Genomic DNA, 56,287 nt, shown 5'->3' with positions numbered 1-56,287 from the left:
CGCCCACGTGCTTCTGGCTGGAGGCGATCGAGTACAGCCGCGGCGCCATCGGCCGCAGCGCGGCGACCAGGCCGGCCGCGTCCCAGCCGGCGGGGTGGCGCCGCAGCAGGTCGATCACCTGCAGTTCGTCGAACAGCCGGGCCAGGTCCGCGCGGCGATCGGGCTGCAGCATGGCCTGCAGCCCGGCGTCGCCGCAGCGTTCGGCATGCGCGGCCAGGAACGGTCGCGACAACCGCGTCAGCTCGCGCCGGCCGTCCAGCCAATCACGCAGCGGACGCTCCTCGCCGGAGGCAGCCACCGCGGTGTCGCCATCGAGCTTCAGGGTCGCGAGCACCTCGTCGATCAGCGCCGGCGGATTCCGTGGCCAGACGCCGAGCGCATCTCCGGGCTGGTAGTGCAGACCGGAGCCTTCCAGCGACAGTTCGAAATGGCGCACGTCGCGGCCACGCGGCGAGCGCAATCCGCTGGACGCCGACAGCGGATGCGAGGCCAGCAGTTCCGCCTGGAACGGCCGATCGCGGTCATGCGCCGGCCCGCTTTGCAAAGGGCGCAGCGGAGTGACGGTGGCGCTGTGTGCGGGCGCGGCGCCCCGGGCCATGGCCCGGGCTTCGTCGACCGCGCGTTCCAGCCACGGCGTCGCGACGCTGTCGATATCGAGGTCGGCCTCGCCGCGTTCGAACAGCCGGGTGGCGCCGAGTTCGGCCAGCCGCTCGTCCAGTACCCGGCCCATTTCGCAGAACTGCGGATAACTGGAATCTCCGAGACCGAGCACGGCGTACCGGAGCTGGGGCAGCTTCGGCGCGCGGCGGCCGCGGATGAATTCGACCAGCGCGATCGAATCGTCCGGCGGATCGCCCTCGCCCTGGGTGCTGATGACGATGTAGAGCTGTTTCTCGTCTTTCAGCTCGCGGGTCGGGTAGGCGTCTGCGCGCAGCAGGCGCACCACCGCGCCCGCGGCCTCGGCCTGGGCGGCGAGCTTCTCGGCCACGCGCCGGGCGTTGCCGGTCTGGCTGCCGTAGACGATCGTCAGGGGCGACGCGGGAGTGGCGTCGGCGGCCGGCAGGACGGCCGTGGTGGCCAGAGAGGTCGCCATCCGTGCCGCTGGCGCCTGGGCGCGGGCCAGTCCGGCGGCATAGCCGGATATCCACCACAGGCCAGCGCCGTCGAGGCCGTCGGTCAGGCGGGTCAACAGTCCGGACTGCTCGTCGGTCAGCGGAGCGGGGGCGGGGGAGGCGGGCATCGCTACGTTCTCGGAACCACGGTTTCGTGGCATCGAGACTAGGCAGCGATCCGCGCCGGCGGAAAGGATCGCTGGTTATGCGGTTATGCCGTTCCTGAACTTGCGGCATGGAATGCCCCTCCGGATACTGCCGCGTCGCCGCATTCCGGCCGCCAGGCCCGTGTCCATGGATATCGCTCCCGAGCTGTTCCACTACATCGCCATCGGCGTCGCCGCGCAGTTGATCGATGGCGCGCTGGGCATGGCCTACGGGGTGACGGCGTCGAGCCTGCTGCTGGGGCTGGGGGTGCCGCCGGCGGTCGCCAGCGCGACGGTGCACACCGCCGAATGCTTCACCACCGGCGCGTCGGCGGCCTCCCACCACGCATTCGGCAACATCGACAAGCGCCTGTTCAGGAAGCTGTTGCTGCCTGCCGTGCTGGGCGCGGGCGCCGGTGCCTACCTGCTCGCCAGCATCTCCGGCGAAGCGATCCGGCCCTGGGTCGCGGTCTACCTGCTGCTGATGGGCGTGGTCATCGTGATCAAGGCGTTCCGGGCCTTCCCGTCGCGCGAGGTCACCCGCCATGTCGGTCCGCTGGGATTTTTCGGAGCGCTGATCGACGCGATGGGCGGGGGCGGCTGGGGACCGATCGTCGCCAGCAACCTGCTCGCCCGCGGCAGTGCGTTCAGGCTGACCGTCGGAACCGTGAACGCAGTCGAATTCTTCGTCACCCTGACCGCCTCGCTGGTGTTCCTGTTCACCCTTGGCATCAGCCATTGGCAGGTGATCCTCGGCCTGGCGATCGGAGGCGTGATCGCCGCGCCATTCGGCGCCTGGCTCGTCAGGCGGATCAATCCACGGCCGATGCTGGTCGTGGTCGGGCTGGTGGTGATCGGCCTGAGCGTCCGGACCCTTCTGAAGCACCACGGCCTGATATAGGTCAGAATTACCGGTTCCACATGGCTCCCGACCCGAGCCGGGACCCCGAGAGAATCCAAGCCTCCTGATGTCCAGTATTCCCGCCAAGACACTGTCCCACCTCGACCGGCTCGAAGCCGAGAGCATCCACATCCTTCGCGAGGTCGCCGCCGGGTTCCAGAACCCGGTGATGCTGTATTCCGTCGGCAAGGACAGCTCGGTGCTGCTGCACCTGCTGGTCAAGGCGTTCGCCCCGGCGCGTCCGCCGATCCCGCTGCTGCATGTCGACACCGGCTGGAAGTTCCGCGAGATGATCGCGTTCCGCGACCGCCGCGCCAGCGAGACCGGCGTCGAACTGCGCACCCACACCAACCCCGACGGCGTGGCCCAGGGCATCGGTCCGTTTTCCCACGGCGCCACTGTCCACACCGACGTGATGAAGACCCAGGCGTTGAAGCAGGCGCTGGACAAGTGGGGCTTCGACGCCGCGATCGGCGGCGCCCGCCGCGACGAGGAGAAGTCGCGCGCGAAGGAGCGCATCTTCAGCTTCCGCAGCGCGCAGCACCGCTGGGACCCGAAGGCGCAGCGCCCCGAGTTGTGGGACGCCTACAACACCCGCGTCAACAAGGGCGAGAGCGTACGCGTGTTCCCGCTGTCGAACTGGACCGAGCTGGACGTCTGGCTCTACATCTACCGCGAGAAGATTCCGGTGCCGGAACTGTATTTCGCCGCCGAGCGGCCGGTGGTCGAGCGCGATGGCGCGCTGATCATGGTCGATGACGAGCGCATGCCGCTGGTCGACGGCGAAACGCCGCGGATGCGGCGCGTGCGCTTCCGCACGCTGGGCTGCTATCCGCTGACCGGTGCGATCGATTCCGACGCCGACACCCTGGAGAAGATCATCGCCGAGATGCTGGTGGCCACCACCTCCGAACGCCAGGGGCGGGTGATCGACCACGATCCGACGGCGTCGATGGAGAAGAAGAAGCAGGAGGGGTATTTCTGATGGATGCTTCCACCGGCATCGCCAACCTGGAGGCCGAGGCCGCGGTCGCGGCCTACCTGGAGCAGCACGAGACCAAGGGGCTGCTGCGTTTCATCACCTGCGGCAGCGTCGACGACGGCAAGAGCACCCTGATCGGACGGCTGCTGCACGACACAAAGCGCCTGTTCGATGATCAGCTCGCAGCGCTGGAGTCGGACAGCCGTCGCCATGGCACCCAGAACGGCGAGATCGACTATGCGCTGCTGGTCGACGGTCTCTCCGCCGAACGCGAACAGGGCATCACCATCGATGTCGCCTACCGTTTCTTCAGCACCGACAAGCGCAAGTTCATCGTCGCCGACTGTCCGGGCCACGAGCAGTACACCCGCAACATGGCGACCGGCGCCTCGACCGCGGACGTGGCGGTGGTGCTGGTCGACGCGCGCAAGGGCCTGCTGACCCAGACCCGCCGGCACAGCTACATCGTTTCGCTGCTGGGCATCCGCCACGTCCTGCTGGCGGTCAACAAGATGGACCTGGTCGGCTACGACCAGGCGGTCTTCGACACCATCGTCGCCGGCTACCGCGAGCTGGCCGCGCAGCTGGGCATCGATCACGTGCAGGCGGTGCCGCTGTCGGCGCTGAAGGGCGACAACCTGATCGAACGTTCCGCCGCGACGTCTTGGTACGACGGCCCGAGCGTGCTGGAGTACCTGGAGACGGTGGAGCCGAGCCGCGACGAAGCCGGCCTGGGCTTCCGCCTGCCGGTGCAATGGGTCAACCGTCCGAACCAGGATTTCCGCGGCTTCGCCGGCACCATCGTGGCCGGCTCGGTGAAGCCCGGCGATGCCGTCGTCGCGCTGCCGTCGGGACGGCGTTCGCAGGTCGCGCGCATCGTCGTCGCCAATGGCGACCTCGAGCGGGCGGCCGCAGGCCAGGCGGTGACCCTGACCCTGACCGACGAGCTCGACATCAGCCGCGGCGACGTGATCGCCGGCGCCGGCCAGCCGCCGGAGCTGTCCGACCAGTTCGCCGCGCACCTGCTGTGGATGGGCGAACAGCCACTGCTGCCGGGACGTCCGTACTGGCTGAAGATCGGCACCCGCACCGTCGGCGCGACGGTGACCGAGATCAAGCACAAGGTCGACGTCAACACCCAGGACAAGCTCGCCGCCAAGCATCTGGAACTGAACGAGGTTGCGTTGTGCAACCTGCACCTCGATCAGCCGATTCCGTTCGAGGCCTACCGCGACAACCGCGCGCTCGGCGGCTTCATCCTGATCGACCGCCTGAGCAATGCGACGGCGGCGGCCGGTACGCTGGAATTCGCGTTGCGCCGCGCCGGCAACATCCACTGGCAGCACGTCGATGTCGACAAGGCCGCGCGTTCGACCAGCAAGGGGCAGGTCGCACGATGCGTGTGGTTCACCGGCCTGTCCGGCTCGGGCAAGTCGACGATCGCCAACCTGGTCGACAAGCGCCTGCACGCGATGGGGCGGCATGCCTTCGTGCTCGACGGCGACAACGTCCGCCATGGCCTCAACAAGGACCTGGGCTTCACCGACGAGGACCGGGTCGAGAACATCCGCCGCGTCGCCGAGGTCGCCAGGCTGATGACCGAGGCCGGCCTGATCGTGCTGGTCAGCTTCATCTCGCCGTTCCGTGCCGAGCGGCGGATGGCGCGCGAACTGTTCGGCGACGGCGAGTTCATCGAGGCGTTCGTCGACACGCCGCTTGACGTCGCCGAGCAGCGCGACATCAAGGGGCTCTATGCCAAGGCGCGCGCGGGCAAGATCCCGAATTTCACCGGTATCGATTCGCCGTACGAGCCGCCGGAAACTGCGGAGCTGGTCCTGGACACCGTCGCCGAGAGCGCCGAGGCGCTGGCCGAACGGGTGATCCGGCGACTGCTGGACTGACGCGCCTTCCCGGGCCCGGGCAGCGGGTTCCGGGAAGCCCGATTTCAGAACGAGAAGGGCCGGATCGTCCGGTTCGGCCCTTTGTTCCGTGTGCCGTTTCCCGCCCGTCGCTCGATCAGCAGCAACCGTGATCGCCGTGACGATCGCCGCTGTCGGGCGCGACCGCGGCGCCGCTGGTCTCGCCACGCAGGCTGGCGAGGTGGTGTTCGGCGATGACCCGGGCCACGCAGGCGGTGACCTTCTTGCCCATCGGGATGTGCAGGAACTCGTTCGGTCCATGCGCATTGCTGTGCGGGCCGAGCACGCCGGTGATCATGAACTGCGCACCCGGGAATTTCTCGCCGAGCATGCCCATGAACGGAATCGAGCCGCCTTCGCCCATGTACATCGCCGGCGCGTCGTAGAACTCGCGGCTGGCGGTGTCGATCGCCCTTTCCAGCCAAGGCGACATCGCCGGCGCATTCCAGCCGGCCGACGCCTTTTCCAGCTCCAGCGACACCTTCGCCCCGTTCGGTGGATCGCGCAGCAGCGTCTCGCCCAGCAACTCGCCCGCCTTGCGGCCGTTGAGCGTCGGCGGTAGCCGCAACGAGAGCTTGACGGCGGTGTGCGGACGCAGCACGTTGCCAGCCGAATCCAGCGACGGAATGCCGCCGGCGCCGGTCACCGACAGCGCCGGGCGCCAGGTGCGGTTGAGTACCAGTTCGGCGAGATCGTCGTTCATCGGCACCAGGCCGTCGACCAGCGGGAACTTGTCGTAGACCGCGGTGCCGAGCACCTTCGCGGCCTGCTTCGCCTGTTCGACGCGCTCGGCCGGGATCTCGACGTGCAGGCCATCGAGGACGATGCGGCCGGTCTTCTCGTCCTCGATCCGCGACAGCAACTGGCGCAGCAGGCGGAAACTCGACGGCACGATGCCGGAGGCGTCGCCCGAATGCACGCCTTCGTCGAGCACCTTCACCGTCAGGTTGCCGCCGGCCAGGCCGCGCAGCGACGTCGTGCACCACAACTGCTCGTAGTTGCCGCACCCCGAATCCAGGCACACCACCAGCGACGGTTTGCCGATCCGGTCGGCCAGATGGTCGACGTAGGCGGGCAGATCGTAGCTCCCCGACTCCTCGCAGGCCTCGATGATCACCACGCAGCGCGCATGTGGAAGCTTCTGCTCCTGCAACGCCTTGATCGCGGTCAGCGAGCCGAAGATCGCGTAACCGTCGTCGGCGCCGCCACGGCCATACAGGCGGTCGCCGCGCAGCACCGGCTTCCACGGGCCGAGATCGTCGTCCCAGCCGGTCATCTCCGGCTGCTTGTCGAGGTGGCCGTACAGCAGCACGCAATCCTCGTCGCTGCCGCCGTTCGCGGCCGGGATGTCGATGTAGATCAGCGGCGTGCGGCCTTCCAGCCGGACCACCTCCAGCCGCATGCCGGGAATGCCCTGGGCGCCCGCCCAGGCGGTCATCAGCTTGACCGCGTCCTCCATGTAGCCATGCGCGACCCAGTCGGCATCGAACATCGGCGATTTGTTCGGGATACGGATGTATTCGACGAGCCTGGGAACGATCTCGTCGTCCCATTTGCCATCGACGAAGTTCTCGATGGCGGCGGGATCGATAGCGCTGGCGTCCATTGGAGCACCTCTGAACCGGATGAACCGCCATTTTAGCGCCAGCGGCGAATCCGTCCCCGCGGCCGGGCAGCGAGCTGGCGGCGGTGGCGAGGGCAACCGCGGAGGCCGTCCGGGGGCACGGCCCCCGTCGGCGCCGGTCCTGGCCTAGGAAATTTCCTAGGCCGGATCGGGCGGATTTCCGGCTCCATTCCGGAGGCTCTGCCGATGGGTTGGCCGCGGAGGCTTCGGGAGACTGTTCCTGCCGCCCACCGGCACCAATCGGGACCGGCTCGCGGCAATCAAGGACGTTCCACAACACGCCAACGAGAAAGGACCTCAGATGAAATCCCTGCACCAGATCATGAAATCCGTCGCTCTTGCGCTGCTGCTGGTCGGCAGCGCGCTGACCGCCACCGCGATCGCCGGCGAGAAGGTCGACATCAACACCGCAGATGCCGCCACGCTCGACCGTGTCCTGCTCAACGTCGGGCCGGCCAAGGCCGAAGCGATCGTCGAATACCGCAAGGCCAACGGACCGTTCCGCAGCGTCGAGCAGCTGGCCCTGGTCAGCGGCATCGGCCTGAAGACGGTGGAGAAGAACCGCGACCTGATCGTGGTCGGTTACGCCGCGCCGCGCCGTCCTGCCGCCGCCGCCGCTGGTGCGAGTGCGGGTGCGGGTGCCGCGGCATCGCGACCTGCCCGCCGCTGAAGCACGCGGGGCCGGCATGCGTGGAGGCATCGCCGGCCGAGCCAGGAACGGACCCCTGGCGGAATCGGGGGATGCCCCCGGACATGGAGGTAGGCCGCCCGCAACGGAAGGAGCCGTGGCGGGCGGCTCTGTCGTGGCTGCTCCGCCCTTCTGCCCGCCCGGCCAGGGCAGTTGACGGAGAATGCGCGATCCAGGGAGATCGGCGGATTGGGCGGTGCGAAGCGCTCATCGATAGACTGCGCGGATGGAACACGACGCAAACCCACATCGCGATTCATGGATCGTCCCGTCCCATGCCTGCCTCCGCACGCGCTGGCGCAACGGCCTGGGCTGGACCCGGGAGATAGCGCAAGGACGTCTCCGGTCCGCGGGCGATGAGGCGAGCGATGCGACCCAGGGTTCCACCGCGGACGAGGGGTGGGACTGGCGGCTTTCGGTTGCCGAGATCGATGGGGAAGCGCCCTTCTCGCGGTTCGACGGCGTCGAGCGCGAGCAGATGTTGCTGTCCGGCAACGGTCTGCGGCTGCGGCGAGCCGCAGGTGAGACGGTCCTGCATCCGCCGCACGACCGGCTCCGCTTCACCGGCGAGGAGGTGATGGTCGGCTGTCCCCTCGATGGCCGGGTCGAGGTGGTCAACCTGATGTGGCGCCGCGCACGGGTCGATGCTGCCTCTTGGCACCGGCCGCTGGTCGGTCCGATGGTGATCTTCGTCGAACCCGGCAGTACCTGGCTGATACACCTGATCGGCGGCCAGGGCATGTTCACCGACGGTGCCGGACCGGGTGGGCTCGAGGCCGGCGACACCGCGGTACTAGCGGCCGGCCGGACCCGATTGCGACACGTGCTCGAAGGCGGTGGCGAGGCCTGGGTGATCAGGCTGTGCCGGGCTGAGGCCACGGGCCGGACCGAGTGAGGTCCGAAGAAGACATGCGGGACACCAACGCGACCTGACGTCTCCGCCAGGCACCTGGACGTTTCTCGGGCCCCGATCGTCATGCCGCATCCCGGCGCTGGTGACGAAGGTCTCTGGTTTTGCCGCCATCCGGATGGTGCCGTCGAGATCCAACTGGATTCGGCCACGGGTGACGTGCCGTTCCTCGTGGAGAGTTCCAGTTCCCGTGAGCGGCACAAGGCAGATTACGATCCGGCAAGCCGTTGACCGGGTCGTCGCCGGCCTTTTGCCTTCCGGGCCCGGGGGATCTGAGTTCATTCCGACCGGAGCCGATTCGCGATCGCCCCGGCTCATGTAGTGGCCGGGTCGCCGCGCCGGATACACGAGATGGTTTTCGCAGCGGCAGCCGGCCCGCAGTGACCGCGCTGTTCAGTACACGTCGCGGCGGTAGCGGCCCTCGTCGATCAGATCGTCGACCGCATCGTCGCCGAGGCAGTCGCGCAGCGCCGCGTCCACGCCCGGAGCCATGCCCTGCAGGCTGCCGCAGACATGGATGGCAGCATCGGCGGCTATCCATTCCTGCAGCCGCGTGCGCTGTTCGCGCAGCAGGTCCTGCACATAGACACCCGAGCGGCGCTGCGCCACGGTCTGCCCGCCGCCCTCGTCCGATCTCACGACGTCATCGCGCGAGAACGCCAGGTCGAGACGGGCCAGCCAGCCCAGCGTTTGCCAGCCGAGCAGCTCATCGCCGAAGTGCAGGTCGTGCCGCCGCTGGCGTTCGCCGAACAGCAGCCAGTTGCGCGCGTGTCCGCGCTCGATCCGGGCCCTCAGCAGCGCGCGCAGGCCGGCCACGCCGGTGCCGTTGCCGATCAGGATCAGCGGGCGTTCGTCGTCGTGCAGGTGGAAGGCGCGATTGCCGCGGATGCGCAGGGCTACGGGGGCGCCGATGCGCGCGTGCTCGGTCAGCCAGCCGCTGCCGCTGCCCAGGCGTCCGTCCGGATGACGCATCTGCCGGACCAGCAGGCGCAGGTGGCCTTCGCCCGGGATCGACGCGATCGAGTACTCCCGGTGCGGCAGCGGTTCCAGCGCAGCGGCGATCTGCCGGGCATCCAGGCCTTCCACACCTGTGGGCGCGGGCAGCTTCGCTCCGGCGAGAAGATCGCGCAGCGGTTGCATCACGCCATCGAGCTCCACTCGGGCGGAGCCGTCCACGCCGGCCGTCGCCAGCCATGCGTCGACGTCGGCCTCGGCATGGCGGGGGCCGATCTCGGCGATGTCGCCGGCGCTCCAGTGGAGTCGGGTCGGGTCCTCGGGCTCCAGCCGGATGTCGAACACCGCGCCACCGAGGCTGCCGGGATTCAGGTGACGACGCGCCTGCAGCCGCCATGGCTGGTAGGCCGGACGACTCCAGTCCGGCAGATCGGTCTTTCCGGCGAGCTGTCCCAGATGCTGCTGCCACAGGCGCAGGGCGCCAGCGTCGCCATTGTCGACCTCGATCATGTCGAACAGCGCATGGGCATGGCTGTGGCGTAGCCAGCCGTCGAGGCGATGGCCGAATGCGCAGTAGGCGTCGTATTCGCGGTCGCCCAGCGCGAGCAGTCCATAGCGCAACGTGCCGAGCCCGGCCCGATCGGTGAGCGTGCGGCGAACGAACGGCATGGCCGCATCCGGAGGGTCGCCTTCGCCGGTGGTGCTGACGATGAACAGCGCCTGCCCGGCCGCCGCCAGCGCTGCGGTATCCAGTTTTCCCAGTGGCACCAGCCGCACCCGCTGGCCGGCGCTGCGCAGCGCCGCAGCGGTCAGCATCGCCAGCTGTTCGGCATAGCCGGTCTGGCTGGCATGGGCGACCAGCCAGTCGACGGGAGCGCCGGCGGAGACGGATCCGTCGGCATCGGCCGCGCGCCTGCGCAGCCGGCGCGAAAGAGCCACCGCGCCGGTGAAGCCGGCCCACAGTCCAAGCACGACGCCCGCGAACCACCAGCGGCCCGGACCTGGATCGCGCCATTGCAGCGGTTCCACCTGCCAGCGCATCGCCAGCACGGCCAGCGTCAGCAGGGCGAGCAGGGCCAGCGTATTGCCGACAGGGCCGGGGTCGGGCCGACGCGAGGGAACGGCCGTAGCAGTCATGGCAGCAGGTGGCGTTCGAACGCCGGCGTCGTCCGTCGCTGGAAGCCATCGCCGGCATGGACGAAGAACAGCGCCGCGAGCCCGCGTTCGACCGCATATCGGTAACCCGCCTCGGGACCGAGCACGCTCAGCGCGGTGGCCAGCGCATCGGCCTGCATGCAGGACGGATGCAGCACGGTGACCGACGCCAGCCCGTGGCTCACCGGTCGTCCGTTGCGTGGATCGATGGTATGCGAGAAGCGGCCGTCGGCGGTCTCGAAATAGTGGCGGTAGTCGCCGGAGGTCGCGACCGCCATGTCACCCGGTTCGAGCACGACACCGGATAGCTGCGGCAGGTCGCCGGTCGCCGCGCCATCGCCGCGGTCGTCCGGGGCTGGCTGCTCGATGGCGATGCGCCAGGTTTCGCCGTCGGGCTTGCGGCCGCGGGCGCGCAGTTCGCCGCCGACCTCGACCAGCCAGGCGCTGCTGCCGGTGGCATCCAGATAGGCGGCGACCCGGTCGACGCCGTAGCCTTTCGCGATCGACGACAGATCCAGGTACAGCCCGCCCGGCTGCACGACGGTGCGGGTGCGGCGGTCGAGAACGAGGCGTCGCCAACCGCTGCGGGCCATGACGGCGGCGATCGCCCGGTCGTCGGGCGGCGCATCGCGGGCGCCGTCCGGGCCGAAGCCCCACAGGTTGACCAGCGGGCCGACGGTGGGGTCGTAGGCGCCGCCAGTGTCCGCGGCCAGCGTCAACGCCGCGTCCAACACCTCGAAGAACGCGTCCGGCAGCCCTTGCAGCTCGCCCGCGGGGGCGCGGTTGAAGCGGCTGATGTCCGATGCCGGTTCCCAGGTACTCATCTGCGCGACGACTTCGTCGAGCTGCGCCTGGATGCCCGCGCTCAGACGGTCGGGGTCTGCGTCCGAGGCCACCCGTACCTGCCAGGTCGTGCCCATGGTGCGACCGGACAGGTGGTGCAGGGTCGCCGCCAAGGCCGCCTGCGGGACCAGCAGGATGCCGGTCAGCAGGAAGCCGGCCAGTTGCAGGGAAAACGGACGCATCGGAGGCGGGAAATCCGTGTCGCGGGTTTACAGCGGCAGCACTTCGAAGGTCGCCACGTAGCTCGCGCGGCGTTCGCCGGCCTGCGGCAGCGTGGTCCTGTCGTCGCTGTGGCTGGTCTCCATCCAGTACATCCCGGCGCCCGGCCATGTCACCGAGAACCGGCCTTCGGCGTCGGTGGTCAGCCGGATCTCGTCCTGCTGGTCACGGTAGCGGGTCGCGCCCGGGACGATCTCGACCTCCAGGTCGGCGGCGGGCTGGCCATCGAGCAGCAACTGGAAGGTCGCCGATTCGCCGGCGTAGAGGTCGTTCGGATGGGTGACCGGCACCAGCTCCAGGCCGCTGCCGGTGGGCTCGAACACCGCCTCGTCGGGCTGGCCGACGGTGACGAAGGTCTCGACCCGGCCCAGGCTCTCCGAGGCCTTCACCTCGGTCGCGCCAGCCGGGATGCCGTTGGCGAAATCCTCGGGCCGGCCACGCCAGCGGCGGTTCTCACCGTCGAGCTTGTAGCTGGCGAACATGCCCCGGTTCACCATCGCGATCCGGTATGTGCCCTCCTGCGGCAGCTCGAGATCGAACACGCTGCGCAGCTTGCCGGTGCTGCCATTCTGCGCCTGCAGCGCGCTGCCATCGGGCGCGGTGACCTGCAGCCGCTCCAGCGGCAATGGCACGTGATTGAAGTAGAACAGGTCGTTGGACACCGCCGCATCGACGGTCATCCACGCGCCCTTTTCCGAGAACACCGTCTGCGAAGGTTGCAGCCAGGCCTTGTGGGCGAGCGCGGCGGGGGCGGTGACGAGGACGAGCGCGGCGGCGAGGGTCGCGGCAAGATGGGCGCTGCGGAGTTTCATCGGTGGCTCCTGGTTCGGTCGGTGTGGTCCGGTCCGTGGTCCGGATGGGATCTCGGTGATCGGTTTGCGGCCGTGCGCGGCCGTGCTCAGGGCTTGAGCGACAGCCGGACCATGCCCAGTTCGCTCGAGCCGCGCGCCTGCTGCTGCGAAGTGCGCGTCGCCGGCCAGCTGAAGGGGATGCTGACGACCTCGCGACCGCCGACTTCGCGCGCGGCCTCGACCACCAGCGTGTAGTTGCCGGGCGCGAGGTCGGCCAGAGGCTGCCGCGCGCCGTCGAAGCTCAGTCGGTGCTGGCCGGCCGGGCGGGTCGCGCCGCTGACGCCGTCGACCGGCATCTGCAGCGTGCGACCGCTGCGCCGCCACCACTGGCGCATGTCCTTCAGCCACTTGGTGCCCTCGTTGTCGCGCATGCCGACGTCGTACCAGACCGCCAGGTTGGCGGCGACGCTGTTGTCGGCGCGCTCGATCCAGATCGCCACATAGGGGCGGTGGTACTCGGCGACGTTGAGCCGCGGCACCTCGACGGTGATGTCCATGTCGGCGGCGGCCGCCGCCAATGGCGAGAGCAGGGCGATCGTCAGAGCGAGTCGGGGCAACATCATCGTGGACTCCAGTTGAGGACGCCGACGGCATCGCCGGCCGTCCGTAAGGGGTGTGTCAATGCATGAAAAGGATGACGAGCACGAGCGGTACCGCGAGGCCGGCGGCGACCAATGGCCAGGTCGCGCCACGCTGACGCGCGTGCAGCTGCAGCAGCCACAGTCCGCTCAACGCGAACAGCAGGCAGGCCAGCGCGAAGACGTCGATGAACCAGCGCCAGACAGCGCCGGTGTTGCGGCCCTTGTGCAGGTCGTTGAGCCACGCGATGACGCCGCGTGTGGTCAGTTCGTACTCGACCCCGCCGCTGTCGCGGTCGATCGCCAGCCAGGCGTCTCCACCGGGGCGCGGCAGCGAGACGTAGACCTCGCCGTCCGACCATTCGGCCGCGCGTCCGTCGATGCGGATGCCGAGCTCCTCGTCGAGCCAGCGACGCACGCCGTTGGGCAGCGGGGCATCGGCCGCCGTCTCGTCCTGCAGGGTCTTCAGCACGCTGGCCGGCAGGGTGCCGTTGCGGCTGGACACGCTGGGCTCGGCTTCGATCTGGGCGGCATGGTTGAGGGTGATGCCGGTGACGGTGAACAGCAACAGCACGACCAGGCTGACCGCGGCACTGATCCAGTGCCACTGGTGCAGCGTGCGCAGCCAATAGCTGCGGCGCTGCTGGGCGGCGGCCAGGTCGGCATGGGTCGGGTTGCTCAAGCGGGGCGGTCCGGAGGATGCGGGCGACGGCCCGGCATTACATCAGAAATGAGAATGACTCGCAATTCGAGCCGGGTGACAGCCGCTGCTGCCGTTCGCGATTACAGTTCGCTCCAGCGTCGCAGCAGGTTGTGGTAGACGCCTGTGAGCCTGGGCAGGGCACCATGATCGGGCACGTCGCGGCTCAGCTGGCGGATCGCGATATCGAGCTCGAACATCAGCCGACGCTGGGCATCCTCGCGGAGCATGCTCTGGATCCAGAAGAAGGAGGCGACCCGCGCGCCGCGGGTGACGGGATTGACGCGGTGCAGACTGGTCCCCGGATACAGCACCAGATGCCCCGCCGGCAGCTTGACCTGCTGCACGCCGTAGGTGTCCTCGATGACCAGCTCGCCGCCGTCGTACTCCTCCGGGTCGGCAAGAAACAAGGTAGCGGATAGGTCGGTGCGGATCGCCGAGGCTTCGTCCCGGCTGCGGTCGTAGCGCACCGCGTTGTCGACGTGATAGCCGAACGACTGCCCGCCGGCGTAGCGATTGAACAGCGGAGGATAGATGCGATGCGGCAGTGCGGCCGAGAAGAAAGTGCTGTTCTTGCCCAGGGCATCGAGAATCAACGCGCCCAGTTCGCGTGCGATCGGCGAGTCCTCCAGCAACTGGGCGTTGTCCTTTGCTCGCGCGGATTGATGGCCTGCGGTGAGCCGACCGTCGGCCCAGTCGCCGTCCCGCTCGGCCTGGTCGAGCCGATCGCGGCAGTGCCGGACCTGGTCGGAAGTCAGGATGTCGGGGATCGGAAGCAGCATGGGATGTATCCAAGTGCGGTTGCCGGCAGCCCCGCCCATTGTGCATGGGCGGGACGGGTAAGGCGCACTGCAGCAGCGGTCAGAAGCGGTAGGTCGCCGTCAGCACCGCCGAACGGCCGTCGCCGGGGATCGCCCAGCCGCTGGTCGTGTTGTTGCGGATGTTGGTGTAGTACTCCTTGTCGAACAGGTTGTCGACGTTCAGCTGCAGGCTGAGCGCATCGTTGACGCGATAGCCGACCATTGCGCGATGGACCCAGTAGGCATCCGTCTTGTGATACAGACTGTCGTCGGAATTGTTCGGGTAGTAGGTGCCCTGATAGTTCGCGCCGTAGCCGAACGTCCAGGCGTCGAGCGCATAGGTGGTCCAGATGCTGCCGGAGTGGCGCGGCGTCTGAGACAGTTCGCGGCCTGCCAGCGGATCGCCGTCGGTACCGTCGACGAAGTCGGACACGCTCTGGAGCACCTCGCTGTCGAGGAAGGTGTAGTTGGCGAACACCGACCACGCCTCGGTGATGTGGCCGGCTGCGCCGAGCGCTACGCCGTCGACCCGTGCCTGACCGTCGAGCACCTGCACGCCGGACGGATTGTCGGGGTTCCCCGGGTCGGAAACGCGGTAGTTCTCGCGGTCGTTGCGGAATACCGCACCGGTGAGCGACAGGCGGCCACCGACGATGTCCCACTTCGTGCCCAGTTCGATGTTGACCGCGCTCTCCGGGGCGACGTTGCAGCTGTCGACCGGGTTGCCGCGGGCCGGGGCGCAGGAGCCATTGACCGACGACTTGGACGGGGTCTTGCTGTTGGCATAGGACAGATAGACCGAACCGTTCCCAGTCGGCTTGTAGATCAGGCCGGCACGGTAGGAGAACAGTTCATCGTCGCTCTTGTAGACCGGGCCGGCGCCGGTGATCCGGCCGATCGAGCCGGCTTCGTCGGAGACCTCGAATACTGTGCTGCTGCCTTCCACGTTCTCGTATCGGGCGCCGAGGTTCAGCAGCCACTTCTCGCCGAAGTGCAGGGTGTCGAACACGTAGATCGCCTGGTTCGACAGCTCGCCCTCGCTGCGGCCGGTGCGGAAATAGTTCACCGGACCGGTCCAGATGTTGTACGGGTTGCGAAGGTCCTGCAGCGGATAGCTGGTGTTGTCGTTCGGCAGTGTCGAGCCGTCGGCGTTGCGGAAGATGCTGCCGGTGTCGAGTTCGAACTGCTCCCGGCTGAACGACACGCCGGCCACAAGAGAGTGCCGCACCACGCCGGTCTGGAAACGGGTGCTCAGGTCGGTCTGGCTGTAGGCGATGGTGTTTCGGGTGTCGCGGACCAGACCGCGCGGGCCGCCGGTCGGGCTCCAAGTGCCGGACGGCTGCTGGCTGCCGTCCGGCAGGGCCGCGCAGGCGCCGCCGGTGAACGGATTCACGCCGTCGAAGGTGCACCAGGTGCCCTGCAGGGCACTGATGCTCGACATCTGGTCGACCTGCTGCAGGCGGCCCAGGCTGCGTAGTTCGAGATTGTCTCCGAACGACATCTCCAGCACGCCGGTCAGCATGTCCTGGGTGACTTCCTGGCGGGAGGTGTTGCGATAGCCGAAGTAGGTGCTCGGATCGACGCCGGGGAGCGGACCGTCGTTGAAGTCGTTCAGCGCATACGGCGTGCCGTACTGCGGAAGGTTGCGGTCTTCCTGGTGCAGATAGCTGAGCGTGAAGCGGGTGTCCGAACCCAGTCCGAACGCAACCGATGGCGCGAAGCCCCAGCGATGCTCGAACTCCTCGCCTCGGCCGGGCATGTCGGCGATGTGGCCTATCGCGTTGAGGCGGATCGCGATGCCGTTGTCGAGGTCGAAGTTGCTGTCGGCGGTAACGCGGCCGTAGTTGTCCGTGCCGGCGCCGACGGTGACGGTGCTGGAGTCGCCTTCGCGCGCGGTCTTGGAGACCAGGTTGATATTGCCGCCGACAGAGCCGGCGCCGGAGTAGGCCGAGTTGGCGCCGTTCACCAGCTCCAGCGACTCGATGTTGAAGGTATCGCTGCGGGTGTACAGGCCGCTGTCGCGGACGCCGTCGACGGTGATATCGCTGGTCGCGTCGAAGCCGCGCAGGTTGATCTTGTCTCCGTAGCCGCCTCCCCCCTCGCCGGCGCCGAAGGTGATGCCGGGCAGAGTACTAAGCACATCCTGCAGACCGAGCAGGCCCTGCTGGTCCATCACGTCCTTGGTGATCACGGTGATCGTCTGCGGCGTGTCGAGCAGCGCCTCGGTGTATTTCGGCGAGTCTGCCTTGGCCGGAGCCTGGCCGATCACCTCGACCGCGTCGAGATCCTTGGCCTGCATCGCACCCGTCGCGGCAAGATCGCCAGCCGGGCCGGCATAGGCGGTCGACGTCGCGACGGCCAGCGCGACCGCAAGAGGCGCTACGGGCAGGCGAGGGGAGAAGGAAGGTGAGGCGGAAGTGATGTCGCGCATGGCGCTGATGGATCCTTGAGGGAAATGCGGCGGCGGGGATTGGCGGCCGCGAACCCGCGCATGTTAATAATAATGATTCGCAATTACAACGGAATTTTCACGAGTTCGCGCGAAACGGCACGACGACAGGCGCGGACGGCCACAGGGGGTAACCGTGCAGGAGCTGGCGGCGTTGCGAGTCATGCGCGAGCTGGGGGCAGCCGTGCGGCACGGTCGCGTGGCATGCGGATGGCCATGCCGCCGCCCGTCGATTCCCGGAGTGGATGGACAGGGTGGTGTATCAAGCGGGTCGGGCGGGCGTCACCGTGGAGTGGATCTTGCCCGCTCTTGCTGCCCGGACATGGACGGGCAGGTTGGACGTCGCGTCAGTCGCGATCGTCCCGGGTCCAGACCAGGCCGTCCTCGACCTTGGTCGGGAACTTCACCACAGGCGTGTACGCCGGCGGGTTGAGGCAGCGGCCGTCGCGGACGTCGAACTTGGAGCCGTGCAGCACGCATTCGATCGTGGCCTCTTCGCCGTCGAACGGGCCGGCCGACAACTCGAAATCCTCATGCGAGCATTTGTCCTCGAGCGCGTAGTAGTCGCCGTCGTAGTTGACGACCAGGATCGGCGTATCGCCATCCCAGACCACGGTCGATTCGCCGGGGAGCAGTTGGGAAGTGGCGCAAACGCTGATCCAGTCGCCCATGTACGGTCTCGTCGCTCGGTGGCATGGCGCACGGCGCGCCGACTGCCGGAAGGCCCAGCTTACAGCGGCTTTTCGAGGATTTCGAAGCGCAGATCGTCGCGCTTGGGGATGCCGAAGCGCTCGTCGCCGTACGGGAACGGCTTCTTGATTCCGGTGCGCCGGTAGCCTCGTCGCTCGTACCAGGCGATCAGCTCGTCGCGTACGTCGATCACCGTCATCCGCATCGTCGCCAGCCCCAGGTCCTCGCGTGCGAGGCGCTCGGCCTCGGCCAGCACTTCGCGACCAAGCCCGTTGCCCTGCGCGGTCGGCGCCACCGAGAACATGCCGAAATAGCCGGCACCGTCCTGTTCCGCAACGTGTGCGCAGGCGACCAGGGCGCCTGCGCGGTGGGCGAGCAGGACGTGACTGCGTGGCCGGACGATGTCGTCGCGCAGCACCTCGGGGTCGATGCGGTTGCCGTCGAGCAGGTCGGCCTCGGTGGTCCAGCCGGCGCGGCTGGCGTCGCCGCGATAGGACGAGGTGACCAGTTCGACGAGTGCGGGGATGTCGGCCTCGGTCGCGAGGCGGAAGGTCAGTGCGTGCATGGTGGGAATGGTACCCGCGCCCGGGCTCCCGTAGGAACGTCGCGCCTGCATCAGGAATGGGAAATGGGAGGGACACAGCCCCTGAGTCAGGGGCGATTCGTGCCGCAGGCACGAATTGAAATAAGGCATGCAGTGCCGCAGGCACGAATGGGGGTGTGGAAGCGCAACGGCGGGGTCCAGGGTTTGCGCAGCAAACTTTGGGGATTCCCGGGCGCAGCCCGGGATCAGCCCAGCAGCGCGCGTACCTTGCCGATCGACGCGACGAAGGCGTCGATCTCCTCGAAGGTGTTGTAGTAGGCGAACGATGCGCGGCAGGTCGCCGGCACGCCGAAATGCTGCATCAGCGGATGCGCGCAGTGGTGGCCGGAGCGGATCGCCACGCCCTCCAGGTCGAGCAGGGTGGCGAGGTCGTGGGCATGCGCGCCCTCGACCAGGAAGCTGATCACCGCCGCCTTCTCCTTCGGCGCACCGAAGATGCGCAGACCCTCCACTTTCGACAGCATCGCTGTCGCGTGGGCCAGCAGCTCCTGCTCGCGCGCCTCGATCCGCTCCATTCCCAGTGTGGAGAGATAGTCCACCGCCACGCCGAGGCCGACGAAGCCGGCGATGTTGGGGGTGCCCGCCTCGAACTTGTGCGGCGGGTCGTTGAACACCGTGCCGTCGAAGCGGACTTCCTTGATCATCTCGCCGCCACCGATGAACGGCGGCATCGCCTGCAAGTGCTCGCTGCGCGCCCAGAGCACGCCGGTTCCGGTCGGACCGCTCATCTTGTGGCCGGTCAGCGCGTAGAAGTCGCAACCGACCGCGGCGATGTCGAGCGGACGGTGCGGCGCGGCCTGCGAGCCGTCGACCACGGTGACGATGCCGCGGCGACGCGCCTCGCGGCAGATCTCGCGGACCGGGTTGACCGTGCCGAGCACGTTCGACACGTGGGTCACGGCGAGCAGCTTCACCTCGGGGGTGAGGAGGGCGTACAGGCGGTCGAGGTCGAGATCGCCGCGGTCGTCGAGCTCGGCGACTTTGATGGTCGCGCCGGTGCGCTGAGCGACCAGTTGCCAGGGCACGATGTTGGCGTGATGCTCCATCCTGGTCAGCACGATCGCGTCGCCGGGGCCGAGCCTCGGCAATGCCCAGGAATAGGCGACCAGGTTGATGGCGAACGTGGTGCCGCTGCACAGCACCAGCTGGTCGGCGCGGACGTTGAGGAACTTCGCCAGTTTGGCACGCGCGCCCTCGTACGCCTCGGTCGCCTCGGTGCCGAGCGCGTGAACGGCGCGGCTGACGTTGGCGTTGTGGCGGCGGTAGAAGTCGTCGACCGCCTCGATCACCGAGGCCGGCTTCTGGCCGGTGTTGGCCGAGTCCAGGTAGATCAACGGCTTGCCATGGACCTCGCGGGTCAGCACCGGGAAGTCGGCGCGGACCCGGGCCCAGTCGACGTCGCCGGAATGCGCGGCAGGCAGCGGGGCGGTCGGAACGTTCATGCGGTCTCCAGCTTGGCCAGCGCGGCTTCCAGGCGTTCGGCCAGCGCGTCGCGCAGCGCGGCGTCCTCGATCACCGACAGGGTCTCGAGGCAGAACGCGCGGGTCAGCAGCGCCCGCGCCTGCGCCGCCGGCACACCGCGGCTGCGCAGGTAGAACAGCGCGGTCGGGTCGAGCTGGCCGACGGTCGCACCGTGTGCGGCCTGGACCTCGTCGGCATGGATCTCGAGGACCGGCTGGCTGTCGATCTCCGCGTTCTCGCCGAGCAGCAGGTTCTTGTTCGACAGCGCCGCCTCGACGCCATCGGCGCCTTCGCGGATCAGGATGCCGCCGTGGAACGCCGCTTTCGAGCGGCCGGCGCCGAGCCCGCGCCAGGTCAGCTCGCAACGGCTGTCGCGGCCGACGTGGTCGATGCCCAAGCGGGTGTCCAGATGGCGCCTGCCGGCGGCCAGCAGTACGCCGTTGGCCTGCACCGCGGCCCGTTCGCCGTGCAGGGCGATGTTCAGTTCATGGCGGCTCAGGGCCGCGCCCAGTTCGAGGTCGATACGTTCGTAGCGGGCCTCGCGGGCGAGTACGGCGTCGGTCCGCAAGATTGCGGTGGCGCCGGCGTCCTCGTCCTGCACGCGCGCATGCGCCAGCCGCGCCTGCGGGCCGAGGTGGACGTGCAGCAGGCCATTGCCGAGGTGGCGATGGGCGCCGGCGCCGAGGTGGTGTTCGACCACGGTCAGCGACGCCCCCTCGCGCAGCTCGATCAGGTGACGCAGATGCCAGGCGCGGTCGGTGTCGGACGGCGCACCGACGAACACCAGGTGCACCGGCGAGGCGACGCTGACGCCGGCATCGACGCGCAGGACCGTCCCCTCGACCGCCAGCGCGGCGTTGAGGCGGGCGAAGATCTCGTCGCCGCGTTCGAAACGGCGAGCCAGGAAGTTCGCGTCGCGCGCGTCGCCCTCGAACAGGACCTGCGACAGCGGGCGCAGCGAAACACCTGGCGGCAGGCCGGCGGCATCGCTGTGCGCGGCGTCGAGGCGGCCGTTGACGAAGACCAGGCGCGGCGCGGGAATCGCGTCGAGCAGGGCATCGTCGAAATCCGCGGTCGTCTCGTCGGTGACGGCGAATGCACGCCGCTCGAGCGCACGCAGCGGCGTGTATTTCCAGGCTTCCACGCGCGCATGCGGCACGCCGTCGCGCAACACCGCGTCGAGCGCCGCGCGGCGGCTCTCGCCCAGCCCGGCGGCATCCCGTACCGGCAGGGTCTCGAAAGCGTCGCGGAAGGAATCGAGCAGGGCGGTCATCTCAGGTGCCCGCCCGGCCCGCCGGCACGGCCGTCGGGCGTTCGTCAGCGCGCAGACCGGCGGTCTGCGAGCGTGCTTGTTCACTCTCCGGCGTGATCCGGTCCTTCAGCCAGGCGTAGCCGTGCTGCTCGAGTTCCATCGCCAGTTCCGGACCGCCGGTTTCCACGATGCGGCCATCGGCCAGCACGTGCACCACATCCGGCTTGATGTAGTCGAGCAGGCGCTGGTAGTGGGTGATCACCAGGAACGCGCGTTCCGGAGAACGCAGTGCGTTGACGCCCTCGGCGACCGTCTTCAGCGCGTCGATGTCGAGGCCGGAATCGGTTTCGTCGAGGATGGCGAGCCTGGGTTCCAGCAGCGCCAGCTGGAAGATCTCGTTGCGCTTCTTCTCGCCGCCGGAGAACCCCTCGTTGACGCCGCGGTGCAGCAGCTCGTCCTGCAGGTGCAGCACGGCGAGCTTCTCGCGCACGAGCTTGAGGAACTGCATCGAGTCCAGCTCGCTCTCGCCGCGCGCCTTGCGCTGGGCGTTCAGCGCGGTGCGCAGGAAATAGGTGTTGTTCACGCCCGGGATCTCGACCGGGTACTGGAACGCGAGGAACACGCCGGCAGCGGCACGTTCCTCGGGCTCCAGCGCCAGCAGGTCGCGGCCGTCGAAGACGACCGAACCCTCGGTGACCTCGTAGCCCTCGCGGCCGGCGAGAATGTTGCCGAGCGTGGACTTGCCGGCGCCGTTCGGGCCCATGATGGCGTGGACCTGGCCGGGCCGCAGCTCCAGCGACAGGCCCTTGAGGATTTCGCGTCCGCCGATGGAGGCGTGGAGGTTTTCGATCTTCAGCATGTGGATTGCTTCGCAGGTGATTCGTGGGCTGTCGGTGGTTCGGGAACTGCCGTGGCCGGCTCAGCGGCGGGCGTCGTCGAGCCACTGCTCGCGCAGGTAGCGGGTGCGTTCGCGGGTCATCCGCGTCATCGCCGCGGCGCGCTCGAGCGGATAGATCGAGCCGTACTCGATCCGCGGGTCCTCGCCCTCGGCGATCGGGAACTCGGCGTCGAGGTCTGCATCGCGCAACCGGATCCAGAGGCGCTGGGCCGCGCGCAGCCTCTCGGCGAATACCGCGTCTCCGGCCCGGCTCGCGAGCACGGCGCGATAGACGCGGTTGAGCTCGGCGTCGGCGGCTGCGTACTCGTCGAAGGCACAGGCATTCATCTCCTGCTGCGTGCCATCGGGGTTGCACGCGGGCTGTGCCGCGACGGCGCCGGACAGAGCGGCGAGAACCAGAATGAAGGCCAGGCGCATCATCCCACCGAGCCCTCCAGCGAGACTTCCAGCAGCTTCTTGGCCTCGACCGCGAACTCCATCGGCAGTTCGCGGAACACGCTCTTGCAGAAGCCGTCGACGATCATCGACACCGCGTCCTCCTCGCCGATGCCGCGCGAACGGCAGTAGAACAGCTGGTCCTCGCTGATCTTGGAGGTGGTCGCCTCGTGCTCGACCGTCGCGGTCGGCTGCCTGACCTCGATGTACGGGAAGGTGTGCGCACCGCACTTCTTGCCGATCAGCAGGCTGTCGCACTGGGTGTGGTTGCGCGCGGCGACCGCGCCCTTCTCGACTTTGACCAGGCCGCGGTAGGTGTTCTGGCCGCGGCCGGCGCTGATGCCCTTGCTGACGATCTTGCTCTTGGTGCGGGCGCCGACGTGGATCATCTTGGTGCCGGTGTCGGCCTGCTGGCGGTGATGCGTCAGCGCGACCGAGTAGAACTCGCCGACCGAGTCGTCGCCCAGCAGCACGCAGGATGGGTATTTCCAGGTGATCGCCGAGCCGGTCTCGACCTGGGTCCAGCTGACCTTGCTGCGGGCGCCGCGGCACTCGGCGCGCTTGGTCACGAAGTTGTAGATGCCGCCGCGGCCTTCCTCGTCGCCGGGATACCAGTTCTGCACGGTGGAGTACTTGATCTCGGCGTCCTCCAGCGCGACCAGCTCGACCACCGCCGCGTGCAGCTGGTTCTCGTCGCGCATCGGCGCGGTGCAGCCCTCGAGGTAGGAGACGTAGCCCTTGTCCTCGCAGATGATCAGGGTGCGCTCGAACTGGCCGGTGTTCATCGCATTGATGCGGAAGTAGGTGCTCAGTTCCATCGGGCAGCGCACGCCCTTCGGGATGAACACGAAGCTGCCATCGGAGAACACCGCCGAGTTCAGCGCGGCGAAGTAGTTGTCGCCGGTCGGCACCACGCTGCCGAGGTAGCGGCGGACCAGCTCGGGATGCTCGGCGATGGCCTCGGACATCGAGCAGAAGATGATGCCCTTGTCGGCCAGTTCCTTGCGGAAGGTGGTGCCGACCGAGACCGAGTCGAACACGGCGTCGACCGCGACTCCGGCCAGCTTCGCGCGCTCGTGCAGCGGGACGCCGAGCTTCTCGTAGGTATCGAGCAGTTCCTGCGGCACCTCGTCCAGCGACGCGTACTTAGGGCCCTTGGGTGCGCTGTAGTAGCTCAGCGCCTGGAAGTCGATCGGTTCGATCTTCAGCTTGGCCCAGTTCGGCATCGGCATCGTCAGCCAGTGCCGGTAGGCCTGCAGGCGCCACTCGGTCATCCATTCCGGTTCGTTCTTGCGCGCGGAGAGTGCCCGGATGATGTCTTCGTCCAGCCCGGGCGGCAGGCTGTCGGATTCGATGTCGGTGACGAAGCCGGCGTCGTACTTGCGGCCCAGCCGCGCGTGGATGTCGCGGTTGCTTTCCGGCAGGGGGCCGGTGGAGGCGTCGGCGCGCATTTCGATGGTGGTTTCGGTGGCCATTGGGCTGCCTACTTCGTTATGCGTTGGCGAGGCGCAGGTCGATGCGCTTCGGATCGGGTGGGGCGGCGGGGACCGCGGAGGGCGGCGCCAGCATCTGCGCCAGGGTGACCTCGCGCAGGGCGGCGACCACGACGTCGTTGATGTGGCGCCAGTTCGCGCGCACGCCGCACTGGTGTTCGATCGTGCAGTTGCCGGCGTGCACGCTGCACTCGGTCATGCCGAGCGGGCCTTCCATTGCCTCGACGATCTCGATCAGGCCGATGCCGTCGGCCGGGCGTGCCAGGCGGTAGCCGCCGTTGGCGCCTCGGAAGCCCTCGACCAGGCCCGCCTGCGCCAGCGGCTTGAGCACCTTCGCCACGGTGGGCGCCTCCAGCCCTGCGCGGTCGGCCAGCTCCGATGCGCTGAGCACGTCGTCGGGACGGGCCGCCAGCACGGTCAGGACGACCGTCGCGTAGTCGGTGAGTTTGGTCACGCGGAGCATTGGGGGGAGGGCTCTCTAATCCGTACCGGAATTGTACGGATTCAGCGGGGGCAGGCCAAGGGGCGCCGCGGTCGGCGTTCAGGCCGGCCGGAGCGGAACGGCGGGTCGTGCCGGGGACAGGTCACGCGACGGCCGGTACCGATGTTGGCCGTTGCCGGGTGTTCCGGGTCAGAATGGTCGCGAGCCAACCCGGGAGCCTCCATGCCAAGCAAGATTGTCGCCCGCCGTTCCCAGATCCACGGCAACGGCGTGTTCGCGAAGGAACCGATCAGAAAGGGCGAGCGTATCGTCGAGTACAAGGGCGCGCGCCGCACCCACGAGGAGGTCGATGCCGGCGACACCGGCGATGTCGACTCCGGCCACACGTTCCTGTTCACCCTCAACGACGAATACGTGATCGACGCCAACCTGCGCGGCAACATCGCGCGCTGGATCAACCACAGCTGCAAGCCCAACTGCGAGGCGATCCTGCACGAGGACGAGGGCGACGACCGCCGCAAGGACCGGGTTTTCATCGAGGCGATCCGCGACATCGAGCCGGGAGAGGAGCTGTCCTACAACTACGGTATCACCCTGGCCGAGAAGCACACCAAGGAGCTGAAGGCGATCTGGGCGTGCCGCTGCGGGGCCGGGAACTGCACCGGGACGATGTTGCAGCCGAAGAAGGACAAGAAGAAAAAGAAGAAAGGCAAGAAGAAAAAGAAGAAGGACTGAGGTTCGGCGCGGCTTCGGCTGGAGCCGCCGTCCGCCGGGATGGGAGTGCTCCTCCCGGCCGTCTTCATTGACGCACCTGTCGCTGAAGCTCCGGTTCGTGAAGCAAACCTCGAGCGTCCTTGTCGGATCAGGCGGTACGTCGATGGCCCCCGGTCCTGCCGTCTGCACGGCATCCTGCAGGCGATGGAGCCGCCCCGTCCCCGTGCGCGGGTTGCGCGTGTCCCGCAGGCCTCGTGGCAAGCGGCTTCCCTCGGGAAGTCCCAACGTTCCTATCCACGCACGTACCAACGATCAATGGCGCCGTAACATGCCCGGGGCGATACTGCGGCGCATGAGAGTCCGGATCCGGAGGAGTGCGTCATGAGTTCGATTGAAGGCAAGGTCGCGGTCGTCACCGGCGCCGCCAGCGGTATCGGCAGGGAGATCGCACACGAGCTTTCGCGCGCGGGCGCGGCGGTGGTCATCGCCGACCTGAACCTCGACGGCGCGCAGGCCGTCGCCGATGCGATCGCCACCGCGGGTGGGCGCGCGCTGGCGGTGGCGATGGACGTCACCGACGAGGACGCGGTCAACCGCGGCATCGCCGCCGCGGTCGAGGCGCTGGGCCCGGTCGATATCCTGGTTTCCAACGCCGGCATCCAGATCGTCAATCCGATCGAGCAGTACCGTTTCGCCGACTGGAAGAAGATGCTCGCCATCCACCTGGACGGTGCCTTCCTGACCACCCGTGCGGTGCTGCCGCACATGTACGCGACCGGTGCCGACGGCAAGCCGCGCGGCGGCACGGTGATCTACATGGGCTCGGTGCATTCGCATCAGGCTTCCAAGCTGAAATCCGCCTACGTGACCGCCAAGCACGGCCTGCTCGGCCTGTCGCGGACGCTGGCCAAGGAGGGCGGCGAACGTGGCGTCCGCAGCCACGTGGTGTGCCCGGGTTTCGTGCGGACCCCGCTGGTCGACAAGCAGATTCCCGAGCAGTCGAAGGAACTGGGGATCAGCGAGGAGGAAGTGATCCGCAACGTGATGCTCGGGCAGACCGTGGACGGCATCTTCACCACGGTCGAGGACGTCGCGCAGACGGTGCGGTTCCTGTGCGAATTCCCCAGCGCGGCGCTGACCGGCCAGAGCCTGATCGTCAGCCACGGCTGGCACATGCAGTAGGGCCGGGCATCCGCGATGGCCGTCAAGCGCTCCGGACTGCCCGACAACGTCGCCCTGGTCCTGCAGGGCGGCGGTGCGCTTGGCGCCTACCAGGCGGGCGTCTACCAGGGCCTGCACGAGGCCGGAGTGTCGCCGGGCTGGTTGGCCGGCATCTCGATCGGCGCCTTCAATACCGCGATCATTGCCGGCAATCCGCCGGAACGGCGCGTGGACGCGCTGCGCGAATTCTGGCAGACGATCTCGCAGCCCTACCTGCTGCCGTCGACCACGCTCGGCCAGGAGGCCAGGCTGGAAGGGCTGGGCGAAGATGCCCGCGCCTGGCTCGACACCTGGGAGGCCTGGCGCGCGCTGGTCGAGGGGCAGCGCGGCTTTTTCCACCCGCGCGGCTGGTTCGCCGGGCCCGGGGGCTCCAGTCCGTTCGACGCCGGTGGGCCCGAAGCGGCCAGCTGGTACGACACCGCGCCGATGCTCCGTACGCTGGAGCGGATGGTCGATTTCGACCGTCTCAACGACGGCGGCATCCGGGTCTCGGTGGGCGCGGTCGATGTCGCCAGCGGCAATCTGGAATATTTCGACAACACCCGGATGCGTCTGGACGCGCGCCATATCCTCGCCTCGGGCGCACTGCCGCCGGCGTTTCCGGCGATCGAGATCGACGGGCGCCACTACTGGGACGGCGGACTGGTCTCGAACACGCCGCTGTCCTACGTGCTGTCGGATCCGCGGCGGGCGGACAGTCTGGTGTTCCAGGTCGACCTGTGGAGCGCACGCGGCGAGTTGCCGCAGAACCTGCTGGACGTGGCCGAGCGGCAGAAGGAGATCCAGTATTCCAGCCGGACCCGCATGGTCACCCGCATGCAGCGCATCGACCAGCACTACCGGCGCCTGCTGCGCGAGCTGCTGGACGTCGTGCCGGACGACGTGCGCGAGTCCAATCCGTGGGCGCGGCACGCAGCCGAGCTGGCCTGCGGCAACCGGATCACGGTGATCCACCTGATCTACCGCGAGCGGGCGAAGATCGGGCACTTCAAGGACTATCAGTTCGGCCGGGTCGCCATGCGCGAGCACTGGCAGTCCGGCCACGTCGACATCGGCCGTGCGCTCGCGCATCCGGAATGGCTGCGGCTGCCGACCGGCGAGGACGCCTTCATCGCCCACGACGCGACCGCGCCGGCTCCGGGTCAGAGATAGGGAGCAGATCCGGTTCCCTCGCCGGCTGGTGCCGGCGCGACGGCGGTCGGACAGTGGTCGGATGCGCGCCGCCCCGGAAGGGTTGCCATGACTTGTGCCAGTCGGAGCGATGGCCCGATCCGCATAGCCTGTGCGCCGATTCCGCACAGTCGCCCTCCCGATGCCCTTGTCTGCCGCCCGGTGCCGTACCCGGTTTCCTGTCCTGTCCGCCATGGTGTACTCGCTGGCGTTGTTCGCGACGCCCGTCGCCGCGGTCGAGATCGACGGCCGCATCGATCCGGACGAATGGCGGGACGCGCGCCACGTGACCGGCTTCCGCAAGGTCCAGCCGCTGAGCCTGGAACCTGGTTCGCTGCCGACCGAGGCCTGGGTGATGGCCACGCCGGAAGGGCTGGCGATCGCATTCCGCAATACCCAGCCGCAGTCGGTGACCTGGACCCGGCAGAAGGTCCAGCGCGATTTCAGTGCCCAGGTCGACCGGGTCAACCTGATGGTCGATTTCGACGGCGACGGCCGCACCGGCTACAACTTCACCGTCGCTTCGACCGGCGGCGTGGCCGACGCGGTGATCACCAACGAGAGCCAGTTCAACGACGACTGGGACGGCCACTGGCAGCACGCGGTAACCGAGGACGGCGAGGGCTGGTCGGTCGAGATGCTGATTCCGTGGTACATCGCGCCGATGCGCAGCGGCGAAAACGGCATGCGCACGATCGGGATCCAGCTGGACCGGGTGATCGGCTCGACCGGCGAGCGGATGGCCTGGCCGGGCGCGAGCTTCGAAAGGCCGCGCTACCTGTCCGAGTTCGAGCCGGTCGAGGTCGTCCAGTACAGCCAGGCGCTGCTGGCGGTGACCCCCTACGTGTCCGGGCTGTACGACAACATCAGCGGCGACAGCGATTTCGAGGGCGGCCTGGACCTGTTCTGGAAGCCCAACGGGCAGTTCCAGCTGACCGCGGCGGTCAATCCCGACTTCGGCCAGGTCGAGAGCGACGATCTGGTGATCAACTTCAGCGCGACCGAGACCTTCATCAGCGACAAACGGCCGTTCTTCACCGAGAACCAGGGTATCTTCGAGTTCACCACGCCGTCCGACGACAGCCAGTTGCTCTACACGCGACGGATCGGCGGTCCGGCCGACGACCGCCGGGGTGCCGGCGACATCGACGCGGCGGTCAAGCTCAACGGCAGCCTGGGGGCGACCAAGTACGGCGTGTTCCTCGCCGAGGAGGCCGGCGAGGTCGGCCGCACGTTCGGTGCGCTGCGGCTGGTGCGCGACTTCGAGAGCCAGAACCTCGGCGCGATGCTGACCCGGGTCGAGCGGCCGTTCCTCGACCGCGAGGCGACCGTGCTCGGCGTCGACCACAACTGGCGGCCGACGCCGCGCTGGAACGTACGCACCCGCGTGTTCGGCAGCCAGGTCGAGCAGCACGGCGAGGACGTGCGCGACATGGGCGCGACGGTCTGGGCCGATTACGAGATGGACGGCGGCTGGCGCCAGCAGTGGATCGCCATGCATTTCGGAAACGACCTGGAGATCAACGACGCCGGCTTCCTGGCGCGCAACAGCACCAACTACCTGCACTGGGAGGTGCGCAGGCGTTTCGACGCGCTGGCGGAGGGCTCGCGCTACGCGTCCAAGGACTGGCGGGGCCGGATCAGCACCAATCACAACAACCGCGGGGAAAAGCTCAACGACCAGTTCCGCCTGAGCCGCCAGGGCAACCTGCGCAACGGCAGCTACGAATACGGCCAGATCAACGTCAACAGCCCCGGCATCAGCGACCTGTTGCTGCGCGGCCACGGCATCGTGAAGCTGCCGGCCAGTTTCAACGCCTTCTACGAATACGAGCGTCCTCGCAAGGGCGACTGGGCGCACGACGTCGAGCTGGAGCTGTTCGGGGGCGGCCTGGCCGGGAATTCCAAACTCGGCTCCTCGGTCTGGTACGGCACCACCTACTTCATCAGCGATGCCTTCAGCATCAATGCCGGCGTGGTGGTCATCCACCGTCCGGACTGGTTGATCTGGCAAGGGCACGACCACGGCGACCTGGTCGGTGCTTTCGACGGTCGCGAATCGAAGCTGAAAGCGGGCCTGGACTGGACCATCAGCGACCGCCAGGAGCTGCGCGTCAAGCTGCAGGCGATCGGCATCGACGCGCGGGCGCACGGGGCGTGGCGCTTCGACGCAGCCGGCAACGCGGTCGCGTCGATGGACGCCGTCGACGACTTCAGCGTGCGCAACCTCGGTTTCCAGATCCGCTACCGCTACGAGTTGGCGCCGCTCTCGTATCTGTACGTCGTCTATGGCCGCGGCGGCCTGGATTCGCTCGACCACGCCGAAGGGGTCGGCGACGCGCTGTTCGACAGTTTCGATCTGCGTGACGACGAACAGCTGCTGGTCAAGCTGTCGTATCGGTTCGAGATCTGAAACCGGAGGACATGGCCGGTTTCCCGTCAGGCCAGGCCTCGGGCACGAGGATCGCGAACAGGCCCCCGCGACGGGTGTGGCGGTCGAGCTTCAGCAGCGCCTTGTCGCGGCTGACCAGCCAGCGGGCGTTGGCGGCGAGGGCGAGTTCGAGGAACTTCTGGTCGTCGGGGTCGCGGCAGCGGGGCAGCGCCGGCACCTCCACCGGCTGCGTATCGAGGCAGGCGGCGGTGGCGTCGAAGGCCTCTATCAGGGCGAGTCGGCGGTCCGGTTCCAGCGCCAGCAGCGGATAGCCGAGCACCCGGCGCCATTCCTCGCGGCACTCCGCATTGGTGACGGCTTCGAGCATCCCCGAGTCGAGCGCCGCGCGGATCGCGTCGATGCGCGGATCGCTGAACACCAGCAGGTCGAGCCAGGCGTTGGTGTCGAGGACGATGCGCGAAGGGCCGGCGGGCAGGGTCATGGCGGCAAGGCTACCAGTTGCGACCGCCGCCGCCGGGGCGGCGGTGTAAGCTTCGGCCTCCTTCGTGCACGGGATGGATGCGCCATGCCGCTGGTCGATCCGCTGCCCGCCGACAGCGACGCCGAAGTCGCCGAACTGGCGAAGTTCTTCAACGAGACGCTGGGCTTCTTCCCCAACAGCGTGCTGACGATGATGCGGCGACCGGAGATCGCCAAGGCCTTCATCGGCCTGAACATGGCGGTCATGCAGAACCACGGCCGGGTCGGCAGCGCGCTGAAGCGGCTGGTCGGCTACGTGTCCAGCCACGCCACCGGCTGCCGTTACTGCCAGGCGCACACGATCCGTGCGGCTGAACGCTACGGTGCCGAAGCCGCGCAGATGGAGCACATCTGGGAGTTCGCACCCATCCCGCCTTCAGCGAGGCCGAACGGGTCGTACTGGAGTTCGCGGCCGCGGCCTCGCAGGTGCCCAACGCGGTCGACGCGGGCCTGCAGGCGCGCCTGCGCGAGCACTGGGACGACGGTGAGATCGTCGAGATCCTCGGCGTGATCGCGTTGTTCGGCTACCTCAACCGCTGGAACGACAGCATGGCGACGACGTTGGAGGAAGGCGCCGAGGAATCCGGCCGCCAGTGGCTCGCACACGAAGGCTGGACACGCGGCAAGCACGTTTGAGCCGCTTTCCCGCAGGAACCGGGGTTGCGTAGGAACGGCGTGAGCCGCGACCGGGCGATCATGGGAAGGCTTCATCGCGGCTCACGCCGGTCCTACGCCGTTCCTAGCCGGTGCGCCGCATCCCGGCCGGCAGGCGCGTTTCCACGTCGGCCCAGATCGCCTTGCGGCCTTCGGTGAACGCCCACCAAGGCCGCGCGTCGTCGCGCTCGGCGAAGGCGACCGCGGCGATGAACGTGTCCAGCACGCAGGGGTCCTGGCGCAGGCCGGTCAGCTCGCACAGCTGCAGATAGAGTCCTGTCGCGTCCCGGCCGCGCAGGTCGGTCGGCATGTCGATGCCGAGCGCGCGCAGGTCATCGGCCATCGCCGGACCGATGTTGGGCACGTCCTCGAGCCGGTGCGCCTCGGCGAGGGTCCGGGCCTTGGCCATCTCAGCCCCGCTGCTGCAACGCCAGGCGGATGCCGAGCGCGACGAACAGGCTGCCGATCACGCGTTGCGACCAGACGCCGCCGCCGCGGCGCAGACGCATGCCGAAGCGGCCGACTGCCAGGCTGATCAGCAGGGCGGCGGCGAAGCCGATGATCGACAGCAGCACGCCCAGGACCAGAAACTGCAACCAGACCAGGCCGCGTTCCGGATGCACGAACTGGGGCAGGAACGCGAGAAAGAACAGCGCGACCTTCGGGTTCAGCAGTCCGGTGACGATCGAACTGGCATAGACCCGCCGGCCCGAACCGGCCGGCGCATCCGGGTGCAGCGGGCTTTCCGGCGGCCTGCCGCTGCGCCAGGCGCGGATGCCGAGCCAGACCAGGTAGGCGGCGCCGGCGTACTTCACTACCTCGAATGCCAGCGCCGAAGTCGCCAGCACGGCCGACAGGCCCAGCCCGGCGGCGACCGCGTGGATCAGGGTCGCGGTCTCCAGTCCCAGCCCGGCCACGAGGCCGCGACGGAGGCCGCCGGCGGCGCTCTGGGCGACGATCCAGGCCGCGCCGGGGCCGGGAATCGCGACCAGCACGACCGCGGCCGACAGGTAGGCGAGCAGGGTGGGGGTATCGAACAGCGGCATGTCGTGGGCTCCGGAGGCGGGCGCGGGGCCAGTCTACTCGTCGTCGTGGTGCGGCTTGTAGGCTTCCACCAGCTTCTGCTGCACCTGCGTCGGCACCGGCTCGTAATGGCTGAAGTCCAGCGAATAGCGTCCGCGGCCGGCGGTCACCGACTTCAGCTCGGCCGCGTAGCCTTCCAGCTCCGACAGCGGCACCTGCGCCTTGACCACGATCTCGCCGCCGCGGAGCGTGTCGGTGCCGTTGATCCGGGCGCGCTTGGCCGCCAGGCCGCCGCTGATGTCGCCCATGTGCTGCTCGGGCGCGTTGACCTCGAGGTCGACGATCGGCTCCAGCACCTGTGGCCGCGCCTTGTGGACCGCGTCGAGGAAGGCCTTCTTGCCGGCGGCGACGAAGGCGACCTCCTTGCTGTCGACCGGGTGGTGCTTGCCGTCGTAGACGATCACCCGGATGTCCTGCATCGGGTAGCCGGCCAGCGCGCCACCCTGCAGCACCTGGCGCACGCCCTTCTCGACCGCGGGCAGGAACTGGCCCGGGATGGTGCCGCCCTTGACCTCGTCGACGAACTCGAATCCGGTCCCGCGCGGCAGCGGTTCGATACGCAGGAACACCTCGCCGAACTGGCCCGCCCCGCCGGTCTGCTTCTTGTGCCGGTGGTGGCCCTCGGCCTTGCCGCTGACCGTCTCGCGGTAGGCGATCCGCGGAGGCCGTGACGCGACCTCGACGCCGTGGCGTTCCTTCAGCCGTTCCAGGTTGATCCGCAGATGCAGGTCGGACAGGCCGCGGATCACGGTCTCGTTGGTTTCGGCCTCGTGCTCGACGACGAAGCAGGGATCTTCCTCGGCCAGCTTGTGCAGCGCCGCGGCGAGCTTCTGTTCCTGGCCCTTGCGGGTGGCGTCCACCGCAAGGCCGAACATCGGCTTCGGAAAGTCGAGCGGCGCGAGGTGGATGTGGTCCTCGTCGTGGCTGTCGTGCAGGACCGCGTCGAAATGCAGGTCGTCGACCTTGGCCACGGCGGCGATGTCGCCGGGCACCGCCTGGTCGATCTCGATGTGCTCCTTGCCCCTGAGCTTGAACAGGTGACCGACCTTGAACGGCTTCTTGCCGTCGTCGATGAACAGCTGGCTGTCGCGTCGGACCGTGCCCTGGTAGACGCGGAAGGCCGCCAGCTTGCCGACGAAGGGGTCGTTGACGACCTTGAACACGTCGGCGATCACGTGCGCGTCCGGATCGGGGCGCGCCTGCACGGCGACGGTGCCGGCGCCGTTGCGTTTCTCGAACGGCGGCGGGTTGGCCTCGCCGGGATGCGGGAACAACCGTTCGGCGACGCCGAGCAGCTCCTTCACGCCGGTTCCGCTGCGGGCGGAGCAGAACATCACCGGGATCAGGTGTCCTTCGCGCAGGCATTGTTCGAACGCATCGTGCAGCTCGTCGCCGCGCAGGCCGCCTTCGCCCAGGTCGAGGTAGTGCTCCATCACCGTCTCGTTGACCTCGACCACCTGGTCGATGATCTTCTGGTGCCAGTCGGCGACCGGACCGAGATCGCTGTCGCCGTCGGCATTGCCGAAGCAGTCCACGACTCCCGCGCCGTTGCCGGTGGGCAGGTTCAACGGCAGGCAGACCGGGCCGAACGCTTCGCGCAGTTCCTCCAGCACGCGTCCCGGGGCGGCGCCGTCGTGGTCGATCTTGTTGACGACGACCGCACGGCACAGCTTGCGGGTCTTCGCGTACTCCATCATCCGGCGGGTGCCGTACTCGACGCCACGATCGGCATCGACGACGACAAGCACGGTTTCCACCGCCGCCAGCGCGGACAGCGCCGGGCCGCGGAAGTCGGGATAGCCGGGAGTGTCGATCAGGTTGAGGTGGATGCCGCCGTGGTCGGTGCTGGCGATCGCGGCGTCCAGCGAATGGCCGCGCGCCTTCTCGATCGGATCGAAGTCGGACAGGGTAGTGCCGCGTTCGATGCTGCCTGCCGTCTGGACGGTGCCGCCGGCGTGCAGCAGGGCTTCGAACAGGGTGGTCTTGCCGGCGGCGGGGTGGCCTGCCAGGGCCACGTTGCGGATGCTTTCGGTGCTGTAGGACATGAGGCCGTCTCTCCCGTGAATGGGTGGATAGGCCGTCATGGCTGTCCGCGTCGGAAGCGCTGCCGTCCGAGGCGGAAAGCGCTCGGCGGGCGGTCATGGCGGGGTCCCGGCCGGAGCCGGCGGGCTCCGGGGCGGGCTTCAAGGCTCGCGCTGTCGTCCGGCCGGGTCAAGAGGCGGGTCACCGCACGGCGTCGTAACGCCGCGCTCACCGCGGCCGACGGCAGGCATGCCACGATAGGTGCCCCGTACCGCGGCTTCGGACATCGAGGCCCAGCCGGTGCGGCTCCCCCCATCCATCCCAGGAGACGGTACATGGCGTTCAAGCGATACGCGGACGCGGTCTGGCAGGGCGACCTGCAGGTCGGCAAGGGCTCGATGAGCACGCCGCAGAGCGGCCTGTTCGACGCGCAGAACTATTCGTTCAAGACCCGCTTCGGCGACGAGAAAGGCACCAATCCCGAGGAGTTGCTGGCCGCGGCCCACGCCGGCTGCTTCAGCATGGCGCTGTCGGCGGTGCTCGGCAAGGAAGGCTTCACGCCCGACCGCATCCAGACCCGTGCCGAGGTCACGATGGAGCCGGGAATGGATCCCGGCCCGACCGTCACCGGCGTGCACCTGGTCGTCGAAGCGGCGGTGCCCGGCATCGACGAGGCCAGGTTCCAGCAGATCGCCGAAGGCGCCAAGGCCGGCTGCGTCGTCTCGCGCGCGTTGTCGGTGCCGGTCAGCCTGTCGGCCACGCTCAAGGGCTGAGCGCAGCCGGTGGCGGCGCTCAGCCCGGGCCGCGCGCTGCTGCTGCATGGCGCCGGCGGAGGTGGCTGGGAGTGGGCCCGCTGGCGACCGGTGCTGGAGGCACGGGGGATCGGCGTCGACGCGCCCGACCTGATGCCCGCTTCAGCCGGGTGGGCGGCGACGACGCTGGCGGACTACCTCGAGCAGGCGCGGGCGACGTTGACGGCGATGCCGCGTCCGCGTCTGCTGGTCGGCGCCAGCCTGGGCGGATTGCTTGCCGCCGCGGTCGCCGACGCCGCCGATGCGCTGGTGCTGGTGAACCCGCTGCCGCCGCGGCCGTGGGCGAGCCGGCTGCCGGTTCGCGAATGGCCCGAGGTGGTGCCATGGCGACGGGAGGCGAGGCTGGTCTCGACCCGCCTCGCGATTCCCGACGCCGACCCGGCGACCGCGCTGTTCGCTTTCCGCCGTTGGCGCGACGAATCCGGACGGGTATTGCGCGAAGCGCGCGCCGGGATCGCGGTGCCGCGTCCGGCCTGTCCTCTGTTGTGCATCGCCTCGGGCGCGGACGCGGACGTTCCCCCCGCCCTTACCCGTGCACTGGCGCAGGACTGGCAAGCCGACCTGCTCGGACTGGCCGGTGCCAGCCACGTCGGGCCGCTGCTCGGCCGCGAGGCGCCGACCGTGGCCGAACAGGTTGCAGGATGGCTGCAACGGGTCGGATAGGGTAGCCCGCCGTGGCGGGCCGGGTGCTGGGCTGGTGGCAGCACGTAGCCCGGGTAAGCGGAGCGCACCCGGGACGGCCCTGTGGCTCCGTGTGCGCTCCGCTTACCCGGCCTACCCGTAACCGTAGGAGCGGCGTGAGCCGCGATCCCCGGGCAGCGCCCGGGAATTCCCGAAGTTTGCTTCATGGGCCCGCCATAGCACCTCCAAGCCCCCATGCTTGCCTGCGGCACGAATCGCCCCCCGAGCCCGGGGGCTGTTCCCCATGGCCCGTGGCGTAGGAGCGGCGTGAGCCGCGATGAAGCTTTCCCATAAAAGCCCAATCGCGGCTCACGCCGCTCCTACGGGAGGTTGGTTGTCGGAGCAATCGCGCCTTGGCTAGCGCCAGTCGATCGTGCCGTTGACCACGTTGCAGACGCGGCCACCGGACCAGACCTCGCCATCGGCGTCCACCCGCAGGTACAGGCGGGCGTCGTAGCCGACCTCGCGGCCCTGGCTGACCACGTAACGGCCTTCGCGGCCGGGCAGGGCATCATTGTGGGCCAGCCAGGCGGCAAGCGTCGCATTGGCGGCGCCGGACGCGGCGTCCTCGAAGCGGGCGGTCGCGCCGACGAAGGCGCGTACGACCAGGTCGTAGCCGCAGCCATCTCCCGCATCGGCACGGGCGAACGCACACAGTCCCATGCTGCCGGTCGCGTGGGCGAGGGCCTCGATCGCGTCCCAGTCCGGGTTCGCGTCGCGTAGCGCCCGCTCGTCGGCCAGTTCGGCCAGCCACCAGCGGCGGCCGCCGTCGACCAGCGCCGGAGGCAGCGTACCCGCCGTCAGGCCGGCCAGTACCGGTGCGAGGCGCGGGTCGTCGGGTCCGGCGATCTCGACCACCGAGGCGCGTGGCGTGCGCACCGAGATCTTCCGCTGCGGACCGTCGCCGTCGACCGCCAGCGGCAACACGCCGGCCGCGCACTCCTGCCACAGCAGGCCGTCGACCGGCGTCGCCAGCCCCGCTTCCAGAACCACGTGAGCGGTGCCGATGCTCGGGTGCCCGGCGAACGGCACTTCGCGGCGCGGGCTGAACATGCGCACCCGGTAGCTCGCCCCGGGCCGGCTGGGTGCGAACACGAAGGTGGTTTCCGGCAACCGGGTCCAGCGGGCGATCGCCTGCATGGTGTCGTCGTCGAGTCCTCCGGCATCCGGAATCACGGCCAGCGGGTTGCCGGCGCCGGGACGGTCGGCGAATACATCCATTTGCAGATAACGACGGGTCATGACGGAAACGGGGCTTCGGAGGGAGAAGGAAGGGGAGTTGCTCTAGAATCGCCGGCTTGGAATCGCGATACCGAAGGAGTTCCGGTATCCCTGCCGCCGGACCGGGGGCGTTACCGGAGCGGAGTCGGGGCGACGATTCTAGGCGGAGCCGGCCGGTCGCGCCGGTTTCATTCCCCATATCGACATAACCCAGAGGCACAGTGGTGGCAGAAGCGCAGCGTTGGGTCGTACTCAAGTTCGGCGGGACATCGGTATCGCGCCGCAACCGTTGGGACACCATCGGAACGCTCGCCGCCAAACGCATGGCCGAGGATGGCGCACGCGTGCTGGTGGTGGTGTCGGCGTTGTCCGGGGTCACCAACGAGCTGACCGCGATCTGCGCCGGCGACGGCATCGCGGCACGGGTCGATGCGCTGCTCGAACGCCACCGCGCGTTCTGCGGCGAGCTCGATCTGGATCCGGACGCCGTGCTCGGCGAGCGTTTCGCGACGCTGCAGGCGCTCGGTGCCGATCCGCGCGCGGCGGTGCTGGCGCTGGACTGGCAGGCCGAAGTGTTGGCCCAGGGCGAGCTGCTGTCCTCGACCCTGGGGGCGGCCTACCTGCGCGCGCAGGGCCACGATTTCGGCTGGTGCGATGCGCGCGAGTGGCTGGATGCGGTCTCGCTGCCCAATGCGAGCGGGTGGGCGCAGCGGTTGTCGGTGAACTGCCGTCGCGAGGCCGATGCGGACTTCGCCGTCCGCTTCGCCGCACAGCCGAGTCCACTCCTGATCACCCAGGGCTTCATCGCCCGTCACGGCGACGGCGGCACCGCGGTGCTCGGACGTGGCGGTTCGGATACCTCGGCGGCCTACTTCGGAGGCCTGCTGAAGGCGCAGCGGGTCGAGATCTGGACCGACGTCCCGGGCATGTTCAGCGCGAATCCGCGCGAGGTGCCGGACGCGCGCCTGCTGACCCGGCTCGACTACGCCGAGGCGCAGGAAATCGCGACCACCGGCGCCAAGGTGCTGCACCCGCGCTCGCTCGGGCCGTGCCGGCACGCCAACGTGCCGATGGCGATCCTCGATACCGAGCGCCCGGAACAGCCCGGCACCCGCATCGACACGCTGGCGGCGACCATCCCCGGGGTCAAGGCGATCAGCCGCCGCAACGGCATCGTACTGGTGTCGATGGAAAGCGTCGGCATGTGGCAGTCGGTCGGCTTTCTCGCCGACATCTTCGAGAAGTTCAAGCGGCACGGCCTGTCGGTCGACCTGATCGGCTCGTCCGAGACCAACGTCACGGTGTCGCTGGACCCGAGCGAGAACCTGGTCAGCACCAACGTGCTGGAGGCGCTGTCGGCCGATCTGGAGCAGATCTGCCGGGTCAAGGTGATCGTCTCGTGCGCGGCGATCACCCTGGTCGGCCGCGGCATGCGCTCGCTGCTGCATAAGTTGTCCGGCGTGTGGGCGGCGTTCGGCAGGGAGCGCGTGCACCTGATCTCGCAGTCGTCGAACGACCTCAACCTCACCTTCGTCATCGACGAGGCCGACGCGGAGGGCATGCTGCCGCTGCTGCACGCCGAACTGATCGACAGCGGCGCGATGCCGGTGCACGAGGCGCAGGTATTCGGCCCGCGCTGGCGCGAGATCCAGGGCCAGCTGCGGCCGAAGCCGGTGCCGTGGTGGAAGGGGCGGCGCCAGCAGCTGCTGGAGCTGGCCGCAGGCGGCACGCCGCGCTACGTCTATCACCTGCCGACGGTGCGCGAGCGCGCCCGGCAGCTCGCCGCGATCGACGCGATCGACCGGCGCTACTACGCGATCAAGGCCAACTCCCACCCCGAAGTGCTGAAGGCGCTGGTCGCCGAGGGCTTCGGACTGGAATGCGTGTCGCTGGGCGAGCTGCGGCACGTGTTCGAGGCGCTGCCGCGGCTCGACCCCGCCCGAGTGCTGTTCACGCCGAGCTTCGCTCCGCACCACGAGTACGCCGCGGCGCTGGAACTGGGCGTGACCGTCACCCTCGACAACGTCGAGGCGCTGCGCCGCTGGCCCGACGTCTTCCGCGGACGCAGCCTGTGGCTGCGGATCGACCTCGGTCACGGCGACGGCCACCACGAGAAGGTCAATACCGGAGGCAAGAACTCCAAGTTCGGCCTCGCCGCCGCACGCGTGGACGAGTTCGTCGATGCCGCGCGCGCGCTTCAGATCAGCATCGTCGGTGTGCATGCGCACCTGGGCAGCGGCGTGGAGACGCGCGCGCACTGGCGGCAGATGTACGACGAACTGGCCGGCTTCGCGCGCCGCATCGGCAGCGTGCAGGTGCTGGACATCGGTGGCGGTCTGCCGATCCCGTATGGCCAGGACGATGAACCGTTCGATCTGCGGGACTGGGCCGAAGGGCTGGCCGAGGTCAAGACGATCCACCCGGCATTCGAGCTGGCGATCGAGCCGGGCCGCTTCCTCGTCGCGGAAGGCGGTGTGCTGCTGGCCCGGGCCACCCAGGTGGTGGAGAAGGACGGCATCCTGCGGGTCGGCCTGGACGCGGGCATGAACACCCTGGTGCGTCCGGCGCTGTACGACGCCTGGCACGAGATCGTGAACCTGCAGCGTCTCGATGCGGCCGCCGACGGCGTGTTCGACGTGGTCGGGCCGATCTGCGAATCGAGCGACGTGTTCGGCCACCGGGTCAAGCTGCCGGCCTCCACCGTCCCTGGCGACATCATGCTGATCGCCGACGCCGGCGCCTACGGCTACACGATGTCGAGTACCTACAACCTGCGGGCCCTTCCGGCCGAGGATGTCATCGAATGAGTGAGCGGAATGAGTGAGTACAAGTTCCAACGCGACGCGATCGAGACGTTCCGCTTCGTGCGCTGTGGCTTCGATCCGGCGACCGGCGTCGCGCAGCTGGTGTATGCGTTCGACGACGGTCCCGAGCTGGTCGAGACCGTTATCCTGCCCGGCGCACCGTTTCCCGACGCCGGGGCCGATCCGGCGCGCGCCGCCGCGGCCGAACGCGCGCTGCGCCTGTTGCACCTGATCGCCGGGGTCAGCTACTACAAGGCGGCGGTGCCGCGACGCATCCGTATCGACGGCTATTCGATCGACGTCGACACCGCGAGGTTGCTGGAAAGCATCTACGTCAACGGCCTGGGCGAGTTCGCGTACCGCAATGGCCTCGACCTGCATGGACGCATCCGCTTCCCGCACGAGCCCGGCGACGCCATGCCCGCGCCCGCGCCGGGTCTGCGCGAACACGCGCTGGTCGCGATCGGAGGCGGCAAGGATTCGCTGGTCAGCATCGAGGCGCTGCGGTCGATGGGCGTCGCCCAGACCGTCAGCTGGATCGGCGGTTCGCAACTGATCCGCGCCTGCGCCGAACGCACCGGGTTGCCGACGCTCAACATCGGTCGCGCGCTCGCACCCGAGCTGTTCGAGCTGAACCGCCAGGGCGCCTGGAACGGTCACATTCCGGTGACCGCGGTGAACTCGGCGATCCTGGTGCTGGCTGCGATCCTGAATGGGGTCGACCAGGTGGTGTTCTCGAACGAGCGCTCCGCCAGCTACGGCAGCCTGATCCTCGCCGACGACGGCAGCGTGACCAGCGAGGTCAATCACCAGTGGTCGAAGGGCTGGGCGTTCGAGAAGGCTTTCGGCGAGCATGTCGAGCGGCACGTCGCCGCCGGCCTGCACTATTACTCGCTGCTGCGGCCGTTGAGCGAGCTCGCGGTCGCGCGGCAGTTCGCGAAGAGCGACCGCTACGACGGCCATTTCTCCAGCTGCAACCGCAATTTCCACATCCTCGGCGAACGGCCGGCCAATCGCTGGTGCGGCGTCTGCCCGAAGTGCCACTTCGTGTTCCTCGCGCTGGCGCCGTTCATGCCGAAGCCGCGACTGGTCGGCATCTTCGGCCGCAACCTGCTCGACGACCCCGATCAGATGGACGGCTACGACGCGCTGCTGGAGTTTCGCGACCACAAGCCGTTCGAATGCGTCGGCGAGGGGCGCGAGTCGCGCGCGGCGATGGCGGCGCTGGCGACCCGCGCGGAATGGCGGGGGGACGCGCTGGTCGAGCGGTTCGCGCGCGAGATCGAGCCGCAGCTCGATCGCGCCGGGCTCGCGCTTGCGCCGTTGCTGGTGCCGGACGACGAACACCGCATCCCCCGGGCGCTGGCGGAGCGGCTGGATGCGTATTTCCGCGCTTGAGGCGATCGCAGCGGGCGGCGGCGCCGTTGCCCTGTGGGGCTGGGGCCGCGAGGGCCGGGCCGCGTACCGGGCGATACGCGGTCGCTGTCCGCGACTGCCGCTGACGCTGTTCTGCAACGAGGCCGAGGCCGGCGAGCCGCGCGCGCTCGGCGATGCGCTGCTTTCGGTACGGACCCGCGCCGACACCGATGCGCTGGCTGCGCATGCACTGGTGGTGAAATCGCCCGGCATCAGTCCGTACGGCGCGGAAGCGCTGGCGGCGGCTTCGCGCGGCACCCGGTTCATCGGCGGCACCGCGCTGTGGTTCGCCGAGTGCGCCGGCAGCGACGGCATCGTTCGCGGCAGCGTCTGCGTGACCGGCACCAAGGGCAAGAGCACGACCACGGCGCTGCTGGCGCACCTGTTGCGTGCGGGCGGGCACCGCACGGCGCTGGCGGGCAACATCGGTCTGCCGTTGCTGGAACTGCTCGAACCCGAGCCGCCACCCGAGTACTGGGCGATCGAGCTGTCGAGTTACCAGACGGGCGACGTCGCCGCAGGCGGCGGACGGCCCGAGGTCGCGGTGATCACCAACGTCTATCCCGAACACCTGGACTGGCACGGTTCGCAGCAGCGCTACGTGGAGGACAAGCTGAAACTGGTGACCGCGGCGCGGCCGCGCATCGCCGTGCTCAACGCCGACGACCCGACCCTGGCCGCGTTGCAGCTGCGGGACAGCGAGGTCCGCTGGTACGGTCGCCCCGACGGCTGGCACCTTCGCGGTGACCGGTTGTACCGCGGCGGCGACGCGGTGCTCGACACTGGCGGCATGCCGCTGCCGGGCCGCCACAACCGCGGCAACCTGTGCGCGGCGCTGACGGCGCTGGAGGCGTTGGGGCTGGATGCCACATCGCTCGCACCCTTCGCCGCGGGTTTCCAGCCATTGCCGCATCGCCTGCAGTCGCTGGGCGCGCGCGACGGCGTGGAATACGTCAACGACTCGATCAGCACCACCCCGCACGCGACCCTGGCCGCACTCGGTTGCTTCGCCGATCGCCGGGTCGCGGTGCTGGTCGGGGGGCACGACCGCGGGCTGGACTGGTCGGATTTCGCGAACGCGATGCGCGGGCACGCACCGGCGGCGATCGTCACGATGGGGCAGAACGGCCCGCGCATCGCCGCCCTGCTGGCGCCGGTGGCCGCCGCCACGGGCTTCGTGCTACGCGAGGCCGATACCCTGGAGCAGGCCTTTGGGCTTGCACGCCAGACGTTGGCCGGCGGGACTGCCGCGGACGGGTGCGTACTGCTGCTGTCGCCGGGCGCGCCCAGCTTCGGGCCGTATCGCGACTATGTCGCCCGCGGCCGGCATTTCGCCGCGCTGGCGGGCTTCGACCCCGACGGCATCAGCGCGATTCCGGGGCTCGGCATCGCCTGAGCCTTCCCGGCCCGGCTGCCCGGCGCGCCCGTGTCACCGCGGCCGCCGGCGCGGTAGGCTTTTGGTTCCGCCCATATCGCTGGAGCCAGGCCATGCGCCGTCTTGCCGCCGTTCTTGCCCTGTTGCTGCTCACCACGCCCGCCCTGGCGGCGATGCGGGTCGAGCCTCTGGAATGGGAGGTCGATGGACAGGCTTTCGAGGGCATGCTGGTCTACGACGACACCGAAGACCCGTCGCGTCCGGGCCTGGTGATGATTCCGAACTGGATGGGTGTCGGCGACGCGGCGATCGCCAAGGCGCGGCAGATCGCAGGCCAGGACTACGTGGTGCTGGTCGCCGATGTCTACGGCAAGGGTGTGCGCCCGCGGAACGACGCCGAGGCGCGCGAGCAGGTCGGCCGCGTCTACGCCGACGGCGGCGTCGCCCTGCGCGAGCGGGCGGCCCGGGCGGTGGAGGCGCTGAAGGCGCAGGCGGAACGGCTGCCGCTGGACCGGCAACGGATCGGCGCGGTGGGTTTCTGCTTCGGCGGTTCGGTGGCGCTGGAGCTGGCCCGCAGCGGAGCGGAGCTGGCCGGCGTGGTCAGCTTCCACGGCGGGCTGAAGACCTATCTGCCGACCACAGGCCAGCGGATCCCGACGCCGCTGCTGGTGCTCAACGGTGCTGACGACACATCGGTGCCGGATGAGGACATCCGCGGTTTCGAGCAGGCGATGGACGCGGCCGGAGCGGACTGGCAGTTCGTCAACTTCAGCGGTGCGCGCCACTGCTTCGCGCAGGAAGAGGACGCCGGCAACCCTGCGGACAGCAACTGCCGCTACGACGCGCGGGCGGCAGGCCGGGCGATGGCGATGATGCGGCTGTTCCTGGCGGAGCGCTTCGACGAACCGCGCTGATGCGGATCAGTGGTCGCGGCTGACCGCGTAGCGCGCCAGTCCGCGCAGCGCCGCGCAGTACTCGTTGTCGTCGACGCCGTCGAGCGCCGCCTCCGCGGCGGCCGCATAGGCGTTGGCACGGGCGCGGCTGTAATCGAGGCTGCCGCAGGCGCGGATCGCGCCCAGCACCTCCGGCAGCGCATCGGTATCGCCTTCCTCCACCGCCGTGCGCAGGCACGCGCGAGTGGCGGCGTCGCTGTGCGCCATCGCGTGGATCAGCGGCAGCGTGGCCTTGCCTTCGGCCAGGTCGTCGCCGAGATTCTTGCCGAGCGTCTCGGCGTCCGACGCATAATCGAGCACGTCATCGGCGATCTGGAACGCGTAGCCGAGGTTGAGGCCGTAATCGTGCAGCGCCTCGCAGAGCGCCGGGTCGACGCTGTCGGCGGACACCAGCGCACCAAGCCGGGTCGCGGCGGCGAACAGCACCGCGGTCTTGCGCTCGATCACGCGCAGGTAGGCGCCTTCGTCGGTGTCCGGATTGCGCACGTGCAGCAGTTGCAGGACCTCGCCCTCCGCGATCCGGTTGGTGGTGTCGGCGAGGATCCGCATTACCTCCATGCGGTCGAGCTCCACCATCAACTGGAAGCTGCGCGAGTACAGGAAGTCGCCGACCAGTACGCTCGCGGCGTTGCCCCAGACCGCGTTGGCCGTCCTGCGGCCGCGGCGCAGGTCGGACTCGTCGACCACGTCGTCGTGCAGCAGCGTGGCGGTATGGATGAACTCGACCACCGCCGCCAACTGGTGCGCGTGGTTGCCGATCGCACGCGGGCCGTTGCCGGTCGCACCGGCCGCGAGCAGCAGCAGCATCGGTCGCAGCCGCTTGCCGCCGGCCCCGACGATGTACTCGGCGACCTGGTTGATCAGCACGACGTCGGATGCCAGACGACGTCGGATCAACGCGTCGACGGCCGCCATGTCCGCCCGCGCGAGCGACTGGATGGCGGCGAGGTCCGGTACGGCGGCCAGGGGTTGTGCTGACATTGGGGGGCTGCGGACGGGAGGACGCCGGATTATAGCGGCTGGCCTGCCGAGGCTCTGCAGGCGCGGCGGCGAAGACCGGCCGTGGACGGGGCCGTGGTTGCGGATGCGACCGGCCGGGCCGCGTTCATCTGCGGCCCGCGCGCACGGGCGACGGCGGCACCCGTGATGTTTCCGGGCATGCAGCGGGGTAGGAAAGTTCCGACCCGGCAAGGGGATCTGCCCCGATGGCGTCGGGGTCGGGGGTATACTGCAATGTCAGTCGCGCGGCCACCGACACGACGCAGCCGCCGCGGACCCAGCGACAATTCACCGGAACAACCCATAGGACCCGTACATGGCGCGTGGCATCAACAAGGTGATCCTGGTCGGCAACCTCGGCAACGACCCCGACACCAAATACACCCAGAGCGGCATGGCCGTGACCCGGATCAGTCTGGCCACCACCAGCGTGCGCAAGGACCGCGACGGCAACACCCAGGAGCGTACCGAGTGGCACCGCGTGGTGTTCTTCGGCAAGCTCGGCGAGATCGCCGGCGAGTATCTGCGCAAGGGCAGCCAGGTCTACGTTGAAGGCTCGATCCGCTACGACAAGTACACCGGCCAGGACGGGGTGGAGAAGTACTCCACCGACATCGTCGCCGACGAGATGCAGATGCTCGGTGGCCGCGGTGAAGGCGGCGGTGGCGGTAGCGGACGCGGCGAGTATCGCGGTGGCGGCGACCGTCCGCAGCGTGCGCCGGCGCGACAGGAGTCGCAGCCGCGTCGCGAAGCGCCGCCGGCCAAGTCGAACGACTTCGCCGACGATTTCGCCGACGACGACATCCCGTTCTGATTGCCGCCACCGGCAACAGCGTTTCGTGGAAGGCCCGCTTGTTGCGGGCCTTTTTTCTGGAAGCTCGTCGCCGGCTCGAAACGGGCGTTGGAGCTGCCCGTGAGGCAGGCTGCTCACGAAGACCCGGATACCACCGGCCGTCCAGTTGCGGTCCAGGGCATCGAGACCGCGCTGGCATTTCAGTCGGGCGTCGACCGGTGCCGGCAGACGGTCGCCTTCAGGCTCGCGCCATCGATACACACGGGAGAAAGCCTGGCGAGTTCTGGCGAGTTTTTGAAGAGCCTCGCAACAGGGCCTCCGGACAGTCGCCGCTGCAGCAAGTCGATGCGCTCGGGGAACAGTCCGACATCCCGAGCATCCATTGCCGGACAAGCGCTGTGGCCGCACGCGACCGCGATCCGCAACAGAGGCAGCCCCGCTGGCGAAGGGCAGGCGACGCGACATGAGCATGGCAGGTCGCGAGACCGCCGGCCGTCATCGCGCCGACGACCGGCTGAAAATCATGGTTGCAAACGACGAGAATCAGCCAGCGAGTGCCGAACGGAAATTCAGGCGGATTGCGGGTCGATCGTGCGGTGGACCAGATCGAGAACATCACCGACGGTCGGGTCCGACGGGAGCTGGAGGTCGGTGAAGGTGATGGAAAACGCCGTCTCGAGTTCGATCAGGAGGTCGGCCGACATCATCGAATCGATGCCCAGGTCCCGCAGTCTGGCCTCAGGTACAATCAAACCCGCATCGATGCCGTATTGCTCCTGTACCAGACGGCTCATCTGCTCGAGAAGTGTGCTCTTGTCCATAACTGGGGCCCGGATAATGATGTCCAATCATTGCACAGCCCGCGCGCGACCTGAACAAGCGGATGCCGAGTAGGTGCCAACGGATATGGACAGCGCAATCGACAGCGATGAGCTCGCCAGGAACGTCCTGACGCAGGCGAACTTCCGGGTCCGGGTGGGCCTGTTGATGGCTGCCGTGATCGTGGCGATATACACGTTCGGGCCCTACCATACGCCGGCGGATCCATTTGTCGCGGGCGGCATCGTCACCCTGTACGTGGTTTACACCCTCGTGGCGCGGCACTTCTCGAAGAACCCCGAGCCGCTCACCTACCGCGACCTGGTGATGATCACAGCGGTGATGGACCCGCTGTTTCTCTCCGTCTGGCTGTTCATCGCCGGCGAGTCGTCCGTCCTCGCCTGTGGCCTGTATCTGTTCACCGTGCTCGGGTTCGGTTTCCGGGTCGGGGCGGTGCCGATGCACGTATGCCAGACGATGTCGCTGACCGGATTCACCGTGGTCGTGCTGATGTCGGATACCTGGCAGGGACACGTGCTGTTTGCGTTGTCCCACATGATCCTCCTGCTCCTGGTGCCCGTCTACGCTTCGTTCCTCATCGCGAGGATAAGAAAGGCAAAGGCGCTTGCGGAGCACGAGAGCCGTGCGAAGTCCCAGTTGCTGGCGAAGGTCAGCCATGAACTGCGGACGCCGTTGACGGGGATATCGGCCGCGGCGCAGCTGATGGAAGTCGAGTCCGGGGATCCGGACACGCTGAGGCGCGCAAGGTCGATCCTGCACCTGTCGGCCTCGCTGGATTCGGAGATCAAGCAGCTCCTCGACCTGTCGAGGATCGAGTCGAAGGGCAGTCTGCAGAGCACGACAGACAGCGCTCCCTTCAGTGTTGCCGTCGCTGCGGCCAGCGCGTTCAAGGCGCTGGAGTCGATCGCGGCCGGCAAGAACATCGACGTCAAGCTGGAGTTCGACGAGGCGATCCGTCTGCCGGTGGTGGGGCACTGTGGCGACCTGATCGCGGTGCTGACGAATCTGTGCGGCAACGCAGTGAAGTTCACCGATTCCGGCTCCGTGAGGCTGAAGGTCAGGCTCGTCGATCACAGGGACGGCGTTTACGAGCTCTGGTTCGGGGTGTCCGATACCGGTATCGGCATCGCTCCCGAGTTCCACGAGAAGATCTTCGACCCCTTCTTCCAGGTGGCATCGGACTCGCAGCACAAGCGCGGCGGGTCCGGGCTGGGCATGTCGATCGCGAAGGAGATCGTTGGCCGCATGGGCGGGCAGCTGAAAGTGGACAGCACCCTCGGGGAGGGAAGCTGTTTTCATTTCGTCCTGAAGCTGCCGGTCGAATCCGAGTCCCTCCTGCCCAGGCTCGAGAGCGAAACGAAGCAGCCGGTCGTCCTGGTGACGCCCAAGCGCGTACTGATAGCCGACGACAACCTGACCAACCTCGATCTCCTGGAGGAGATGCTCGGAAAGGACGGGCACGAAGTCGTCGCCGTCAGTTGCGGACGTGACGCCGCAGTCCAGTTGGGGACCGGCGAGTTCGACATCGTGTTTCTGGACTACAACATGGCCGATGTCGATGGCGCCACCGTGTACCAGAACTACGCGCTGAGCAGGGTCAAGGTGGCCCCCACGTTCTTCGTTACCGCGGATGCGACCGGCCTGACGGCAGAAACCCTCCAGGAGCTCGGTGCGACGGGAATCATCCATAAGCCGGTCACGTTCCACAAGATCCGGTCGGCCATGTCGCAGGCGTTTCCCGATGAACCCGGTGCCGGCACGGTGCCGGAGGCGGGGCCGCCACAAGCGGGGCGCAGGTCGGTCGAACTTTCGGCGGTGCCGGTCGAGTACGTCGGCGCGGACCTGCTGGACAATCTGCGCGAGATCCGGGACACGCCCGAGTTCCATATCCGCATTCTTTCCGAAAGCATCCTGGAGCTGGAATCGCTTCATCAGGATCTCGCCGCGGCGATCGCCCGCAAGGATCTGCCGGCGGTGCATCGCGTCGCCCATTCACTGAAGGGCGTGGCACTGAGCAGCAGTGCCGGGCGCCTGGCTGCCGTCGCGGACAGGCTGATGACCATCCGGGCGAACGTGCTGCTGGCGGAAGAGGGGAAATGGCAGCAGGACCTGATGGAGACTGCTGCCAGGACCGTCGAGGCTCTGAAGGAAGTGCGGCGTTCCATCGCCGCGCCAAAAGCGGTCAACACGTAGAAGCGAAGTCAGGCGACCTGTTTGGGTGCCTCGGGCAGAAGTCCCCCCCTCTGCATCATGATGAGCATCTCCAGCGAGCGGAGCTCGTCGGCGTCGAGTTCCATGGCCGTTTCGACCCAGTCGTCCACGATCCGGACACCTTCCTCGCGGCTGAGGGCGCTGTGACGGTGGCGACTCTGCTGGATCTTCATCCGCGACTTCCTGCGCCTGGCGTGCTCGGCGATGTGCCTTTCGACGGCGATCTCGCCTTCGCCCGTGGGGCAGATCTCGTCCACGAGTCCGAGCTCGAACAGCTCCTGTGCGCTGTACGGCCTGCGCTTGCGGGTCATCATCCGCTCGGCGACGAAGGCGTTGCAGCGGGAGGTGATCAGGCCCATCGCCCCGGTGCACGGGAAAAGGCCGAACATGATCTCGGGGAAGGCGAAGTCGCTGTGCTCCTCGGCGATCACGTAATCCGAGCTGATCGCCATCTCGAAGCCGCCGCCGAGGGCTCGTCCCTGGACCAGTGAGATGGTGTGGACGTCGTCCACGAAGCCCGTCGACCACTGGAGCATGACGTTCAGGCATTGCATGGAATAGCGGTGCAGCGTCCTGGCGTCGCGCCTGCGGATGCAGTCGAGGAAGAACGACAGGTCCCCGCCCTGGCTGAAGTAGGTCGGGTCGGAAGACTGGATGACCGCATAGCCGGGGCTGGAGGGATTGATGCCCTGGGTCTCTCCGGACCACTGCTTCATCTCGCCGAGGATCTGCTGGAATTCGTCGACTACCGATGGGGTGAAGTTGTGTATCCCCGTCCGTGGGTCGGGGCTGAAGGTCAGCCAGACCGTGGGCTGCGACAGCCGGCGGATCTCGCTGTTCAGGCGTCCGCCGTCAGGTGACTTGGCGAACTGGAGGGGGGTGGATACAGATGCTGTGACGCGCATGACGGGCTCCTCGTCGTTGGGGTTGGATCATTGGGGAAGGGGGATGTCGTGTCGGGAGACGATCAGGGCGGCGTTCGTGCCTCCGAAGCCGCAAGAGAAGCTCAAGGCGTGGCGAATGTCGACGTCGAGGACGGGAGAGGGACCGACGTGGTTGAGCTCGCACCTCGGGTCGGGCGTGTCCAGATGGGCGCTGGCCGGGAGCAGGCGGTTCTGCATGGCTATGAGGGTCAGGACGAGTTCCAGCGCGCTCGTGGCGCCGATGAGATGTCCGTGCACCGACTTCGTCGAGCTGACCTTCGGGGCCTGGCTGCCGGTCCCGAAGACCGCCCCCAACGCCGTCGATTCGATGATGTCGCCTCCATTCGTGGCGGTGGCGTGGGCGTTGATGTAGTCGACTTCGGAGGGCTGGAGCCCGGCGTGGGCCAGCGCGCTCTTCAATGCGGCTATCTGGCCACCGGCCTCGGGCATTCCGATGTGATGGGCGTCACAAGAAACGCCATATCCGGTCAGGTAGCCGTGGATGCGTGCGCCCCGGGCGCGGGCTGCCTCGGCCTCCTCGAGCACGATCCAGGCCGAGCCTTCCCCCAGCACCAGTCCGCTCCGGTTCGCCGAGAACGGCTTGCAGGTGCGGGCAGGGTCTTCGGGATCGGGTGCCGACATCGCTCGGATCCCGTCGAACGTGCTCAGTACTCCGGCGGTAAGAGGCGCCTCGGCCCCTCCGGCCAACGCGATGTCGATGTAGCCATCGGCGATCGCCCGCGCCGCCTCTCCGATGGCAACGCCGGAGGTGGCGCAGGCGCTCGCATTGGTGATGACGGGCCCGCGGATCTTCTGGCGGATCGAGACCTGGGCGCCTCCTCCGTTGCCCATGATGGCCATCGCGGTGAAGGGGCGGGCCGTCTGCTTGCCCTGCAGGAGCATGTCCTCGAACCAGCGCCCGATCGTGGCGGCGCCGCCGTTGATGTTGCCGTAGTAGCAACCCGCACGGATACCGTATGAATCGTAGTCGTCGACCCCGGCATCGTCCGACGCCTGCCTCGCCGCCAGGATCGCCATCTGCTGGACCCTGTCGAGAAATGGCAGCTCCAGTCTGGTGAACCGGTCTTCAAAACCGCGATCTATACGACCGCCCGGGAAGACCTTTTTCAGGGGAGGCGCTTCGACGACGGTTATGCCGGAGCGGACAGATCGAAGGGACTCGGTGGCTTCGGATTGATCGAGCCCGACGGGAGACAGCAGGCCAAGGCCGGTGATGGCGACGCGTCGTTTCTTCATGGGAGTGGTCGAGTGGATTCTCTAGGCCCGAGAGCCCTGCTTATATGCGCTTGCGCGCCGGCAACAGCGAGTGAAGGACACGGATGACGTTATCACCGGGATATGTTGTGCGTCACTTTGACGACCTGGGCTCATCGGGGCGGAACCCGCGCGGTCGGAACGCCGGACGCATTGGCATAGCCGACCAGATCTCGTCGAGCCGTCCCGCATGCGAGAACGATCCCATGCTGGATGCCCGTGCCGCTCCGCCCGCGCTTGTGGCTGCGCTGCGGCAAGCAGGCCCGTCGGAACGGCTGCCTGATCGAAAAACGTGGACCGCCCGCCTTTTGTCGAAACGATGAAGCCGTCTGGAGACGGGAACTTTCTGGACGGCAGGGTCGAAGATGCGTTTGAAGAACTCGGCGTTCTGATGGAGCTGGACGGGCGCGGCTTCCGTCCAGAGTATGCCGAAATGCCTCAGCCACTCCATTCGATGCATGGACCCGGCGTCGGGGGCGGCGCGTTCCGTCTTTCCGGGGTGGTCGTAAAACTCCCGGGTAGCTGTCCGGAATAGACAACGGACGGCACGGCTACGAAGTACGCCGAGCTGAAGAAGCCGGTTTCATCCGCGCGGGATACTTGCCGGTGCAGATCTGCAGCAGGTCGGGGAGTCGCCAGCGTAGTCCTTGGCGCCTGCAGCACTGACCATGGAACGCGGGCCCGGTGCTGACCGAATCGACCGGTCTCGTCAGCCGATCCGACCGGGCATGCCCAATCGAAACCTGATGCATTGCCCGTCTTCGAGGGAGCGGCGACAGGTACCGGCCGGTCGACGGCCGGCCCCGACATGCCGTCCGGCCTGCAGCCGGCTTCCGGCAGTCGTGACTTTGCATGCCCTCAGGTCGAGCGGGAGCCGCGACGAACGCGGTGACAGAGCGGCACTGCTAGTCCGGGCTCTTCGCGGGAACGAAAGGAGAGACCGGATCGCTGGCGGGAAACGTTTCCTCCAGCGCTTCGTCCTGGTTCCGGTCCTCCCTCTCCTTGCGCGCGTGCCGCTGCTTCGGCGTTTCGGCCGGTGCGGGATTGCGCGGCGATGCCGGAGGATCCTTGGAGTCGCGTGACATGTCCATCTGACCTCTTGGGGGGAGTGCATTTCTATAACGCGCCGGATGTTGCCCGCACGTGACCGGCGCCCTTCATGGTCCCTGGCAGTCGTGCGCTTCGCCGGATGCGGACGGACGCGGGAGCCATCGCTCTCCACGAGGCATCGGCATGAATCAGGGCGTACCGTGATTCGTACGTGGCCGGAGTCGACGTCGGCGCGCGGCGGGCAGGTGCAGGCAGACGCCGTCCGGCGATGACACGGAGTCGCTCCGTATCGCGGGTTCAGCGGCTGCAGGACGAAAAAAGTGCAGGGTCGACCGACGTCGGTCCGGACTTTCACGAGGCGGACATGCACCGCTTACCAAACCCTAAGAAATCCATGACGTCGGGCGCATGCGGCGGTTGCGATGCTGCATTGTGTTTCGCGGAGCAGAGATCGACATGAACGATGCGCATGCACGACAGCAGCGACCGCCACAGGAACAGGACCGGCAACCGGGCCTGCAGTCGGAGATGGTGCCTGAGCCGGAGAGCATCCGCGACAGCTACACCGGGTCGTCACGGCTGAAGGGAAGGGTCGCGATCATAACCGGAGGCGACAGCGGCATCGGTCGCGCGGTCGCGCTCCACTTCGCCCGCGAAGGCGCTACCGTCGCGTTCGGATATCTCGATGAAGAAGAGGACGCAGCCGAGACCGAGCGCCTGATCCGCGCCGAGGGAAGCGAATGCCTATCGATGGCCGGCGACGTCGGCGACCCCGGCTTCTGCCACCGGTTCGTGCATCGTGTCGTCGAGACCTATGACCGGCTGGACATCCTGGTCAACAACGCGGCCGAGCAGCACGTGGTCGAGGAACCGGAGCAGCTGAGTCCAGAACAGATCGAGCGCACGTTCCGCACCAACATCTTCGCCTACCTGTACATGACGATCGCCGCCATCCCCCACATGGACACAGGCGGCGTCATCATCAATACCGGGTCGGTGACCGGCGCACGCGGCCACGAGAAGCTGATCGACTACGCCACGACGAAGGGCGCGATCCACGCGCTGACGTTCTCGCTGGCGCAGGCGCTCGCCGGACGCGGGATCCGCGTCAACTCGGTGGCGCCGGGCCCGGTATGGACGCCGCTGATCCCGGCCAGCTTCTCCGCGAAGGAGGTGGCCGAGTTCGGAGCGGGGACTTTGCTGAAGCGTGCCGGACAACCCTGCGAGATCGGGCCCGCCTACGTATTCCTCGCATGCGAGGAGGCGTCCTTCATCACCGGACAGACCATCCACATCAACGGAGGAGGGTACATAAGTGCGTAGCACGGCACAGCAATCCACGCGTCGCTCCAGACCGCGACGGCGTTCCGAGGAGCAGGGCCATGACCGCGATGCCGTCGGAGTCGGCGAGTTCAAGGCGGTGGCGGAGTGGGTCATGGAAACCGGCGCCAACTGCCTGCGGCAGGGGCGCCACTGGTTGGAATCAGCAACGAGGCAATACGACATGAATACGAGGCAACAACGAGACCCGGAGAGGTTTGGAGAGGCGGAGCAGTACGGTCGCGGGCGCGGCCATCGCTACCGCGGTCGCGGCGACGACTACGCCTATGCGGATGGCGGCTATCCCGCGGAGCCTCATGAGGAAAGGGCCGCCGGCAGATTCGGCGAGGCGCCTCGCTACCGGCGCGACGCGTACCGTACCGGCTATGCGCCCGATGAATACGCGCTCTCGGAAACCGGCGAGGCGTATCACCCCGGACGCGGAATCTACGATTACGACGACGAGTACGCTGCCGCGCGCGCAGGCGAGTTCGCGCACGACCACACCCGCGACCCCGAGCGCGGAGAGAGGCCGTACCACGCCGACGAGCGTCGCGCGGCCATGTACCGCGACTATCCTCGGGAGCCCGGACGCGGACGTCCCGACCATGGCTACGCCCGTGGCGGCGAGGGTGCGCGCAGCGCTTATGGCAGCGATCACGGCCGTCCCGGGTACTCCGGATATGGCGCGGACTTCGGAGATGCCGCAGGCTATCCGGGGCAGGGCTATCAGGCCGAGCACCGTGGCTACCGCAGCCAGCGGGGCAGGGGGCCACGCGGCTATACGCGGTCGGATGAGCGGATACTGGAAGACGTCAACGAGCGCCTGAGCGACGATCCGGTGGTCGACGCCACCGACATCGACGTGCGATGCGAAAGTGGACGCCTCCGCCTGGAGGGGCGGGTGCCCGCGCGCTGGATGAAACATCGTGCGGAAGACATCGCAGATTCGATACCGGGGGCCAAGGATGTGGAGAACCGCATCCGCGTGATCGCCGAGGAACGTCTCGGTTCGCAGGCCGGTTACTCCGCCTCAGGCAGCGATCAGATGCAGACGACCGGCGGACCCGGGCGCGACGGCGGCAGTCGTCCCGGCAGCGACGCGAAGCAGGAGCAGTAGCCCGCCCACGAATGCGCAGGCGCCCGGAATCGGGCGGAGACACGACGGAGGCCTGCGGTTTCCGCCGGCCGTCGGCCGTGCTGTCGGCACCCAGTACCGGGTCCGCCACCGATGGCTCCCATATGCCGATACAGGTGCGGTCATCAGCGGTGGAGCCGGGCAAGGAAACGACAGACGGTCGTCTCCCATTGACGGGCGCTGCGACGGTTGCCAGCGGACGGCAGCAGACCATCTCTCCACGCTTCGAACAGGCCGGGGTCGATGTAGGACTTCCGGCAGACCGCGGCCGTGTTGCCGAGCATGGCCGCGACGCTTGCGACCACCTGACGCTCGATCGCGGTGGCCGAATCTGCGTCGGCCGGATCGGGTGCCGGGATGGATGCCAATAGCCGGAACGCAGCCACCGTAGCGCCCCAGGTACGGAAGTCCTTGGCGGTGAAGTTCTGGCCCATTCGCTCGTGCAGGTAGTCGTTGACCATGCTCGAGTCGACGCGCTGCAGTTCGCCGTCGGCGTCGCGGTACTGGAACAGCGCCTGTCCGGGCAACTGGTGCATGCGGCGCACCAGCCGCACCAGGCGCGGATCGGAGACGTCGACCTCCTGGATACGGCCGCCCTTGCCGTTGAATCGCAGCCGCAGGCGATCGCGCAGGAAGCGCGCGTGCCGGTTCCGCAGGGTGGTCAGACCGAATGATGCGTTGTCGCGCGCATACGCTGCATTGCCGATGCGCAGCAGCGTCGCCGACATGATCCACACCAGCACGGCGATCACCTTGTCCCGGGGCAGGCCGGGCAGGTCGAGATCCCGGCGGATGGCGCGTCGGAGATCCGGTAATGCCGCGCAGAACTCGGCCACGCGGTCGAACTTGTGCTCGTCCCGGAGCTTCCGCCACCGCGGATGGTAGCGGTACTGCTTGCGCCCCTTCGAGTCGCGGCCGGTGGCCTGCAGGTGGCCCCGGGGCGACATGCATATCCATACGTCACGATAGGCAGGGGGAATCGCCAGCCTGCGTATGCGCTCCAGTGTCGCGGCGTCGCGCACCGGGCCTCCGTCCGGATCCAGATATCGGAATCCCCGGCCGCAGCGGATACGCCGTATGCCGGGCGTCGTGTCACTGACATGATGCAGTCCGGGCTGTGCCCCAGACAGTCTCTCCTGATGCGAACGGCGTGGGTTCGTCATGGGAAAAACCTACATGGCTGCCGTTAGCTGTGGATGAAGCGCAAAGGAAGGTGCACGAGCATGCCCGGAAACGCCTGGAAGCGGGATCTCCAAAGCCGTGGTGACGTCGTGTGGCGGCGGATCCGAAGATTCCCTGCCGGCTGCCTTGAGTGACGCAGTTCCCGTCGGAAGTCAGTTCGTTCTGGAGTGTGCTGCTTCGGCCCCGGTCCATGAATGCGGCGCTCCGCGAATCTGTACGGGTCGTGTGCGGTCCGGCGTCTGTCCATGAAGCATTCGCGTCGAGCGAACGCGGCGCATGCAAGGATCGAGAGCCAGCCGACGCGAAGGAGACATCATGGCCAACCCCAAAAAGCCTGGACGGGAGCAGAGAACCTATCCGCACGGCAGTGGCGACCGCAACGCGTGGTCGCCGACAGGAAAAAAGCGCATGCCCAGGCGCGACGGTGGAACGCAGCGCGTGGCGCCTCCCGGACCGAGATCGAGAGGACGCGTGAAGAAGAGCGGAGATGACACTGAAGAGGCGAATGGATCCTGACGTTGCGATACGTCTGCATCACGCTGGATACGCACGGCGTTAACCCTCTATTGCATAAGGTCGTCGTTACCCGGGTCCGGATGGATCCATCGCAACGCGAGGAGGCATTCCGTGAAAGATCTTCACTCCAGGAACGAGCCCGACATGTCCGGAAAGCGCAGGTCGGAACAGCCTGCCAGCGACACCTGGATCACCACCAAGGTGAAGGCCGACCTGATGGTGACGGACGATGTGCCTGGCCTTGCGCTGCACGTCGAGACCGTCAACGGCGTCGTGTCGCTCAGTGGCCAGGTAGACAGCCGGCTGCAGGCCGATCGCGCCGTCGAGGTCGCCCGTGGCATCGAGGGCGTCAGGCGGGTCGAGAGCAGCGGCATACGGGTCGCGTAGTCCGTGGCCGCTCCATGCACGATCAACTGATAGGGACAACCGCAGATGAAAGTCAACGAGATGATGAGCCGGGACGTATGCGTCGTCGGGCCGGACGAAAGCCTGAAAAACGCGGCGACACTGATGGCGGAGAACGACATCGGCAGCCTCCCCGTGGGCGAGGGAGATCGCCTTGTCGGATTCCTCACGGATCGCGACATTGTCGTGCGCGCGTTGGCGCGGGGCGTTGGGCCCGATGCGAAGGTGCGCGAGGTGATGTCGGCCGATGTCAAGTACTGCTACGACGACGAGGACGTCGAGCACGTCGCGAACAACATGGCCGACCTCGAGGTGCGGCGACTGCCCGTTGTCGATCGCGACAAGCGGTTGGTCGGCGTGGTGTCGCTCGGCAACTTCGCCCAGAGCGGAGACAGGAGCGCCGCGCAGGACCTGTTGCGCGGTGTCGCAGCACCTCACTAGGCAGGCCCGCGGCGGCCGACTTCAGCTGTTGCCGATCTGTGCCGGGTCGGG

General features: G+C 68.2%; 50 protein-coding genes (1 of these 50 running past the window's edge). 23 read left to right on the top strand and 27 right to left on the bottom strand.

Features of this window, described 5'->3' with window-relative positions:
• Window positions 1-1,240 carry the 5' portion of an assimilatory sulfite reductase (NADPH) flavoprotein subunit gene (locus tag L3V18_RS11720; RefSeq protein WP_237055073.1) on the bottom strand. 644 nt of this gene lie to the left of the window's left edge, so only the first 1,240 of its 1,884 coding nucleotides appear in the window; the start codon lies at window positions 1,238-1,240; its stop codon lies off the left edge, out of view.
• 166 nt (window positions 1,241-1,406) lie between these two features.
• Here L3V18_RS11720 and L3V18_RS11715 point away from each other — a divergent pair, with 166 nt between their 5' ends.
• From L3V18_RS11715 to cysN, 3 genes are all read left to right on the top strand, one after another.
• Complete coding sequence (locus tag L3V18_RS11715) at window positions 1,407-2,159, top strand: sulfite exporter TauE/SafE family protein (protein ID WP_237055071.1); 753 nt, start codon at window positions 1,407-1,409, stop codon at window positions 2,157-2,159.
• Window positions 2,160-2,226: 67 nt separating this feature from the next.
• A complete protein-coding gene (gene cysD, locus L3V18_RS11710; protein WP_237055069.1) occupies window positions 2,227-3,144 on the top strand; it encodes a sulfate adenylyltransferase subunit CysD in 918 nt (305 codons plus the stop codon).
• A complete protein-coding gene (gene cysN / locus L3V18_RS11705) occupies window positions 3,144-5,042 on the top strand; it encodes a sulfate adenylyltransferase subunit CysN (protein WP_237055068.1) in 1,899 nt (632 codons plus the stop codon). Before cysD ends, cysN begins: the two co-directional genes overlap by 1 nt.
• A gap of 115 nt (window positions 5,043-5,157) precedes the next feature.
• On the opposite strand, the gene L3V18_RS11700 is transcribed toward cysN, so the two are convergent.
• Complete coding sequence (locus tag L3V18_RS11700; protein WP_237055315.1) at window positions 5,158-6,651, bottom strand: M20 family metallopeptidase; 1,494 nt, start codon at window positions 6,649-6,651, stop codon at window positions 5,158-5,160.
• A 334-nt stretch (window positions 6,652-6,985) separates the two neighbouring features.
• On the opposite strand from L3V18_RS11700, the gene L3V18_RS11695 reads away from it, so the two are divergent.
• Window positions 6,986-7,354 carry a ComEA family DNA-binding protein gene (locus L3V18_RS11695; RefSeq protein WP_237055066.1) on the top strand — a complete coding sequence of 123 codons (369 nt, stop codon included), beginning with the start codon at window positions 6,986-6,988 and terminating at the stop codon, window positions 7,352-7,354.
• A gap of 244 nt (window positions 7,355-7,598) precedes the next feature.
• The gene (locus tag L3V18_RS11690; protein WP_237055064.1) at window positions 7,599-8,267 is read left to right on the top strand and encodes a HutD/Ves family protein; all 669 of its coding nucleotides are present in this window, start codon (window positions 7,599-7,601) and stop codon (window positions 8,265-8,267) included.
• 408 nt (window positions 8,268-8,675) lie between these two features.
• Here L3V18_RS11690 and L3V18_RS11685 read toward each other — a convergent pair whose 3' ends face one another.
• The 15 genes from L3V18_RS11685 to L3V18_RS11615 form a co-directional block, all read right to left on the bottom strand.
• Complete coding sequence (locus L3V18_RS11685; RefSeq protein ID WP_237055062.1) at window positions 8,676-10,373, bottom strand: sulfite reductase subunit alpha; 1,698 nt, start codon at window positions 10,371-10,373, stop codon at window positions 8,676-8,678.
• Window positions 10,370-11,416 (bottom strand): FAD:protein FMN transferase, encoded by a 1,047-nt coding sequence (locus tag L3V18_RS11680; RefSeq protein WP_237055060.1) that lies wholly within the window; start codon window positions 11,414-11,416, stop codon window positions 10,370-10,372. Before L3V18_RS11680 ends, L3V18_RS11685 begins: the two co-directional genes overlap by 4 nt.
• 27 nt (window positions 11,417-11,443) lie before the next feature.
• Window positions 11,444-12,265: a DUF4198 domain-containing protein gene (locus tag L3V18_RS11675; protein ID WP_237055059.1), complete on the bottom strand. Its 822-nt coding sequence runs from the start codon at window positions 12,263-12,265 to the stop codon at window positions 11,444-11,446.
• A gap of 86 nt (window positions 12,266-12,351) precedes the next feature.
• Entirely contained in the window at window positions 12,352-12,864 is a 513-nt protein-coding gene (locus L3V18_RS11670) for a DUF2271 domain-containing protein (RefSeq protein ID WP_237055313.1), read from the bottom strand.
• Window positions 12,865-12,922: 58 nt separating this feature from the next.
• Window positions 12,923-13,564 carry a PepSY-associated TM helix domain-containing protein gene (locus L3V18_RS11665; protein WP_237055057.1) on the bottom strand — a complete coding sequence of 214 codons (642 nt, stop codon included), beginning with the start codon at window positions 13,562-13,564 and terminating at the stop codon, window positions 12,923-12,925.
• Between the two features lie 101 nt (window positions 13,565-13,665).
• Window positions 13,666-14,364, bottom strand: a complete 699-nt coding sequence (locus L3V18_RS11660) for a Fe2+-dependent dioxygenase (RefSeq protein ID WP_237055056.1) — start codon at window positions 14,362-14,364, stop codon at window positions 13,666-13,668.
• A gap of 79 nt (window positions 14,365-14,443) precedes the next feature.
• The gene (locus L3V18_RS11655; protein WP_237055054.1) at window positions 14,444-16,813 is read right to left on the bottom strand and encodes a TonB-dependent receptor; all 2,370 of its coding nucleotides are present in this window, start codon (window positions 16,811-16,813) and stop codon (window positions 14,444-14,446) included.
• Window positions 16,814-17,178: 365 nt separating this feature from the next.
• Window positions 17,179-17,502: a Rieske (2Fe-2S) protein gene (locus L3V18_RS11650; protein ID WP_237055052.1), complete on the bottom strand. Its 324-nt coding sequence runs from the start codon at window positions 17,500-17,502 to the stop codon at window positions 17,179-17,181.
• A 59-nt stretch (window positions 17,503-17,561) separates the two neighbouring features.
• On the bottom strand, window positions 17,562-18,086 hold the full coding sequence (locus L3V18_RS11645; protein WP_237055050.1) for a GNAT family N-acetyltransferase: 525 nt from the start codon (window positions 18,084-18,086) through the stop codon (window positions 17,562-17,564).
• A gap of 224 nt (window positions 18,087-18,310) precedes the next feature.
• On the bottom strand, window positions 18,311-19,567 hold the full coding sequence (locus tag L3V18_RS11640) for a cysteine desulfurase (RefSeq protein WP_237055048.1): 1,257 nt from the start codon (window positions 19,565-19,567) through the stop codon (window positions 18,311-18,313).
• Complete coding sequence (gene sufD, locus L3V18_RS11635) at window positions 19,564-20,859, bottom strand: Fe-S cluster assembly protein SufD (RefSeq protein ID WP_237055046.1); 1,296 nt, start codon at window positions 20,857-20,859, stop codon at window positions 19,564-19,566. Before sufD ends, L3V18_RS11640 begins: the two co-directional genes overlap by 4 nt.
• A gap of 1 nt (window position 20,860) precedes the next feature.
• Entirely contained in the window at window positions 20,861-21,697 is an 837-nt protein-coding gene (gene sufC / locus L3V18_RS11630) for a Fe-S cluster assembly ATPase SufC (protein ID WP_237055044.1), read from the bottom strand.
• Window positions 21,698-21,757: 60 nt separating this feature from the next.
• Entirely contained in the window at window positions 21,758-22,153 is a 396-nt protein-coding gene (locus L3V18_RS11625) for a lysozyme inhibitor LprI family protein (RefSeq protein WP_237055042.1), read from the bottom strand.
• Window positions 22,153-23,622 carry a Fe-S cluster assembly protein SufB gene (gene sufB, locus L3V18_RS11620; RefSeq protein WP_237055311.1) on the bottom strand — a complete coding sequence of 490 codons (1,470 nt, stop codon included), beginning with the start codon at window positions 23,620-23,622 and terminating at the stop codon, window positions 22,153-22,155. The genes L3V18_RS11625 and sufB overlap by 1 nt, the downstream gene beginning before the upstream one ends.
• 40 nt (window positions 23,623-23,662) lie before the next feature.
• On the bottom strand, window positions 23,663-24,127 hold the full coding sequence (locus L3V18_RS11615) for an SUF system Fe-S cluster assembly regulator (RefSeq protein WP_237055040.1): 465 nt from the start codon (window positions 24,125-24,127) through the stop codon (window positions 23,663-23,665).
• A 201-nt stretch (window positions 24,128-24,328) separates the two neighbouring features.
• Here L3V18_RS11615 and L3V18_RS11610 point away from each other — a divergent pair, with 201 nt between their 5' ends.
• The 4 genes from L3V18_RS11610 (at window position 24,329) to L3V18_RS11595 (ending at window position 29,624) form a co-directional block, all read left to right on the top strand.
• On the top strand, window positions 24,329-24,841 hold the full coding sequence (locus L3V18_RS11610) for an SET domain-containing protein (protein WP_237055038.1): 513 nt from the start codon (window positions 24,329-24,331) through the stop codon (window positions 24,839-24,841).
• 360 nt (window positions 24,842-25,201) lie between these two features.
• Window positions 25,202-26,002, top strand: coding sequence for a 3-hydroxybutyrate dehydrogenase (locus L3V18_RS11605; protein ID WP_237055036.1), 801 nt, complete (start codon window positions 25,202-25,204; stop codon window positions 26,000-26,002).
• A 15-nt stretch (window positions 26,003-26,017) separates the two neighbouring features.
• Entirely contained in the window at window positions 26,018-27,193 is a 1,176-nt protein-coding gene (locus L3V18_RS11600) for a DUF3734 domain-containing protein (RefSeq protein WP_237055033.1), read from the top strand.
• Window positions 27,194-27,404: 211 nt separating this feature from the next.
• Window positions 27,405-29,624 carry a DUF5916 domain-containing protein gene (locus L3V18_RS11595; RefSeq protein ID WP_237055031.1) on the top strand — a complete coding sequence of 740 codons (2,220 nt, stop codon included), beginning with the start codon at window positions 27,405-27,407 and terminating at the stop codon, window positions 29,622-29,624.
• Here the strand turns inward: L3V18_RS11595 and L3V18_RS19460 are convergent.
• A complete protein-coding gene (locus tag L3V18_RS19460) occupies window positions 29,596-30,084 on the bottom strand; it encodes a putative toxin-antitoxin system toxin component, PIN family (protein ID WP_237055309.1) in 489 nt (162 codons plus the stop codon). The two genes, L3V18_RS11595 and L3V18_RS19460, sit on opposite strands and share 29 nt — an antisense overlap.
• An 84-nt stretch (window positions 30,085-30,168) precedes the next feature.
• On the opposite strand from L3V18_RS19460, the gene L3V18_RS19455 reads away from it, so the two are divergent.
• Window positions 30,169-30,633, top strand: coding sequence for a carboxymuconolactone decarboxylase family protein (locus L3V18_RS19455; RefSeq protein ID WP_425493516.1), 465 nt, complete (start codon window positions 30,169-30,171; stop codon window positions 30,631-30,633).
• Window positions 30,549-30,758 carry a carboxymuconolactone decarboxylase family protein gene (locus L3V18_RS11585; RefSeq protein ID WP_237055029.1) on the top strand — a complete coding sequence of 70 codons (210 nt, stop codon included), beginning with the start codon at window positions 30,549-30,551 and terminating at the stop codon, window positions 30,756-30,758. Before L3V18_RS19455 ends, L3V18_RS11585 begins: the two co-directional genes overlap by 85 nt.
• 103 nt (window positions 30,759-30,861) lie before the next feature.
• On the opposite strand, the gene L3V18_RS11580 is transcribed toward L3V18_RS11585, so the two are convergent.
• Genes L3V18_RS11580 through fusA form a run of 3 tightly spaced genes read right to left on the bottom strand, consistent with a single transcriptional unit; the run spans window position 30,862 to window position 33,904 of the window.
• Window positions 30,862-31,185 (bottom strand): helix-hairpin-helix domain-containing protein, encoded by a 324-nt coding sequence (locus L3V18_RS11580; RefSeq protein ID WP_237055027.1) that lies wholly within the window; start codon window positions 31,183-31,185, stop codon window positions 30,862-30,864.
• Window position 31,186: 1 nt separating this feature from the next.
• Window positions 31,187-31,822, bottom strand: coding sequence for a LysE family translocator (locus L3V18_RS11575; RefSeq protein WP_237055025.1), 636 nt, complete (start codon window positions 31,820-31,822; stop codon window positions 31,187-31,189).
• Between the two features lie 33 nt (window positions 31,823-31,855).
• Entirely contained in the window at window positions 31,856-33,904 is a 2,049-nt protein-coding gene (gene fusA, locus L3V18_RS11570) for an elongation factor G (RefSeq protein WP_237055023.1), read from the bottom strand.
• A gap of 312 nt (window positions 33,905-34,216) precedes the next feature.
• Between fusA and L3V18_RS11565 the strand changes: the two genes are divergently transcribed.
• Together L3V18_RS11565 and L3V18_RS11560 are read left to right on the top strand one after the other, a co-directional pair.
• Window positions 34,217-34,654: an OsmC family protein gene (locus tag L3V18_RS11565; protein ID WP_237055020.1), complete on the top strand. Its 438-nt coding sequence runs from the start codon at window positions 34,217-34,219 to the stop codon at window positions 34,652-34,654.
• Between the two features lie 9 nt (window positions 34,655-34,663).
• Window positions 34,664-35,356 carry an alpha/beta fold hydrolase gene (locus tag L3V18_RS11560; protein ID WP_237055018.1) on the top strand — a complete coding sequence of 231 codons (693 nt, stop codon included), beginning with the start codon at window positions 34,664-34,666 and terminating at the stop codon, window positions 35,354-35,356.
• 375 nt (window positions 35,357-35,731) lie between these two features.
• Here the strand turns inward: L3V18_RS11560 and L3V18_RS11555 are convergent, their stop codons facing one another.
• Window positions 35,732-36,616, bottom strand: coding sequence for a PhzF family phenazine biosynthesis protein (locus L3V18_RS11555; RefSeq protein WP_237055016.1), 885 nt, complete (start codon window positions 36,614-36,616; stop codon window positions 35,732-35,734).
• A 203-nt stretch (window positions 36,617-36,819) separates the two neighbouring features.
• On the opposite strand from L3V18_RS11555, the gene L3V18_RS11550 reads away from it, so the two are divergent.
• From L3V18_RS11550 to L3V18_RS11535, 4 genes are all read left to right on the top strand, one after another.
• Complete coding sequence (locus L3V18_RS11550; RefSeq protein WP_237055014.1) at window positions 36,820-39,402, top strand: bifunctional aspartate kinase/diaminopimelate decarboxylase; 2,583 nt, start codon at window positions 36,820-36,822, stop codon at window positions 39,400-39,402.
• Window positions 39,403-39,411: 9 nt separating this feature from the next.
• On the top strand, window positions 39,412-40,797 hold the full coding sequence (murL, locus tag L3V18_RS11545; protein WP_237055013.1) for a UDP-N-acetyl-alpha-D-muramoyl-L-alanyl-L-glutamate epimerase: 1,386 nt from the start codon (window positions 39,412-39,414) through the stop codon (window positions 40,795-40,797).
• Complete coding sequence (gene murD, locus L3V18_RS11540; protein WP_237055011.1) at window positions 40,778-42,211, top strand: UDP-N-acetylmuramoyl-L-alanine--D-glutamate ligase; 1,434 nt, start codon at window positions 40,778-40,780, stop codon at window positions 42,209-42,211. The genes murL and murD overlap by 20 nt, the downstream gene beginning before the upstream one ends.
• A 92-nt stretch (window positions 42,212-42,303) precedes the next feature.
• The gene (locus L3V18_RS11535; protein ID WP_237055009.1) at window positions 42,304-43,104 is read left to right on the top strand and encodes a dienelactone hydrolase family protein; all 801 of its coding nucleotides are present in this window, start codon (window positions 42,304-42,306) and stop codon (window positions 43,102-43,104) included.
• 6 nt (window positions 43,105-43,110) lie between these two features.
• Here L3V18_RS11535 and L3V18_RS11530 read toward each other — a convergent pair whose 3' ends face one another.
• The gene (locus tag L3V18_RS11530) at window positions 43,111-44,124 is read right to left on the bottom strand and encodes a polyprenyl synthetase family protein (RefSeq protein ID WP_237055007.1); all 1,014 of its coding nucleotides are present in this window, start codon (window positions 44,122-44,124) and stop codon (window positions 43,111-43,113) included.
• 334 nt (window positions 44,125-44,458) lie between these two features.
• Here L3V18_RS11530 and ssb point away from each other — a divergent pair, with 334 nt between their 5' ends.
• On the top strand, window positions 44,459-44,956 hold the full coding sequence (ssb, locus tag L3V18_RS11525) for a single-stranded DNA-binding protein (RefSeq protein WP_237055006.1): 498 nt from the start codon (window positions 44,459-44,461) through the stop codon (window positions 44,954-44,956).
• Window positions 44,957-45,504: 548 nt separating this feature from the next.
• On the opposite strand, the gene L3V18_RS11520 is transcribed toward ssb, so the two are convergent.
• A complete protein-coding gene (locus L3V18_RS11520; RefSeq protein WP_237055004.1) occupies window positions 45,505-45,729 on the bottom strand; it encodes an acyl carrier protein in 225 nt (74 codons plus the stop codon).
• Between the two features lie 112 nt (window positions 45,730-45,841).
• Here L3V18_RS11520 and L3V18_RS11515 point away from each other — a divergent pair, with 112 nt between their 5' ends.
• Window positions 45,842-47,968 carry a sensor histidine kinase gene (locus L3V18_RS11515; RefSeq protein WP_237055002.1) on the top strand — a complete coding sequence of 709 codons (2,127 nt, stop codon included), beginning with the start codon at window positions 45,842-45,844 and terminating at the stop codon, window positions 47,966-47,968.
• An 8-nt stretch (window positions 47,969-47,976) separates the two neighbouring features.
• Here the strand turns inward: L3V18_RS11515 and L3V18_RS11510 are convergent, their stop codons facing one another.
• Window positions 47,977-48,891: a crotonase/enoyl-CoA hydratase family protein gene (locus tag L3V18_RS11510; RefSeq protein WP_237054999.1), complete on the bottom strand. Its 915-nt coding sequence runs from the start codon at window positions 48,889-48,891 to the stop codon at window positions 47,977-47,979.
• 27 nt (window positions 48,892-48,918) lie between these two features.
• Window positions 48,919-50,166 (bottom strand): beta-ketoacyl-[acyl-carrier-protein] synthase family protein, encoded by a 1,248-nt coding sequence (locus L3V18_RS11505; protein WP_237054997.1) that lies wholly within the window; start codon window positions 50,164-50,166, stop codon window positions 48,919-48,921.
• Window positions 50,167-51,690: 1,524 nt separating this feature from the next.
• Between L3V18_RS11505 and L3V18_RS11500 the strand changes: the two genes are divergently transcribed.
• Window positions 51,691-52,557 (top strand): SDR family oxidoreductase, encoded by an 867-nt coding sequence (locus L3V18_RS11500; RefSeq protein ID WP_237054995.1) that lies wholly within the window; start codon window positions 51,691-51,693, stop codon window positions 52,555-52,557.
• A gap of 181 nt (window positions 52,558-52,738) precedes the next feature.
• Window positions 52,739-53,674, top strand: coding sequence for a BON domain-containing protein (locus tag L3V18_RS11495; RefSeq protein ID WP_237054993.1), 936 nt, complete (start codon window positions 52,739-52,741; stop codon window positions 53,672-53,674).
• A gap of 143 nt (window positions 53,675-53,817) precedes the next feature.
• On the opposite strand, the gene L3V18_RS11490 is transcribed toward L3V18_RS11495, so the two are convergent.
• Window positions 53,818-54,855, bottom strand: coding sequence for a DNA topoisomerase IB (locus tag L3V18_RS11490; protein WP_343226331.1), 1,038 nt, complete (start codon window positions 54,853-54,855; stop codon window positions 53,818-53,820).
• A gap of 646 nt (window positions 54,856-55,501) precedes the next feature.
• On the opposite strand from L3V18_RS11490, the gene L3V18_RS11485 reads away from it, so the two are divergent.
• Together L3V18_RS11485 and L3V18_RS11480 are read left to right on the top strand one after the other, a co-directional pair.
• Entirely contained in the window at window positions 55,502-55,777 is a 276-nt protein-coding gene (locus L3V18_RS11485; RefSeq protein WP_237054989.1) for a BON domain-containing protein, read from the top strand.
• Between the two features lie 45 nt (window positions 55,778-55,822).
• Window positions 55,823-56,236, top strand: a complete 414-nt coding sequence (locus tag L3V18_RS11480) for a CBS domain-containing protein (protein ID WP_237054987.1) — start codon at window positions 55,823-55,825, stop codon at window positions 56,234-56,236.
• Window positions 56,237-56,287: the final 51 nt, after the last annotated feature.

It is taken from the genome of Marilutibacter chinensis, assembly GCF_021725675.1.
In the GTDB taxonomy this organism is placed as follows: Bacteria; Pseudomonadota; Gammaproteobacteria; order Xanthomonadales; family Xanthomonadaceae; genus Marilutibacter; species Marilutibacter chinensis.
The sequence above is the reverse complement of the archived record's forward strand: the minus strand, read 5'-3'. Positions and strand labels throughout refer to the sequence as shown.

What these genes read in the sequence shown, in the direction of transcription:
- L3V18_RS11605 (WP_237055036.1), top strand. Translation starts at nt 25,202, where the DNA reads ATGAGTTCGATTGAAGGCAAGGTCGCGGTCGTCACCGGCGCCGCCAGC.
- L3V18_RS11505 (WP_237054997.1), bottom strand. Translation starts at nt 50,166, where the DNA reads ATGAAGAAACGACGCGTCGCCATCACCGGCCTTGGCCTGCTGTCTCCC.
- L3V18_RS11495 (WP_237054993.1), top strand. Translation starts at nt 52,739, where the DNA reads ATGAATACGAGGCAACAACGAGACCCGGAGAGGTTTGGAGAGGCGGAG.
- sufC (WP_237055044.1), bottom strand. Translation starts at nt 21,697, where the DNA reads ATGCTGAAGATCGAAAACCTCCACGCCTCCATCGGCGGACGCGAAATC.
- L3V18_RS11520 (WP_237055004.1), bottom strand. Translation starts at nt 45,729, where the DNA reads ATGAGCCGTCTGGTACAGGAGCAATACGGCATCGATGCGGGTTTGATT.
- L3V18_RS11675 (WP_237055059.1), bottom strand. Translation starts at nt 12,265, where the DNA reads ATGAAACTCCGCAGCGCCCATCTTGCCGCGACCCTCGCCGCCGCGCTC.
- L3V18_RS11490 (WP_343226331.1), bottom strand. Translation starts at nt 54,855, where the DNA reads ATGACGAACCCACGCCGTTCGCATCAGGAGAGACTGTCTGGGGCACAG.
- L3V18_RS11555 (WP_237055016.1), bottom strand. Translation starts at nt 36,616, where the DNA reads ATGACCCGTCGTTATCTGCAAATGGATGTATTCGCCGACCGTCCCGGC.
- L3V18_RS11575 (WP_237055025.1), bottom strand. Translation starts at nt 31,822, where the DNA reads ATGCCGCTGTTCGATACCCCCACCCTGCTCGCCTACCTGTCGGCCGCG.
- L3V18_RS11500 (WP_237054995.1), top strand. Translation starts at nt 51,691, where the DNA reads ATGAACGATGCGCATGCACGACAGCAGCGACCGCCACAGGAACAGGAC.
- cysD (WP_237055069.1), top strand. Translation starts at nt 2,227, where the DNA reads ATGTCCAGTATTCCCGCCAAGACACTGTCCCACCTCGACCGGCTCGAA.
- L3V18_RS19455 (WP_425493516.1), top strand. Translation starts at nt 30,169, where the DNA reads ATGCCGCTGGTCGATCCGCTGCCCGCCGACAGCGACGCCGAAGTCGCC.
- sufB (WP_237055311.1), bottom strand. Translation starts at nt 23,622, where the DNA reads ATGCGCGCCGACGCCTCCACCGGCCCCCTGCCGGAAAGCAACCGCGAC.
- cysN (WP_237055068.1), top strand. Translation starts at nt 3,144, where the DNA reads ATGGATGCTTCCACCGGCATCGCCAACCTGGAGGCCGAGGCCGCGGTC.
- L3V18_RS19460 (WP_237055309.1), bottom strand. Translation starts at nt 30,084, where the DNA reads ATGACCCTGCCCGCCGGCCCTTCGCGCATCGTCCTCGACACCAACGCC.
- L3V18_RS11625 (WP_237055042.1), bottom strand. Translation starts at nt 22,153, where the DNA reads ATGCGCCTGGCCTTCATTCTGGTTCTCGCCGCTCTGTCCGGCGCCGTC.
- L3V18_RS11565 (WP_237055020.1), top strand. Translation starts at nt 34,217, where the DNA reads ATGGCGTTCAAGCGATACGCGGACGCGGTCTGGCAGGGCGACCTGCAG.
- L3V18_RS11515 (WP_237055002.1), top strand. Translation starts at nt 45,842, where the DNA reads ATGGACAGCGCAATCGACAGCGATGAGCTCGCCAGGAACGTCCTGACG.
- L3V18_RS11655 (WP_237055054.1), bottom strand. Translation starts at nt 16,813, where the DNA reads ATGCGCGACATCACTTCCGCCTCACCTTCCTTCTCCCCTCGCCTGCCC.
- L3V18_RS11695 (WP_237055066.1), top strand. Translation starts at nt 6,986, where the DNA reads ATGAAATCCCTGCACCAGATCATGAAATCCGTCGCTCTTGCGCTGCTG.
- L3V18_RS11715 (WP_237055071.1), top strand. Translation starts at nt 1,407, where the DNA reads ATGGATATCGCTCCCGAGCTGTTCCACTACATCGCCATCGGCGTCGCC.
- L3V18_RS11645 (WP_237055050.1), bottom strand. Translation starts at nt 18,086, where the DNA reads ATGCACGCACTGACCTTCCGCCTCGCGACCGAGGCCGACATCCCCGCA.
- L3V18_RS11690 (WP_237055064.1), top strand. Translation starts at nt 7,599, where the DNA reads ATGGAACACGACGCAAACCCACATCGCGATTCATGGATCGTCCCGTCC.
- L3V18_RS11600 (WP_237055033.1), top strand. Translation starts at nt 26,018, where the DNA reads ATGGCCGTCAAGCGCTCCGGACTGCCCGACAACGTCGCCCTGGTCCTG.
- sufD (WP_237055046.1), bottom strand. Translation starts at nt 20,859, where the DNA reads ATGACCGCCCTGCTCGATTCCTTCCGCGACGCTTTCGAGACCCTGCCG.
- L3V18_RS11610 (WP_237055038.1), top strand. Translation starts at nt 24,329, where the DNA reads ATGCCAAGCAAGATTGTCGCCCGCCGTTCCCAGATCCACGGCAACGGC.
- L3V18_RS11615 (WP_237055040.1), bottom strand. Translation starts at nt 24,127, where the DNA reads ATGCTCCGCGTGACCAAACTCACCGACTACGCGACGGTCGTCCTGACC.
- L3V18_RS11680 (WP_237055060.1), bottom strand. Translation starts at nt 11,416, where the DNA reads ATGCGTCCGTTTTCCCTGCAACTGGCCGGCTTCCTGCTGACCGGCATC.
- L3V18_RS11580 (WP_237055027.1), bottom strand. Translation starts at nt 31,185, where the DNA reads ATGGCCAAGGCCCGGACCCTCGCCGAGGCGCACCGGCTCGAGGACGTG.
- fusA (WP_237055023.1), bottom strand. Translation starts at nt 33,904, where the DNA reads ATGTCCTACAGCACCGAAAGCATCCGCAACGTGGCCCTGGCAGGCCAC.
- L3V18_RS11480 (WP_237054987.1), top strand. Translation starts at nt 55,823, where the DNA reads ATGAAAGTCAACGAGATGATGAGCCGGGACGTATGCGTCGTCGGGCCG.
- L3V18_RS11640 (WP_237055048.1), bottom strand. Translation starts at nt 19,567, where the DNA reads ATGAACGTTCCGACCGCCCCGCTGCCTGCCGCGCATTCCGGCGACGTC.
- murL (WP_237055013.1), top strand. Translation starts at nt 39,412, where the DNA reads ATGAGTGAGTACAAGTTCCAACGCGACGCGATCGAGACGTTCCGCTTC.
- ssb (WP_237055006.1), top strand. Translation starts at nt 44,459, where the DNA reads ATGGCGCGTGGCATCAACAAGGTGATCCTGGTCGGCAACCTCGGCAAC.
- murD (WP_237055011.1), top strand. Translation starts at nt 40,778, where the DNA reads ATGCGTATTTCCGCGCTTGAGGCGATCGCAGCGGGCGGCGGCGCCGTT.
- L3V18_RS11595 (WP_237055031.1), top strand. Translation starts at nt 27,405, where the DNA reads ATGGTGTACTCGCTGGCGTTGTTCGCGACGCCCGTCGCCGCGGTCGAG.
- L3V18_RS11660 (WP_237055056.1), bottom strand. Translation starts at nt 14,364, where the DNA reads ATGCTGCTTCCGATCCCCGACATCCTGACTTCCGACCAGGTCCGGCAC.
- L3V18_RS11670 (WP_237055313.1), bottom strand. Translation starts at nt 12,864, where the DNA reads ATGTTGCCCCGACTCGCTCTGACGATCGCCCTGCTCTCGCCATTGGCG.
- L3V18_RS11685 (WP_237055062.1), bottom strand. Translation starts at nt 10,373, where the DNA reads ATGACTGCTACGGCCGTTCCCTCGCGTCGGCCCGACCCCGGCCCTGTC.
- L3V18_RS11530 (WP_237055007.1), bottom strand. Translation starts at nt 44,124, where the DNA reads ATGTCAGCACAACCCCTGGCCGCCGTACCGGACCTCGCCGCCATCCAG.
- L3V18_RS11650 (WP_237055052.1), bottom strand. Translation starts at nt 17,502, where the DNA reads ATGGGCGACTGGATCAGCGTTTGCGCCACTTCCCAACTGCTCCCCGGC.
- L3V18_RS11535 (WP_237055009.1), top strand. Translation starts at nt 42,304, where the DNA reads ATGCGCCGTCTTGCCGCCGTTCTTGCCCTGTTGCTGCTCACCACGCCC.
- L3V18_RS11510 (WP_237054999.1), bottom strand. Translation starts at nt 48,891, where the DNA reads ATGCGCGTCACAGCATCTGTATCCACCCCCCTCCAGTTCGCCAAGTCA.